General features: G+C 42.7%; 49 protein-coding genes (2 of these 49 running past the window's edge). 21 read left to right on the top strand and 28 right to left on the bottom strand.

Translation table 11 applies throughout. The features are described 5' to 3' along the window. Positions 1-151: the 5' portion of a LemA family protein gene (locus BUB08_RS07040; protein WP_073000241.1), read on the bottom strand. 428 nt of this gene lie to the left of the window's left edge; only the first 151 of its 579 coding nucleotides appear in the window; it begins with the start codon at positions 149-151; the stop codon falls past the left edge of the window. A 126-nt stretch (positions 152-277) separates the two neighbouring features. Between BUB08_RS07040 and BUB08_RS07035 the strand changes: the two genes are divergently transcribed. Next, entirely contained in the window at positions 278-2,278 is a 2,001-nt protein-coding gene (locus tag BUB08_RS07035) for a urocanate hydratase (protein ID WP_073000239.1), read from the top strand. A 52-nt stretch (positions 2,279-2,330) separates the two neighbouring features. On the opposite strand, the gene BUB08_RS07030 is transcribed toward BUB08_RS07035, so the two are convergent. From BUB08_RS07030 to porU, 5 genes are all read right to left on the bottom strand, one after another. Next, the gene (locus tag BUB08_RS07030) at positions 2,331-2,663 is read right to left on the bottom strand and encodes a thioredoxin family protein (RefSeq protein WP_073000237.1); all 333 of its coding nucleotides are present in this window, start codon (positions 2,661-2,663) and stop codon (positions 2,331-2,333) included. Positions 2,664-2,673: 10 nt separating this feature from the next. After that, positions 2,674-3,045, bottom strand: coding sequence for a CoA-binding protein (locus BUB08_RS07025; RefSeq protein WP_073000235.1), 372 nt, complete (start codon positions 3,043-3,045; stop codon positions 2,674-2,676). Beyond that, on the bottom strand, positions 3,045-3,527 hold the full coding sequence (ispF, locus tag BUB08_RS07020) for a 2-C-methyl-D-erythritol 2,4-cyclodiphosphate synthase (RefSeq protein ID WP_073000846.1): 483 nt from the start codon (positions 3,525-3,527) through the stop codon (positions 3,045-3,047). Before ispF ends, BUB08_RS07025 begins: the two co-directional genes overlap by 1 nt. 4 nt (positions 3,528-3,531) lie before the next feature. Then, on the bottom strand, positions 3,532-4,713 hold the full coding sequence (gene porV / locus BUB08_RS07015) for a type IX secretion system outer membrane channel protein PorV (protein WP_073000233.1): 1,182 nt from the start codon (positions 4,711-4,713) through the stop codon (positions 3,532-3,534). A gap of 112 nt (positions 4,714-4,825) precedes the next feature. Next, entirely contained in the window at positions 4,826-8,554 is a 3,729-nt protein-coding gene (gene porU, locus BUB08_RS07010; RefSeq protein ID WP_073000231.1) for a type IX secretion system sortase PorU, read from the bottom strand. A 215-nt stretch (positions 8,555-8,769) separates the two neighbouring features. Between porU and BUB08_RS07005 the strand changes: the two genes are divergently transcribed. Both BUB08_RS07005 and BUB08_RS07000 read left to right on the top strand, forming a co-directional pair. Continuing rightward, a complete protein-coding gene (locus tag BUB08_RS07005) occupies positions 8,770-10,212 on the top strand; it encodes an SUMF1/EgtB/PvdO family nonheme iron enzyme (protein WP_083570637.1) in 1,443 nt (480 codons plus the stop codon). A gap of 64 nt (positions 10,213-10,276) precedes the next feature. Beyond that, a complete protein-coding gene (locus tag BUB08_RS07000) occupies positions 10,277-11,566 on the top strand; it encodes a UDP-N-acetylmuramoyl-tripeptide--D-alanyl-D-alanine ligase (protein ID WP_073000228.1) in 1,290 nt (429 codons plus the stop codon). Here BUB08_RS07000 and trxA read toward each other — a convergent pair. Further along, positions 11,563-11,934, bottom strand: a complete 372-nt coding sequence (trxA, locus tag BUB08_RS06995; RefSeq protein ID WP_073000226.1) for a thioredoxin — start codon at positions 11,932-11,934, stop codon at positions 11,563-11,565. The genes BUB08_RS07000 and trxA overlap by 4 nt on opposite strands. A 175-nt stretch (positions 11,935-12,109) precedes the next feature. Here trxA and BUB08_RS06990 point away from each other — a divergent pair, with 175 nt between their 5' ends. Then, positions 12,110-13,519: a CCA tRNA nucleotidyltransferase gene (locus tag BUB08_RS06990; protein ID WP_073000224.1), complete on the top strand. Its 1,410-nt coding sequence runs from the start codon at positions 12,110-12,112 to the stop codon at positions 13,517-13,519. Here the strand turns inward: BUB08_RS06990 and BUB08_RS06985 are convergent. The 13 genes from BUB08_RS06985 to BUB08_RS06925 form a co-directional block, all read right to left on the bottom strand. After that, the gene (locus BUB08_RS06985) at positions 13,516-14,541 is read right to left on the bottom strand and encodes an endonuclease/exonuclease/phosphatase family protein (protein ID WP_073000222.1); all 1,026 of its coding nucleotides are present in this window, start codon (positions 14,539-14,541) and stop codon (positions 13,516-13,518) included. The two genes, BUB08_RS06990 and BUB08_RS06985, sit on opposite strands and share 4 nt — an antisense overlap. Then, positions 14,531-15,982 (bottom strand): hypothetical protein, encoded by a 1,452-nt coding sequence (locus BUB08_RS06980; protein ID WP_083570636.1) that lies wholly within the window; start codon positions 15,980-15,982, stop codon positions 14,531-14,533. Before BUB08_RS06980 ends, BUB08_RS06985 begins: the two co-directional genes overlap by 11 nt. A gap of 92 nt (positions 15,983-16,074) precedes the next feature. After that, positions 16,075-17,529, bottom strand: coding sequence for a sodium:solute symporter (locus tag BUB08_RS06975; protein ID WP_073000220.1), 1,455 nt, complete (start codon positions 17,527-17,529; stop codon positions 16,075-16,077). Positions 17,530-17,531: 2 nt separating this feature from the next. After that, positions 17,532-18,701, bottom strand: a complete 1,170-nt coding sequence (locus BUB08_RS06970; protein WP_073000218.1) for an exo-beta-N-acetylmuramidase NamZ family protein — start codon at positions 18,699-18,701, stop codon at positions 17,532-17,534. Positions 18,702-18,766: 65 nt separating this feature from the next. Beyond that, on the bottom strand, positions 18,767-20,017 hold the full coding sequence (locus tag BUB08_RS06965; RefSeq protein WP_073000216.1) for a DEAD/DEAH box helicase: 1,251 nt from the start codon (positions 20,015-20,017) through the stop codon (positions 18,767-18,769). Positions 20,018-20,203: 186 nt separating this feature from the next. Further along, positions 20,204-21,445 carry a patatin-like phospholipase family protein gene (locus BUB08_RS06960; protein WP_073000215.1) on the bottom strand — a complete coding sequence of 414 codons (1,242 nt, stop codon included), beginning with the start codon at positions 21,443-21,445 and terminating at the stop codon, positions 20,204-20,206. 94 nt (positions 21,446-21,539) lie between these two features. After that, the gene (gene amrS, locus BUB08_RS06955) at positions 21,540-22,550 is read right to left on the bottom strand and encodes an AmmeMemoRadiSam system radical SAM enzyme (protein ID WP_073000842.1); all 1,011 of its coding nucleotides are present in this window, start codon (positions 22,548-22,550) and stop codon (positions 21,540-21,542) included. A gap of 205 nt (positions 22,551-22,755) precedes the next feature. Beyond that, a complete protein-coding gene (nqrF, locus tag BUB08_RS06950; RefSeq protein WP_073000213.1) occupies positions 22,756-24,018 on the bottom strand; it encodes an NADH:ubiquinone reductase (Na(+)-transporting) subunit F in 1,263 nt (420 codons plus the stop codon). A gap of 18 nt (positions 24,019-24,036) precedes the next feature. After that, on the bottom strand, positions 24,037-24,654 hold the full coding sequence (gene nqrE, locus BUB08_RS06945) for an NADH:ubiquinone reductase (Na(+)-transporting) subunit E (RefSeq protein ID WP_073000212.1): 618 nt from the start codon (positions 24,652-24,654) through the stop codon (positions 24,037-24,039). 17 nt (positions 24,655-24,671) lie between these two features. Further along, positions 24,672-25,316, bottom strand: coding sequence for an NADH:ubiquinone reductase (Na(+)-transporting) subunit D (locus BUB08_RS06940; RefSeq protein ID WP_073000210.1), 645 nt, complete (start codon positions 25,314-25,316; stop codon positions 24,672-24,674). A gap of 3 nt (positions 25,317-25,319) precedes the next feature. Then, positions 25,320-26,021, bottom strand: coding sequence for an NADH:ubiquinone reductase (Na(+)-transporting) subunit C (gene nqrC / locus BUB08_RS06935; RefSeq protein WP_073000209.1), 702 nt, complete (start codon positions 26,019-26,021; stop codon positions 25,320-25,322). Between the two features lie 17 nt (positions 26,022-26,038). Next, complete coding sequence (locus BUB08_RS06930; RefSeq protein WP_073000207.1) at positions 26,039-27,196, bottom strand: NADH:ubiquinone reductase (Na(+)-transporting) subunit B; 1,158 nt, start codon at positions 27,194-27,196, stop codon at positions 26,039-26,041. Positions 27,197-27,230: 34 nt separating this feature from the next. Next, on the bottom strand, positions 27,231-28,577 hold the full coding sequence (locus BUB08_RS06925) for a Na(+)-translocating NADH-quinone reductase subunit A (protein ID WP_073000205.1): 1,347 nt from the start codon (positions 28,575-28,577) through the stop codon (positions 27,231-27,233). 330 nt (positions 28,578-28,907) lie between these two features. Here BUB08_RS06925 and BUB08_RS06920 point away from each other — a divergent pair, with 330 nt between their 5' ends. Then, a complete protein-coding gene (locus BUB08_RS06920; RefSeq protein WP_073000203.1) occupies positions 28,908-30,197 on the top strand; it encodes a type IX secretion system plug protein in 1,290 nt (429 codons plus the stop codon). A 134-nt stretch (positions 30,198-30,331) separates the two neighbouring features. Beyond that, a complete protein-coding gene (locus BUB08_RS06915; RefSeq protein WP_073000201.1) occupies positions 30,332-31,330 on the top strand; it encodes an FAD:protein FMN transferase in 999 nt (332 codons plus the stop codon). A gap of 29 nt (positions 31,331-31,359) precedes the next feature. Here BUB08_RS06915 and BUB08_RS06910 read toward each other — a convergent pair whose 3' ends face one another. After that, positions 31,360-31,599 (bottom strand): hypothetical protein, encoded by a 240-nt coding sequence (locus BUB08_RS06910; protein WP_073000199.1) that lies wholly within the window; start codon positions 31,597-31,599, stop codon positions 31,360-31,362. A 167-nt stretch (positions 31,600-31,766) separates the two neighbouring features. Here BUB08_RS06910 and BUB08_RS06905 point away from each other — a divergent pair, with 167 nt between their 5' ends. From BUB08_RS06905 to BUB08_RS06895, 3 genes are all read left to right on the top strand, one after another. After that, positions 31,767-32,126 carry a hypothetical protein gene (locus tag BUB08_RS06905; protein ID WP_073000197.1) on the top strand — a complete coding sequence of 120 codons (360 nt, stop codon included), beginning with the start codon at positions 31,767-31,769 and terminating at the stop codon, positions 32,124-32,126. Next, entirely contained in the window at positions 32,126-32,398 is a 273-nt protein-coding gene (locus tag BUB08_RS06900) for an acylphosphatase (RefSeq protein ID WP_073000196.1), read from the top strand. Before BUB08_RS06905 ends, BUB08_RS06900 begins: the two co-directional genes overlap by 1 nt. Before the next feature lie 266 nt (positions 32,399-32,664). Continuing rightward, complete coding sequence (locus BUB08_RS06895) at positions 32,665-34,098, top strand: pyridoxal-dependent decarboxylase (RefSeq protein ID WP_073000194.1); 1,434 nt, start codon at positions 32,665-32,667, stop codon at positions 34,096-34,098. A gap of 21 nt (positions 34,099-34,119) precedes the next feature. On the opposite strand, the gene BUB08_RS06890 is transcribed toward BUB08_RS06895, so the two are convergent. Together BUB08_RS06890 and BUB08_RS06885 are read right to left on the bottom strand one after the other, a co-directional pair. Next, positions 34,120-36,630, bottom strand: coding sequence for a GumC family protein (locus BUB08_RS06890; RefSeq protein ID WP_073000192.1), 2,511 nt, complete (start codon positions 36,628-36,630; stop codon positions 34,120-34,122). After that, entirely contained in the window at positions 36,627-37,430 is an 804-nt protein-coding gene (locus BUB08_RS06885; RefSeq protein WP_073000190.1) for a polysaccharide biosynthesis/export family protein, read from the bottom strand. The genes BUB08_RS06890 and BUB08_RS06885 overlap by 4 nt, the downstream gene beginning before the upstream one ends. A gap of 187 nt (positions 37,431-37,617) precedes the next feature. On the opposite strand from BUB08_RS06885, the gene BUB08_RS06880 reads away from it, so the two are divergent. The 4 genes from BUB08_RS06880 (at position 37,618) to BUB08_RS06865 (ending at position 42,790) form a co-directional block, all read left to right on the top strand. Then, entirely contained in the window at positions 37,618-38,142 is a 525-nt protein-coding gene (locus BUB08_RS06880; RefSeq protein ID WP_139249636.1) for a hypothetical protein, read from the top strand. Between the two features lie 53 nt (positions 38,143-38,195). Further along, the gene (locus tag BUB08_RS06875) at positions 38,196-41,474 is read left to right on the top strand and encodes a UvrD-helicase domain-containing protein (protein WP_073000187.1); all 3,279 of its coding nucleotides are present in this window, start codon (positions 38,196-38,198) and stop codon (positions 41,472-41,474) included. Positions 41,475-41,608: 134 nt separating this feature from the next. Then, positions 41,609-42,052 carry a DUF4293 domain-containing protein gene (locus BUB08_RS06870; protein ID WP_073000185.1) on the top strand — a complete coding sequence of 148 codons (444 nt, stop codon included), beginning with the start codon at positions 41,609-41,611 and terminating at the stop codon, positions 42,050-42,052. A gap of 6 nt (positions 42,053-42,058) precedes the next feature. Continuing rightward, a complete protein-coding gene (locus tag BUB08_RS06865) occupies positions 42,059-42,790 on the top strand; it encodes a nucleotidyltransferase family protein (protein WP_073000183.1) in 732 nt (243 codons plus the stop codon). Here the strand turns inward: BUB08_RS06865 and BUB08_RS06860 are convergent. Genes BUB08_RS06860 through BUB08_RS06850 form a run of 3 tightly spaced genes read right to left on the bottom strand, consistent with a single transcriptional unit; the run spans position 42,780 to position 44,063 of the window. After that, entirely contained in the window at positions 42,780-43,193 is a 414-nt protein-coding gene (locus BUB08_RS06860; protein WP_073000182.1) for a threonyl-tRNA synthetase editing domain-containing protein, read from the bottom strand. The genes BUB08_RS06865 and BUB08_RS06860 overlap by 11 nt on opposite strands. Continuing rightward, entirely contained in the window at positions 43,190-43,663 is a 474-nt protein-coding gene (locus BUB08_RS06855) for a heme-binding domain-containing protein (RefSeq protein ID WP_073000180.1), read from the bottom strand. The genes BUB08_RS06860 and BUB08_RS06855 overlap by 4 nt, the downstream gene beginning before the upstream one ends. A 7-nt stretch (positions 43,664-43,670) precedes the next feature. After that, a complete protein-coding gene (locus BUB08_RS06850; RefSeq protein ID WP_083570633.1) occupies positions 43,671-44,063 on the bottom strand; it encodes a heme-binding domain-containing protein in 393 nt (130 codons plus the stop codon). Between the two features lie 160 nt (positions 44,064-44,223). On the opposite strand from BUB08_RS06850, the gene BUB08_RS06845 reads away from it, so the two are divergent. From BUB08_RS06845 to BUB08_RS06825, 5 genes are all read left to right on the top strand, one after another. Continuing rightward, positions 44,224-46,404 (top strand): T9SS type A sorting domain-containing protein, encoded by a 2,181-nt coding sequence (locus tag BUB08_RS06845; protein WP_083570632.1) that lies wholly within the window; start codon positions 44,224-44,226, stop codon positions 46,402-46,404. A gap of 11 nt (positions 46,405-46,415) precedes the next feature. Next, a complete protein-coding gene (locus BUB08_RS06840; protein ID WP_073000175.1) occupies positions 46,416-47,537 on the top strand; it encodes an ABC transporter substrate-binding protein in 1,122 nt (373 codons plus the stop codon). Beyond that, positions 47,534-48,583 carry an iron ABC transporter permease gene (locus BUB08_RS06835; RefSeq protein ID WP_073000174.1) on the top strand — a complete coding sequence of 350 codons (1,050 nt, stop codon included), beginning with the start codon at positions 47,534-47,536 and terminating at the stop codon, positions 48,581-48,583. The genes BUB08_RS06840 and BUB08_RS06835 overlap by 4 nt, the downstream gene beginning before the upstream one ends. Then, complete coding sequence (locus BUB08_RS06830; protein WP_083570631.1) at positions 48,580-49,575, top strand: ABC transporter ATP-binding protein; 996 nt, start codon at positions 48,580-48,582, stop codon at positions 49,573-49,575. Before BUB08_RS06835 ends, BUB08_RS06830 begins: the two co-directional genes overlap by 4 nt. A 133-nt stretch (positions 49,576-49,708) precedes the next feature. Then, a complete protein-coding gene (locus tag BUB08_RS06825; protein ID WP_073000170.1) occupies positions 49,709-51,373 on the top strand; it encodes a nucleoside kinase in 1,665 nt (554 codons plus the stop codon). A 9-nt stretch (positions 51,374-51,382) separates the two neighbouring features. On the opposite strand, the gene BUB08_RS06820 is transcribed toward BUB08_RS06825, so the two are convergent. Continuing rightward, the gene (locus BUB08_RS06820; RefSeq protein WP_083570630.1) at positions 51,383-52,297 is read right to left on the bottom strand and encodes a glycosyltransferase family 2 protein; all 915 of its coding nucleotides are present in this window, start codon (positions 52,295-52,297) and stop codon (positions 51,383-51,385) included. Positions 52,298-52,409: 112 nt separating this feature from the next. Here BUB08_RS06820 and BUB08_RS06815 point away from each other — a divergent pair, with 112 nt between their 5' ends. Continuing rightward, a complete protein-coding gene (locus BUB08_RS06815) occupies positions 52,410-53,810 on the top strand; it encodes a redoxin domain-containing protein (RefSeq protein ID WP_073000168.1) in 1,401 nt (466 codons plus the stop codon). On the opposite strand, the gene BUB08_RS06810 is transcribed toward BUB08_RS06815, so the two are convergent. Continuing rightward, positions 53,811-55,457: a SulP family inorganic anion transporter gene (locus BUB08_RS06810; protein WP_073000167.1), complete on the bottom strand. Its 1,647-nt coding sequence runs from the start codon at positions 55,455-55,457 to the stop codon at positions 53,811-53,813. Between the two features lie 242 nt (positions 55,458-55,699). Between BUB08_RS06810 and BUB08_RS06805 the strand changes: the two genes are divergently transcribed. Then, entirely contained in the window at positions 55,700-56,179 is a 480-nt protein-coding gene (locus BUB08_RS06805) for a hypothetical protein (protein ID WP_073000165.1), read from the top strand. Positions 56,180-56,381: 202 nt separating this feature from the next. Continuing rightward, positions 56,382-57,671, top strand: the 5' portion of a protein-coding gene (locus tag BUB08_RS06800; RefSeq protein WP_083570629.1) for an alpha-N-arabinofuranosidase. Its footprint extends 255 nt past the window's final position; the window shows 1,290 of its 1,545 coding nt (coding positions 1-1,290); it begins with the start codon at positions 56,382-56,384; its stop codon lies beyond the right edge, outside the window.

The raw sequence follows: 57,671 nt of genomic DNA, 5'->3' as shown, positions 1-57,671 counted from the left end.
GAATTAAATCGGCCCGGCGCTGGTAAACGTTTTCAACCTGCGACCACTGCGAAGAAACCTGTTCTTCCATGTCAACCATTTTGTTGTAACCGCAACTTGACAGAAATAGTCCTGCAAATGCAACCAAAATAATCAGTACTCCTCTTCTCATAATTTAATTTCGTTTGTTATACTTCAAATATTCTCAAAATCTGTGAAATATCATCCCAAATTTCGGGGAAAGACCCTAATTTGCCGCTGTATTTCATCTATCAGAAGATAAATCAAAGAAAAAATTATGACAAAAGAGCAATTCAGGAAAGCTATTTTGGAAGGCATTCCATCAGAGCTTCCGGTTCCCGGAGTTTATGATACATCGGTTAGTCATGCCCCCAAACGGAAAGATGTGTTGTCATTGCGTGAGAAAAAGCTGGCTCTTAAAAATGCGTTGCGCTATTTTCCAAATGAGTTTCATGATGTTTTAGCGCCTGAATTTCTGGAAGAATTGCAAAACTACGGGCGCATTTATATGTATCGTTTTCGGCCTGAATATGAAATGCGTGCCCGTTCGATAGATGAATACCCGTGCCGCTCGCAGCAGGCAGCATCTATTATGTTGATGATTCAGAATAATCTGAATCCCGCTGTGGCGCAACATCCGCACGAGTTGATAACTTACGGCGGAAACGGTGCGGTTTTTCAAAATTGGGCGCAATACCTGCTTGTTATGAAATACCTGGCGGAAATGACCGATGAACAAACGCTGGTAATATATTCCGGCCATCCGCTCGGCTTGTTTCCCTCGCATGCAGGCGCGCCTCGCGTGGTGGTAACCAACGGCATGATGATTCCCAATTATTCTTCGAAAGATGAGTATGAAAAGTACAATGCCCTGGGGGTAACGCAATACGGACAAATGACTGCCGGGTCGTACATGTACATTGGTCCGCAGGGAATTGTGCACGGAACAACCATTACGTTGTTGAATGCAGCCCGCCTGCATGCTGACGGAGGTGTTTCCGGAAAAATATTTGTGTCGAGTGGGTTGGGCGGAATGTCTGGAGCGCAGCCAAAAGCTGCGGTAATTGCCGGAATGGTTGCTGTTGTTGCAGAAATAAATCCGCAGGCGCTGCAAAAACGATTTGAGCAGGGCTGGGTAGATGAGGTTTACTCAGACCTTGATGAGTTGATAAAAAGGATGCTGAGTGCCCGGAGTAGTAAAGATGCAGTTTCGCTGGCCTACCAGGGGAATGTGGTAGATTTGTGGGAAAAACTGGCTGAAGAAAATATCGAAATTGATTTAGGTTCTGACCAAACATCGTTGCACAATCCGTTTGCCGGAGGATACTATCCTGCCGGTTTAACTTTTGACGAATCGAATAAAATGATGGCCGATCAACCGGAAGCATTTAAGGAAAAGGTTTACGAGTCGCTGCGGCGTCAGGTGGAAGCCATCAATAAGCTGGCCCGAAACGGAATGTATTTCTGGGATTACGGCAATGCATTTTTATTGGAAGCCGGTCGTGCCGGGGCAGAGGTTTACGAACCCAGTGGAATTTTCAGGTTTCCGTCGTACGTGCAGGATATTATGGGGCCGTTGTTTTTTGACTATGGTTTTGGCCCATTTCGTTGGGTCTGCACATCGGGAGATGCTGCTGATTTGGCGAAAACAGATCGGATTGCAGCAGAGGTTTTAGCCGGGCTTGCCAAAGAAGCTCCGAAGGAAATCAGAATGCAAATGGAGGATAACCTGCACTGGATACAACAGGCGGGGCCAAACAATCTGGTGGTGGGGTCGCAGGCACGTATTCTGTACGCCGACTGTGTTGGAAGAATTCAGATTGCCCGCGCGTTTAACAAAGCCATTCGTAATGGCGAAATTTCGGCGCCCATTGTTTTGGGGCGCGACCACCACGATGTTTCGGGAACGGACTCTCCGTACCGGGAAACATCAAATATTTACGATGGCTCGGCAATGACAGCAGACATGGCCGTGCAGAATTTTGTGGGAGACAGTTTTAGGGGAGCTACCTGGGTTTCGCTGCACAACGGCGGAGGCGTGGGGTGGGGCGAAGTAATTAACGGCGGTTTTGGTCTTACCATTGACGGCTCGGACGAAGCCGGAAAACGACTGGAAATGATGTTGCACTGGGACGTGAACAACGGCATCGCCCGGAGGAGTTGGGCTCAGAATTCTCCGGCAAAATTTGCCATACAGAAAGCCATGGAGGAAAATCCGCAATTGAAAGTTACTTTGCCGAATGAGACCGACCAAACACTTTTAGATAGCTTGTTTTAATAGGGAAACGAGTTTGCTTCTCCGTTTGTTCCTTACAAAAAAAACTACGATTCTATTCAAAAATTAAAGAATACGGGCGGCTGATTTCCCGGCGCAACTCGTCAATCCCAAAACTTCTGCTTTTGCGGATGGTTTCGTGCCCACCAAAAAAAACCAGAATGGTTGGTGCTGCAAATACGCGATGCTGGCCGGCTACGTCAGGTAAAACGTCTGATTTTACGTAAGCCAGTTTCATTTTCGGAAATTCGTTTTCAATTAGTTCTGCAACCTTCGGTTTTAATACTTTACATACATTACAAGCCTCGGTCGAAAAATAGCCGAGCAAAGCCGGTTCTTCCTGTTTTAGCCGGTCAAATTCTTCCAGCGATTGAATTTCGATAAACATATTCTTAAAATTAAAACTGGTTTGTACGAAGCATAACGAGCGTGCATCCTTCAACTGTTTCAATGCTTTTGGATTCCAGCATTTTTTTAAACTCGCTGTTTTCAGTTCCGGGATTAAAGATAACGCGTTGCGGATTCAGCTTCAGTATGTGTTCGTAATATTCGGGCTGACGTGTTGCCCCAATGTATAAAGTTACCGTGTGTATCCGGGCTTCGTCCGGAAAATCGGTTTGAATTGTAACATCATCCACATTGCCGGTTCGTTTGGCGAGGGCAACTACGTCGTGGTTGTATTCCCGGAGCATTTGAATGGCTTTGTTTGAATACCGTTCGGGATTGGTGCTTGCTCCGATAACCAGGGTTCTTTTGTTGTTGCTTTCCATCAGTTGTCCTGTTTCATCACAAGTACTGCGGCGAGTGCAGAAATTCCTTCTTCCCGGCCTTCAAAACCCAGATGTTCTGTGGTGGTGGCTTTAACTGATATTCTTTCGGTATCAATGCCAAGAACATCGGCCATTGCCTTTTTTATCTCCGGAATATAAGGTTTCAGTTTGGGTTGCTGCGCACTAATTGTAGAATCGATGTTTACAATTTCAAATCCTTTCGCTTTCACCAGCGAGTAGGTTTCCCTGAGCAGGATTTTACTGTCGATGTTTTTGAATTGTGCAGAAGTGTCAGGAAAATGGGTGCCAATGTCACCGAGGCTGACCGCTCCCAGAAGTGCGTCGCAAACTGCGTGGAGAAGTACATCGCCATCGGAGTGTGCCACAGTTCCTTTGCTGTGGGGAATTAAAATACCACCCAGCCACAAAGTTTCACCTTCAGCCAGGCGGTGTACATCGTATCCTTGTCCGATTCTAATCATTTTTTTACCGCTGGTTACTAAATGCTTCCACATCAAAAGCCAGGGTAAACCGCAGTGTGTTAGCCAGCGGATGGTTTTGTTGTGTTGGCAGCAGGTATGAAAAGTCGAGGGAAAAGACATTCATTTTAAAGCCGGCTCCGAAAGTCATAAACTTCCTGTTCCCTTTGTTTGCATGTTCGTGGAAGTAACCGGCACGCAATGCAAATTGTTTGTTGTACCAGTATTCTACCCCGGCAGATAAACTAATTTCCTGCAACTCTTCTTTGAACCCTCCCGGGGCATCAGAAAACGAAGAAAAAATACCGGCAACAACTGACTTGTCTGAACCAAAGAAGTCCAAAATTATTTCGTCATCATCGTAGGTTGTTGTGTCTTTTGGAGGCGTTGGAACCAAAAGTTTATTGGCTTCAACAGCAAAAGTGAATGTATTGTAATCGTCAACTTCAGAGGTGTAAGCCATTCCTAATTTCATAGTAGTCGGAATGAAGTATTTATCTGCTCCTTCTGCTCCTTCGTAATAAGAAATTTTTGCACCGATATTTTGGATGTTAATACCTGCAGAGAAAGTTTTGTCTTGTCGGTTCGACCTGAATTCATTAAAGAAATAGAATGCAACGTCAGCAGCATAAGTGTTCCCGGCATGAGTTTCCACACCGTTTACCAGCTGTCCGCCGTAAATATCAGACCTGATGTAACGAAGGGCAACAGATCCGGAAAACATATCAGAAAGTTTTCGGGTATAACCAAGGTCAATGGCAAACTCGTTGGGGCTTACCTGCATTGTTTCGTACCCTAAATCGTCTCTAAAAAGTATATCGCCAAGCGCAAAGTAGCGTAGTGAGCTACTGATGGTCTGCAAATCGTCTAATCTTTTGTAACCAACTAAATACGCCAGGTTGATGTCGTCGGCAAGGGCGCGAAGCCACGGTGAGTAGGAGAGGCTGACTCCCATTTCACTTTCCATGAAAGCGTATTTGGCGGGGTTCCAGTGCTGAGAACTCAAGTCAGGAGTGGTTCCAACACCAACATCACCCATACCTCCTGCACGTGAGTCGGGAGTTATGGACAGAAAAGGAACTGCTGTTGTAATTGTGTTGGCTCCTGTCACAGTAGACTGGGCTTTTGCAAAATTTGATGAAGCAACTATTAGTGCTATCAGAAATAAAAAACGTACTGACTTAATCATAATTCTTTTAAAAATTGAGCGTTGCAAATATAAGAATAGTAGCCGATGCAACAATTATTCTAATTTCAGAGAACGGTGGTTTTTCCAAAAAAGTACTTTGTGCTTAAAAAAATCATCGTGCAATGAGTAATTTTCCTGATTTTGAAGTAATCAATCCATCTGAGTTCTGGGCAGTTACCCGGTACATATAAATTCCGTTTCGCAACCCGATTTTTGCTTCGGTTAAATCCCACCTTATCGGATTGCTGGTTGTTCCGTTGGAGCCGACCTGCGTGGCGAGGTAATCGATGTGGCTGCCATTCAGATCGAAAACTTCAAAAATGATATCGAAAGTGGCGTCGGCCTGGTTGTGCTCAAACGAAATGTAAGTGTGGTCAGCAACCGGGTTCGGAAAGTTTTTAACCTGCGAGATGGTGAAGTCGCCGGTAACTTCAAACTCAATTTCCGCTTCTGTTGAGTTGTTCGCCACATCCCAGGCTTTCAGGGTCAGGGTGTGTTTTCCAACGGAAAGGTTTTTTAATGTGTAATTGATTGTGCCACTTTTGAAGTCTCCGCTGTTCGACTTGTAAAAACTGTTGAGTACAATTGCGTTAGAGTGGTCATTGTCTATAACTGCGGTTATGTCGTGCCCTATTCCTGCCCCGGCAGTATTAATGCCGTTTTCGTCAGAGAGGAAAGCCAGCAGGGTAGGGTTCTTGCTCACTTTTTGTCCGGAGGTAAATTCAGGCGAGTCCAGGTAAAGCTCAATCTGAGGCCCCTGGTTGTCGGTTATTTGAGAACCGGAACCTCCAATTACGAAGTTTTGAAACGCTCCCTGTGCGTCTGTGTCCTCACTTTGCGCGTAATAAACAATTTTGCCTGCTCCCAAACTGTACGAAATATCTTTCGGAATTAGAAAGCTGAACGAGAATTCGCCGTTTTTTACTTCGGCCAGCCCTTTGTAAATTACGTTTTCCTGAACTTTAAAACTCATTGGTGTTTCTCCCGCATTCCCTCGCGTTTTCATAACCATTTCTTTGTCGAATACCGTTGGAATAATGGTTCCTGAAAAATTACTGAGCTTGTTTCCGTCTGCATCGCCTACATATCCGGTAATAGTGACCTGCTGCAACGCGCCGATTGTATCAGGAGAGAGTGCGGCATCGTGCCCGTTAATTGTACTCGTATAAACCCGGTGTCGGGGGTATGACAATTTTAGCGCAGGGTCGGTTAAAAGACTAAAATTCCTTTTGTTGATTGTATTTACTGTATTGATTTTGGCCAGTCGCATAACGTCTCCCATTCGGTAGTGGTTGCCGGCTTCATTCTTTTTGAAAACGAAATTATAGAAACTCTCGCTTAGCAAGAAGTTGGAATATGCATACACTACGCGCGTGGTTGAAAATAGCCCGACTCCTCCGCCATTGGCATTAAAAAGCACGTATTCACCTGCCGATGTTTCGTCGGCGTCAAACCTGCTGAACTCGCAGGTGGCAGTTACAAATATCAGCAGATTATTGGCATTAGACCAGGAATTAATGTGGCTTATATCCAGAACTTTCTCGTTGGAAAGGAATCGTTCGTTGGCATGCCCCACGTAATTTAAAATAAGCGCGCCTTCTTTAACCCGCTGATTAATGGCTTCGGTTACTTCAGGATAACTTTCGCCGCCCGGCCCGGTAATTTGCTGGTAAGCATCAAAATAAATTTTATCGGTAATAAATTCGCTGTGGTTTTTATTTATAATGGCGGCCAGTTTTTCCGAATCTGTCATGTGCAGGTTCCCGTCTTCGTCGTCGGCAATAAAACTTACGACGTTGCGCCAGTCGCCAAATGCACTTTCGCTGTGGTAATCTTTTACCTTTTTTACTGCAAGTTGAGCCTGAGAAGAAGTTGATGCGGGAATTCGTCCAATTCCCAAATCGATGGCTCCGCTGTAAACACTTTCCCCGGCATCGAGCATTACAAAATAGTCGTCGGTTACAAAAGACGAAACAGGGTTGAGCGAACCATCCGACTGGAAAGTGGGGATGAATGCCTGGCTTTCTTCTTTTATCCCTTTGTTGTCGTAGCTTCCGTCGCCAAAAAGCAGAACATATTTTAGCCCGTTGTTTCGGTCGTAAAACATTTTTATGAAATTTCGTATGCCGGTTGCATCTTTGTTTCCGGAGCTGAACTCGTTGTATATTTTATCAGATGCAACTACTTCTACCTGCATTCCATCATGGCTTCGGTGAAAATCGGCCAGTTCATTGGTCTGGCTTAAAAAAGCAGGGTGTGCAATAATCAGGTATTCAGGAGTGCTTAATCCGTGAAGGTTTTGGTTGCTCACCTCACCTGCAAATTCCGGCTCCGGGAAATTTCCGTTCGGACTAAATGCTGCAAACTCCCGCAATTGCGAAACCTGCCGTTTGCCGGTTGCACTGGAGCCGCTTGTCTGTATCTGAATTTCCTGCACATTTAAAACATCTGTTACATCCCAAACTTTTAAATCAGCCGAGCTGCCTTCAATGGAGAACTCAAGTACATTGTCTTGCGTTGCAGATTTTTTATCGCGAAAAAACAATACGTTGTTGCCTGCCTTGAGTTTACGGCGGTAGTTTATCTCAATGAAATCGAGCCAGGCTTCGGAGCTTGTGCCACTGGCAAAATACTTTGCCGTAAAACTGACATTTCCTGGTGGGGCAGGTATGGTAAAACGCTCGGTTCGCTCTGATGCAAAAAGTGACGTGTTACTGTTTGTGTTAACACTTGAAAAACTGAGTTTGCCAAGGCTGCTCTGGTTGGCCAAAACCGGCATTTCGGAACCCGAAGAGGATCTGGCAGCCGCTTTTATTCTCATCTGAAGTTCCGATGACGCATCAATATCAGTGAGGTCAAAATTGAAACTCTTATTTGTGCCATTTATAAACCTCTCGGAAAACCACTGCTTCCCTGAGGATATTAAATTGAACTGCTCTTTTTTGTAATATGAATGTTCGTCGAAATAGGAGATACTGCGGGTGGCGGGCTGGCTTGTTGCCGGCAACTGTTGAATGGTTTTATTCTGGCCTTTGTCTTCATTTAAAAAGAAATACCCTTTAGTTGAGTAGGGATTTATCCGGTGCTCCAGAAAGTCGCCCGATGTAGTAGTTTTCAATTCTGTTGTCCCGGGGGCGTAAAAGAAAAGGCAGTCGGTGCCATTGTTTTTTCCGTGCCAAATTGCAATTTGAGGTAAATCGTCGTATTTTATTGTTCCGGGTTCTTCGGAAAGAAGCATCCCTCCCGCTCCGTACACTTTCACTTGCGCCGGATTTGTAAAACCGTATTCTGTTAATTTTGAGTATGGAATTTTGTAGATTCCTTTTTCTGAGGTGGCAATTTTTACCCATTTTCCATCTTTTAAAACCGATTCTGTCTTCCAGTTGAAAGCTGAAATTGTGGCTGATTTTTTGATCCCCTGTGGGCTCTGTTTTAACGTGAACTGTTTCAGCAGTAATATTTTCTCTCCATCGCGGATGATTGCCGGAATTTGGATTTCAATTTTATTGATATTTCCCGATTTTAGTTTGGTCTTTTTTATTTCCAGTTTCTCAGGTATTTCAGAAAACTGCTCATCCAACCGGTGAACCGTAACTTCTTCAAATTTGGGGTTTTCAATAACAAACTGAAAATCCTGATTCGGATTATCAATAGGTATGAACTTAAAAAACAGCGGAACCTGAGCTCCCGGATATTCATATCCGGCTTTTGTAAAAGTCAGTCCAAGTTTGTTTTCCGGCTGGCTGGAAATCTGCCAGTTAATTGTAATTATTTCCCTTCTGGTGTCGGCTGGGGCGAACCCGGTTAATAAAATCAGCAACAGGATGATATATTTATTCATTACCACTCAACAAATTAATAACATAAAAACGCCTGTTGAAAATAATTATTGCAGGCGCAACCATTTACAATAAAACAATTATTTTTGTCAAACAACAGACAAATATAACCACAAGGTTTATAAAACGTGAAAAATAATAAGATAGCAAAGCAATAAGAATTCAACAAATCAGTTATATTTGTGACAATCGGAAAAAAATGAAAAACACTAAGTTGATGAAGCTAAGGACATTATTGTTACTGTTTTTAGCCGCGTTTGTTTCAGGATGCGGACTTTTTGGCGGTGGCGGGAGAGGAGAATCTTCCCGCACAACTGGTTGGGAATATAATGCTGAAGAAACAGGGAATATTCCTTATGTTTCTGGGTATGAACAGGAACCCGGTCCGGGACTGGTTTTTATTCAGGGCGGTACCTTTACAATGGGCCGTGTTGAAGAGGACGTAATGTACCGTTGGGACAATCATCCCCGCCGAGTTACCGTGGCTTCTTTTTATATGGATGAAACAGAAGTTTCAAACCAGGACTATCGCGAATACGTTCACTGGTTAAACCGGGTTTACCCTGGAGACAGGCAGAAGATTAACTCTGCACTTCCTGATACTACGCTGTGGAGAAGTGAACTTGCATATAACGAACCCTATGTAACTAATTATTTCAGGCACCCGGCTTATACCGATTATCCGGTTGTTGGAGTTACCTGGGAACAAGCCAATGCTTATTGCGAATGGCGTACCGACAGGGTGAATGAACAAATTTTGGTTTCAAGAGGCGTTCTTCAACATGATAATGCACAGAACGGCGAGAATGTTTTTACAACAAATACATACCTGACAGGTTTATACGATGGCACTGCCGGAGAGAAACCGCAGGAGAATCCTGACGGAACTACTCGCCGGGTAAAATGGGAAGACGGTTTAATGCTGCCCACATACAGGTTGCCCACCGAAGCAGAATGGGAATATGCGGCATACGGACTCATTGGAAATACCGATGGCGAACTTCTGACGGACAGAAAAATGTATCCCTGGAACGGTGCTTATTTGCGGGAAGATTCCAGAAAAGAAAAAGGCAGATTGAAAGCCAACTTCGTGAGAGGACGTGGTGACATGATGGGGATGGCCGGAGCATTGAATGATAATGCTGATATTTCGGCACCTGTTTTTTCATACGACCCTAACGATTACGGGCTTTACTGTATGTCAGGGAATGTTAATGAATGGGTGGCTGACGTTTATCGTCCGCTTTCGTTTGTTGATGTGGAAGAATTTCAGCCTTTCAGAGGAAACGTAGTGACAGAGTATCGTCGTGGCGCTGATGGTGGATTTGTTCGCGACCAATATGGCCGACTGGTGCAAGATACCATTGCCGATTACAGAAATTTTCGCGACGGTAATGCTAATTCGCAAATGGTAGAAAGCGGAAACTGGAATTCGGAAGAAGGAAGAACTACTAAAGATATGTACATTCAGTATGACGGCACCGGAAACTTTTCTTCATTAATTAGTGACGAAGTAAGGGTTTATAAAGGTGGCTCATGGAAAGACCGTCCCTATTGGCTTGTTCCCGGAACAAGAAGATATCTGGAACAAGCCAAAGCTCAGGATGATTTGGGCTTCCGTTGTGCAATGACACGCGTTGGAAGTCCACAGGGATTTTAAAAAGAAATGAATTTTATACTGAACCTCATTTGTTTTCGGCAGATGAGGTTTTTTATTTACGATAATGACTATAGAAGAGATTTATAAGATTTACCTCACACATCCCATGGTAATAACCGACAGCAGAAAAATTGAACTGGGATGTTTGTTTTTTGCGCTGAAAGGAGAGAAATTCAACGGGAATAAATTTGCAGCAAATGCCATTCAAAAAGGAGCTGCGTTTGCTGTAATTGATGAGGAAGAATATGAAATTCCGGGGAAAACAGTTTTGGTGAAAAATGTGCTTACGGCCTTACAGGATTTGGCACATTATCATAGAGAACAATTGGGAATTCCAATTATAGGAATAACCGGTTCCAACGGGAAAACAACAACAAAAGAACTTATTGCAGCGGTTCTAGAAAAGAAATACAATATAGTTTTTACGCAGGGAAATTTCAACAACCACATTGGTGTTCCGCTTACGCTACTTCAAATGAATAGCGACACCGAGATTGGTGTGGTGGAAATGGGGGCCAATCATCCTTACGAAATAGGGGAGCTTTGCTCCATCGCAGATCCTGATTATGGAATTATTACAAATATCGGCCGCGCCCACCTCGAAGGGTTCGGGTCTTTTGAAACCATTAAAGAGACGAAAGCCGAGTTATACAAGCATGTGTGTGGAAAAAAAGGTGTTGTTTTCTATAACAGGGACAATTCGGTTTTGGAAGAACTGATAAATGGATATTCAAATAAAATAAGCTATGGTGAAACAAACGCCGATTTTGTGGGGGAACCTGTTTTTTCTCCGCCGTATATTCACGCCAAAGTGAATTTTCCGAAAGGCGTTTTGTATCTGAATACCCGGCTAACCGGCCGGTATAATTTCGAAAACATACTGGCAGCAGCCTGCATCGGGAATTATTTTAAAGTAGATCCGTTGGAAATACAGGAGGCAGTTGGTAATTACAGACCTCAGAACAACCGTTCGCAGTTAGTTGAGAAGAATGGGCTGAAAATAATTATGGACGCCTACAATGCCAATCCCACAAGCATGCAGGCATCCATCGATAGCTTTGTTTCTATGTTCGCACCGCCCCGTGTGCTTATTTTGGGAGATATGCTGGAATTAGGCGAAAAGTCGCCCGAAGAGCACTTGCAAATATTGGAGCAAACAAAAAAACACCCCTTTGAAGCGGTGTTTCTTGTGGGACCACTATTCAATAAAGCAGCCCAAAATTATTCGTATTTAACCTTTCCTGATTCCGGTGAACTTTGCCGGTATTTAATTCAGAATCCCATAAAAGCAGGAGCGGTTTTGGTAAAAGGCTCCCGGGGGATTCAGCTAGAAAAAGTGCTCGAAGCAGTTTAATTTTCCTGCGGTTTTTCAACCTTTAATACATCGGAAATGGCCTGCTCAAAAGTTGCTTTCGGTAGCGCTCCCATTGCCATTTGTGGCTGGCCGTCAACCGGAACAAACAGTAACGAAGGAATGCTCTGGATTCCGAACATACCTGCCAGTTCCTGTTCCTGCTCGGTGTTGACTTTGTAAATTACGAGCTTGTCACCGTATTCTTTCTGCAACTCTTCCAAAACAGGAGCAACCATTTTACACGGGCCACACCAGTCGGCGTAAAAATCTATCATACATGGAACTGAACCTTCAAATTTCCAATCTTTATTCGCTTCAAAGTTGAATACTTTTTCTTTAAATGTCTCTTTTGTCAAATGTTCTAACATATTCGTGAAATTAAAAATTTACATATCTAAATTTGTCGATATCTATTTGCAAAGATAATACCATTTTACCTGAATGAAAAAATAGAACTGGTTTTAGCTCAATTATTGTAATTTTGTCACAATTTTTTTCTGCACTGTCAGAAAAACGTTAATTAAAATCCTTTTTTGTCAGAAGATGGAATATAAACTGGAAAGCAAAATATTTGAAATTATTTCACGGGCTGCAGATAAAAAGAATCAGGATGCCTATGTGATAGGTGGTTACGTACGTGATCTGATTCTGAAACGACCGTCGAAAGATATTGACGTGGTTACACTGGGGAGTGGAATTGCTCTGGCCGAGAGTGTTGCCCGGGAATTGAAACCCAGTCCGAGGGTTAATGTCTTTAAGAATTTTGGTACAGCCCAATTAAAATACCGCAACTTTGAAGTGGAGTTTGTTGGCGCACGAAAGGAGTCGTACCGGAGTGATTCTCGGAAACCAATTGTAGAGAACGGGACACTTGAAGATGATCAGGATCGTCGCGATTTTACAATAAATGCGCTGGCTCTGGGGCTCAATAGTTACAATTACGGGCAGTTGCTCGATCCTTTCAACGGGTTGAAAGATTTAGAAGACAAAATTATCCGGACGCCTCTCGACCCTTCCATAACATTTTCAGATGACCCGTTGAGAATGATGCGCGCCATCCGTTTTTCCACCCAGCTTGGTTTCGAAATAGAACCAAAAACCTTGCAGGCTATCGCGGCAAACAGGGACAGGATTAACATTGTTTCGGCTGAACGCATCTCGGATGAACTGAATAAAATTATGGCAGCAGACAAACCGTCAGTCGGTTTTAAACTGTTGGAAGAAACCGGGATTCTGGATATTATTTTTCCGGAATTGAAGAAACTGAAAGGTGTCGAGGTCGTAAAAGGCATTGGTCATAAAGATAACTTTTACCATACTTTAACAGTGCTCGATCGCATTGTTCCGCATACCGATGACCTTTGGCTGCGGTGGTCGGCATTGTTGCACGACATTGCCAAACCAGCCACCAAAAAGTTTATTGAAGGACAGGGTTGGACTTTCCATGCACATAACTTTGTGGGTGTGAAAATGATTCCTAAGATTTTTCGCAGGATGAAACTTCCATTGAACGAGAAAATGAAATATGTTCAGAAAATGGTAATGCTGCACATGCGGCCAATAGTTCTTTCTGAGGATGAAGTTACAGATTCGGCAGTTCGTCGTTTGTTGTTTGAGGCGGGTGACGATATTGATGATTTGATGACACTGTGCGAGGCCGACATCACATCCAAGAATTCGGAGAAAGTGAAGCGATACATGAAAAATTTTCAGATTGTTCGGCGCAAACTAAAAGAAATAGAGGAAAAGGATGCTGTACGTAATTTCCAACCACCGATTTCGGGAGAGCTAATTATGGAAAAATTCGGACTTGCTCCGTGTCGCGAAGTTGGACAGATTAAGGATGCCATAAAAGAAGCGATTCTTGACGGCCTAATCAGAAACGACTATAACGAGGCGTTTGCTTTTATGCTGAAAACAGCAGAAGACTTAGGCCTTGACCCGGTTGATTAGTTCTCGGTTTGCAGTTTTACCAGAACTGGCAAATGGTCGCTGAATCCTCCATTGTATCTGAATCCGTTGTATGTTCTGGTTGGTTTTTGTCCGCCATATCTTTCATCATTTTCCAGCAAAAAAGGAAGTCTGATAATTTCTGCCCAGTCTGCTTTTGTGGATAATCCGTTTTCCGAATGCAGCAGACTTCCGGAAACAATTACCTGATCGAAGACTGACCATTGCGACTGGTATTTGATCGTTCCCGGTTCTTTGTTTACCCAAGAGGACGATAAATTGTACAGGCTGTTTTTGTTGATCTGCTGGTTTTCGCCGGAAGTCGCTAGTGCTTCTAAATAGTCTTTCACGCTTTCATCTGTAGGTTGATCGTTGAAATCGCCAACGATTATAATTTTCGGATTGTGGTATTTTTTCTGTAGCGCTGTTACTTCGTTTCGAAGCGTTTGCGCAGCAAGGTTTCGTTTGGGCTGGCTTTCCATTATGCCAGAGTACCTCGAAGGCCAGTGGTTGGCAAAAAGATGTAAAGTGTCGGTGTTTCTAACAATTCCAGATACGTAAAGAATTTCCCGGGAATCCAATACTGAGTCTTCTGACAACCGGATTGGCGTGTATTTGTATTCCAGCGGGTAAAATTCATTTTCGTTGTAAATTAAAGCCACATCGATACCTCTCTGGTCGGGAGAGTCTTTGTGAATAATTTTGTAGGGAAATGACTGCAGTGGGGTTTCTGTGAGCAGTTGGTTCAATACGTATCGGTTTTCAATTTCGCAAAGGGCAACTAAAGCAGGAGGTGTCCATCCGTTAGAATTTAGAATAACTTTCGAAATGTTTGTGATTTTTTGCCTGAAACGTTTGTGAGTCCAGTGCCTGTCTCCTGCCGGGGTAAATTCCTCGTCGTTGCTCGCCGGAGCATCATCTACGTCGAAAAGATTTTCAACATTATAAGAGAGAATGGAATATTCCTGAGAAAAAGATTGAATAGAGAAAGAAAGAATAACACAAATGATTATGCTAATTTTCATCCTTTTTTTCTATTCGCTCATAAGCTCCCAGATCAGGACCATCGTCAGATAAACGGTCTTTGTTCATTATGTCCATGGGGAAAAATTTCGCAAAATCGGGATTCCCAATGTCTTTTGCAGCCGAAAGTGTATCAAGGGCGTAGTTGTAATCGTCGTACGGATCCATAAACAACGGATTATATTCTTCGCCTTTCCATACATTTTTGTAATGGTCTTTGTTGTTTACCTTGAACGTGTCGGGCACCTGAATAATGCAATGGTCAAAGAAATAGTTGAAGGCTTTTTCTTCGTTTTTTCCCAATTCAATTTCCATGGGGTTGTTCCCGTAAACAATACTGTTTCCGAAGAATGCCTTTTCCAGGTCGCCTGTATATGTGACGTCAGAGCCGTCAGCAGCCTTAAGAATAAGTGCGTTTGAAATCACCAGGGACGCAGTTTTGCGTGCTCTTGAAGAATATCCTCCCCAATAATTGGCAATGGTTGTATGGTAAAACTCGTATTCTCCGCCAACCAGCAGGGCTGTAGCGTAAAACCCGCAGTTTGCAATTACATTATTGTATCCAGATATTTTCGATTTTATGGCAAACAGACCCGCATAAGCCATGTTTTCAATCTTGGAATTCGAGAGTTCGAGAGAAGCATGTCCTTCATCTTCTATGGTACCCACCTGGAGGCCAATATTGGCATTTTTTATATTGGCGAAATTCATAACATTGTTTTTGCTGCCTGAAAACAGAATTATTCCGTTCCACTGATCCGGAATATTTTTATACGTGTCTTCAAGCCTGTCTGCGGTAAAGAGAATCTGGTTCTGAAAATTTCCATTAGCAATAAGTGTCCCTCTGACGTACAACCCGGCATCTTTATGAAAATAAATTCTTGTTCCCGGCTCAATGGTCAGTGTTGACGTGCTGTCAACATAAGCATAATCGTAAATCAGATAAGGCTTTTCTGCCGTCCAGGTAGTTGTTTTTATGGTCTCGCTTTTTATGAGCTTAAAATCCTGCCCGTAGGCAATCAGCTTAATGTTTTGGTGATTTGAATTCGTGGTAAATTCGATGGAATCTTGCACAACCATCGGCAAGTTCTGGCCGTTGGGATCGATGGTTACTTCCACAAAAATGAAAATGCTGTCACGAGCCGGGACTTCTACTTCATAAACTTCGTTGGCAGATGTTCCGTTTACATTCAGTCTGAAATTGGAGAAATCTCCTCCTGCAACCCGAATGCGGGAAATCAGTACATTTTCATCGTAAGGATTGTATATTTTCAGATGTTGTGTTGTAGAACCGATAGTAGTGAAGATGGTGTCGAACATCACCGTGTCGATTGAAAACTGCAATTGGGCATCGGGAGAATTCAAATATCCTTCATCTTCGCATGAAAAAAGCGAAATAACCACCAGGGCCACAAGTGATATTTGAAGCAGATATTTAACCAATTTCCCGAATTTATAATGCTACAACGGCTTTTCTTAATTCTTATTTTGCAAAGATAATAAATCAATTCACAAAAATTAACATTTATTTACAACTATTCATCTTTTACAACATCTTTTTTTGAAATGGCCAACAGCCCTGCAAATGTTAAAAAGCCGTTCAGAATTAGAAGCTCAAATCCGAATTTATATCCGTTAAAAAGCACTTCGGAATATGCTGAGATAAAATAACACAGAACCGGTGAAATTATGGCAATAGCCGGAACCCATTTATCTTTGATGCTCCGTTTGGTGTACATACCAAATACGAACAGTCCGAGGATTGGCCCGTAGGTGTACCCGGCAACTTTAAACACCGCAACCACAACACTTTCGTTGCTGATTGCACGGAATATGAGAATTACGACTGCAAGTAGCACTGAGAACAAAATGTGAACTCGTTTTTTTATGCGTTTACGTTGTTCTTCCTCGTAATTGCCAATTTTTAAAAAATCTACGCTAAACGAAGTAGTAAGCGCTGTAAGTGCAGAGTCGGCGCTGGAGTAGGCAGCCGCAGTTATTCCCATCAGAAATGCGATTCCAACCGTCAAATTCAGGTGGTTCAATGCAATTAGCGGGTACAAATCATCAGTATTTTTGGGAATCTGAATGCCCGTTTCCGCTGCAAATATATAGAGTAAAGTGCCCAGGCACAGGAAGAGAACAACTGCCACGAGAAAAGAGAGGCTGAAAACAATCATGTTTTTTTGAGCCTCTTTTTTGTTTTTGCAGGTCAGGTTTTTTTGCATCATATCCTGATCCATTCCAACCATAACAATTGTTATGAACATCCCCGCAAAAAACTGCTTGAAAAAGTTGTTGCCTGATTTCCAGTCCCAGAAGAAAACTTGGGACGAAGGCTCAGTAGAAATTCGCTCAACGAGCGTGTTAAAATCAAAGTTGAGCGTACGGCTGATTGAAATAATGGTAAAAATGACGGCACTGACCAGAAACAGGGTTTGCAAGGCGTCTGTCCAGACAATGGTTTTAATCCCTCCTTTAAATGTGTATACCCAGATTAGCGCAATTGTAACAATTACCGTAATTGAAAAGGGAATGTCGAACGCATCGAAAAATGCCAGTTGTAAAACGGTTGCTACCAGATACAGACGAAAAGCAGCTCCAATCAGTTTTGAAATGAGGAAAAAGAATGAGCCGGTTTTGTAGGATGAACTTCCAAAGCGTTGATCGAGAAAGGAGTAGATGGAAACCAGGTTTAGCCGGTAGTAAAGCGGCAGCAGAATTCCGGCAACCAGCCAGTACCCGACTAAATTGCCAAAAACAAATTGCAAATAGGAAAAGGCGGAGTTGCCAACTTCTCCCGGCACAGAAATAAAAGTTACGCCGGAAAGCGTTGCACCAACCATCCCGAAGGCAACCAGGTACCAGGGCGATTTGCGGTTTGCTGTAAAAAACGACTGTGTGTCGGCATTACGCGATGTAAACCATGAGATTCCAACCAAAACAAAGAAATAGCCCAGTACCAGGCCAAGTACCAAATACGGATTCATAACTATTCAAAATCGGGGTATAGCAGATAATTTTTTCTCATCTTTTTGTATTGCTCCAGTTCCGGCTGCCAGCTTTCTGTAATTTCAGCTTCGGAAAGCCCCTGCCTGATTTGCTGAATCAACGCGTCGGTTCCGGCAAGTTGGTTGAGCCACCGTTCGCTGGTGAGAAATTCTTTTTCGTTTTTATATTGATGGTAAAAATCGAGAAAGAATTTCAATGTAAATGGAGGAACATTCTGAAGATTTCGTAAATCAACACCATAGCATGTTTTGTCTTTGTTAAGCGGGTTTACAGCTGCGTTGGGAATGCTTCGGGGCGTAAAGCTGAAACTGCCGAGCTCCGGTTTTAATCCGCCCAAAACCTGAAAAGGGAAATCGGTTCCCCGTCCAACGCTTACACTGGTAGCTTCGAAAAAACAAAGGGAAGGGTAAAGGCGAACTGCCAAATCGTTGGGCAGGTTAGGAGAGGGCGGAACAGGTAGCGAATACGTCATGTTGTGCGAGTAGTTTGCAACGGGAATTACTTTCAGCTCGCAACTTTTTTCGGTTTTCAACCAATTTTCACCGTTTATCATTTGTGCCAGTTCTCCAACGGTGCATCCATGAACAAGGGCAATTGGGTGCATTCCAACGAAAGACTGAAATTTCGGGTTGAGAATGGGCCCGGCAACATAATCGCCGTTTGGGTTTGGCCGGTCAAACACCACCAGTGGCTTTTCGTTTTCGGCACAGGCTTCCATCACCAGATGCAACGTAGAAATGTAGGTATAGAAACGGCAGCCCACATCCTGAATGTCAAAAACAAGAATGTCCAAATCAGCTAAATGTTCAGGAAGCGGTTTCCGGTTTTTGCCATAAAGCGAAACAACCGGAATTCCGGTTTTGCTGTCAACTCCGTCTTCTATTTTTTCGCCTGCCGAAGCATCTCCCCGGAACCCGTGTTCTGGTGCAAATATTTTTACAACTTCAACTTTTTGCTGTTTTAAAAAATCGACAAGGTGCGTTTCTCCAACCCGCGAGGTATGGTTAACTACCAATCCTACTTTCTTCTGTTCCAGTATCGGAAGATACTTCTCAGGTTGTTCTGCGCCGGTTTTTAACGCTGAAGTTTGGGTTCCGATGCACGAAAAAGACAAAAGTATTATTCCCAGGGAGCCGATTAATTTTAGCATGGCTGTTGTCGTTTTACAATGTGTCTGCTAAAATACCATTTGTAACATCGAAAACCTAAAAATAATTACTGGTTTGTTTTCTTCTTTCTGTGGTTTTGGTAAGGCCTTCCTTTAGATTTTTGATTTCGGTTGAATTTTTTTCGTCCCTGCTTTTTACGCGGGTTTTCAACTTTCCACTCGGGACCTGTTCCAATTTCTTTCGGAACCGCCAGTTTGATGACATCCTGTTCGATAAGCTTTTCAATCTGGTGAAAACTGCCCATGTCGGTATCATTTACCAGTGTGAGTGCAACCCCGGTTGAGTCGGCGCGCGCAGTTCTGCCAACGCGGTGAACATAATCTTCCGCATCGTGAGGCACGTCGTAATTTATAACCAGATTGATCTCTTTAATATCGATTCCCCTGCTTAATACGTCGGTGGCAACAAGAATACGGGTTCGGCGCGACTTAAACCCCTGCAACACTTTTTCCCGTTCGGTTTGTTCCAAATCAGAAGATATTGGCTCAACCGACATGTTGTTTTTCTTTAACAGGCTGGCCAGCTCGTTCACTTTTCGTTTTGTTGAACAGAAAATTAGAATGCTGTTATAGTCGGGTTTGTCGGCAATCAAATGATTGATTAAAGTCGCTTTTTGGTTGTCGTAGCAAAGATAAACAGCCTGCAAAACACCTTCGGCCGGTTTTGACATGGAGATATTTATTTCTTCCGGATTTACCAATATCTCCGAAGCCAAAGTTCTGATTTTTGGAGCCATGGTTGCACTAAACATGAGCGTTTGCCTTTCTTTGGGCAAAAACGAAATAATTTTCATTATGTCTTCGTGAAAGCCAATGTCGAGCATCCTGTCTGCTTCGTCGAGAATAAGGTACTTTATCGTGTCAAATTTAACGTAGCCCAGGTTGAGGTGGGCAATAAGTTTACCGGGAGTAGCAATTACAATATCGGCGCCCTGAGTGAGTGCGGTTTTTTGTTGCCCCCAATCGTCGCCGTCGCTTCCTCCGTATATGGCGATGGAATGCACTCCCAGACCGTAAGCAATTCCCTGTACCTGCTGGTCAATTTGCATGGCCAGTTCTCGTGTGGGAACCAAAATAAGGGTGGTGGTTTCACCGGCCGGGTGGTCTAAAATTAAATCGAGTACCGGAATTACAAAAGCTGCCGTTTTACCGGTTCCGGTTTGGGCACAGGCAATTAAATCTTTCCCCGCAAGTATCTCAGGAATTGCCTGTTCCTGGATTGGAGTTGTGTCTTTGAACCCCATGTATGAAATGGCATCAAGTATTTCGTCGTGTACGCCTAATTCAGAAAATTTCATTTAAATAACTCATTTTATAATCCATAATTGTTTGGGGTAAGCATTTTGTTTTCGACTGCAAAGTAAACTAAAATAATTGATTTATCGGGCGTTAAAAGCTCACGAGAAGCTTTGATTAACAGCTTTTTTATATGTTGTATTTGTTTGAAAAAGCAGCCTTTCTGTAACTTAAACACTTTTGTGGTTTTACCCGCGTATTTTTTTGTAGGCTTCCCAGTCGAAAGATTTAATGAATTCTAGCCCTTTCCGGGCGCCCAGCAAAAAGAGTTCCTTTTTCTTTTCTTCGTCCATTTTAAAGTTAAGCCAGTTAAAAGCTTTATCTGCATCAATAAAGCAAATTAGTTTTTTGAAGTCGGGGTTTTGCAGCAAAAATTCGTTGTCTGAATCGTGCCGCATGGTGCTGATCATTGAATCGATAAAACCGCCCAGATCGTTTACGTCGGAATGCATGTCGCGGTAGGCACTTAGTTTTACTCCGAATGTTGGTTTTCTGGGAACTTGCCGGGTTTTGGAATGAAATACATTAATGGGGAAGTTGGAGATCATTCCACCGTCAACAAACTTAACTTTCTCCGGAATCGGCCCGGAATAGTTGGTCATTTGTACCCATTCTTCCGAAGCCGGGTTGCCTGCGTTTGGTACCTGGTCGATCTCAAACGGAACAAAAAAGATTGGAACTGACATGGAAGCCCGCACCATTTTGGCCGGTGAGATTTCCTCTGTTTTTTTGCCCCAATATAAATGTGCCATTTTGGGGAACAGTACTTTTGACTGCGTGGTAACATCGGCGGCAATTATATGCATCAACGCCATTTCGTCGCGGATTGGTTCTCCGGTAATCCGGTTTATCAAACCTTCGGGATAATATTTGCTGCTGCGTTTATCGAGTAATTCCCCGATATTGGAAACTTTGTGGGGCGATTCAATTAAAACGGTTTCAATCCATTTTTCAAATGCTTTCCCCGGATTCAGCCCGAGATTAATGAACAGGGCATTTTTGACTTTCCTGAAATTCCATAACAGTTTTCCCAGAACCTTTTTGAACGGAGTACCGTCAATCACTTTTTGGATGATTTTTTTCAACACTGGGTCTCCGTCAACAAACTCAAATAAATCCTGCTTGGCCAACACATCCAGCACTAAGTTGGATTTTGCTTTGTCAATGGAATCCATCCCTGCCAACACAAGCGTATTAATAGCGCCGGCTGAAGTTCCTGCCAGATGAAAAAAGCGGATTCCTGCAACTTCAAGTATGTAGGTGTACCCAACCAGGGCGATTCCTAAAACTCCACCGCCTTCCTGAACGAGGTCAACGTATTGGTGTCCTTCTTTGTCAATCACATCAGAATACACTTTTCTGTTCAGCTTTTCGGCTTCCTGCACCATTTGAACAAATTCCGGCTGACGGGTGAAATCTTCGTAGTTCATTTTATTCAAGTTTTGAGTGTTTAAATAACAAGATAAAAAGATACGAAAATCGTTTGAGAAATGATTTGAACGGATTATATTATTTCGAAATGTGCTACTCCATAACTATATGTGCAGGCGTACCGCAAATTTTGCAGGTTCCGGAAAACTCCATTTGTACGATTTTTGCTTCGTAACGGTTTCTTTCAATCAGAAGTGAATTGCATTTTGTGCAAAAAGTAGATGAGTGTTGTTTGTCGTTGACATTACCGAGATACACGAATTTTAAGTGGCTGTTGGCAATCTGAAAAAGTTGTTCGAGTTTTTCGGTTGGGGTGGGAGAAAGGTTGAGTTTGTATTTCGGAAAATATCTGGAAAGATGCAGTGGAACGTGCGGCCCCAGTTCATCGGAAATCCACCGTACCATTTTTTCGAACGTTGTTTCATCATCATTCAGCCCCGGAATAACAAGGTTTGTAATTTCAAGATGATTTCCGTTTTTCGCAATTGTCTTTAAACTTTCCAGCACCGAAGCAAGGTTCCCTTTTGTTTGTTGTTTGTAAAAACCGGTGTCGAATGCTTTTAAATCAATATTAAAGGCATCAATAAAAGGGAGGAGTTGTTTCAGCGGTTCCGGATTTGCATAGCCGTTTGACACAACAACATTTTTCAGTCCTGCGCTTTTTGCCTGCCTGGCAACGTCAAACATAAATTCGAAAAACGTAAAAGGTTCGTTGTAGGTGTACGCCACTCCGACATTGTTTTTTGCGTTTAGCGCCAGTGCAACAAGTTGTTCAGGTGTGGTTTTTCGAAACCCACCAAATTGTTTTGCAGAGCATTGCGAAATACTGTGGTTTTGGCAGAACGAGCAATGCAGGTTGCAGCCGACCTCTCCGATTGATAGTATATTTTTCCCGGGAAAGAAATGATAGAGCGGTTTTTTTTCTATTGGGTCGATTCCCGTTGCAGCTACCTGGTTGTAAACATGAGTAAACAAAGTGCCGCTGATGTTTTCCCGTACTTTGCAGACTCCGGTTTGTCCCGGATTAAGTTCACAAAGCCACGGACAAAGGAGGCATTTTATTGCACCCCCGTTTGTTTTCTGATAGAACCTGGCTTCCTGCATTTTGCTTTTTTTCAAAGTTACAAAATTCTGTGCAGCGACAGTTCTGTCCGGGGTTGAAGCGAGTACCCGCCGTTGTGCGGCGCCAATTATTTCCCCGAAGGTTGTAAAAAGAAAGCCACCTTCCCAAAAGAAAGATGGCTTTACTATATATTTCTATTCGCTTTAATTTTTTGTCGCGAAATTTCGCCTGAATGTTTTGATGGAATTAACTTCCGAAATCGTCATACATAACGTTTTCGTCGGGAACACCCAGATTGTACAACATTTTTTGAACGGCGCTAATCATCATCGGAGGACCGCAAAGGTAGTAGTCGATTTCTTCGGGTTCCTCGTGTTTGCTCAGGTAGTTGTCGTAAATTACCTGGTGGATAAACCCTGTTGGGCCAGTCCAGTTGTCGTCAGGATGAGGTTCTGAAAGCGCCAGGTGGAACTCGAAATTGTCAAATCTTTCTTCAATATCGCGGAACTGTTCGTAATAAAACACTTCTTTTTTAGAACGTGCTCCGTACCAGAAAGTTACTTTTTTCTTGGTTTCCTTAACCGTATGGAAAAGGTGGAAAAGATGCGACCGCATTGGCGCCATACCGGCTCCACCGCCAATAAACATCATTTCGTTATCGTTGTCTTTCAGGAAAAATTCTCCGTAAGGGCCCGAAATGGTTACTTTGTCACCCGGCTTGCGTGAGAAAACAAACGATGAACAAACCCCCGGATTTACTTTCTTGAATCCGTTACTTGCGCGATCCCATGGCGGGGTTGCAATACGGATGTTCAGCATAATAATATTTCCTTCGGCCGGGTGGTTGGCCATTGAATAAGCACGGAACGTTGGTTCCGGGTTTTTCATTTTCAGATCGAACATGCCGAATTTTTCCCATTCGTCGCGGAACCTTTCATCCACGTCCATATCTTTAAAATCCACGTCAATTTTAGGTACATCAATCTGAATGTATCCGCCTGATTTGAAATTGAGGTGTTCGCCTTCGGGCAGTTTTACAACAAATTCTTTGATGAATGTGGCTACGTTTCTGTTTGAAACTACTTCGCATTCCCATTTTTTTACCCCTAAAACTTCCTGAGGAATTTTGATTTTCAGGTCTTCTTTTACCTTAACCTGGCAAGCCAGACGCCAGTGGTCATTTTGTTCTTTTCTGGTAAAGAATCCTGTTTCGGTTGGGAGGATCGAACCTCCACCGTCATCAACCTGGCAGCGGCACATTCCGCATGTTCCACCACCACCGCATGCTGAGGGAAGCAGGATTTTGTTGTTGCCAAGGGTAGACAGGAGTGAGTTTCCCGGTTCGGCAACAATTTCTCTGTCGCCGTCGTTAATGTTGATTTTTATCTCTCCAGAAGGAGTCAGCTTTTTCTTAACAAAAAGCAGGATAGCAACCAGCAAAACAATAATTACTAAAAAAACTACCACACTGGCAAGTACAACAGTCGTTTGTGTTGAAAGCAAAAGCATTGAAAATGTATTTTTATTTTACAATTTAATTCCCATAAAACCCATAAAAGCCAGTCCCATTAATCCGGTAACAATAAAGGTAATTCCCAGTCCGCGAAGCGGAGCAGGTACATTAGAGTACTGGATTTTTTCGCGAATGGCAGCAATTCCCACAATGGCCAGGAACCAGCCCACGCCGGAACCAAGTCCGTAAACTGTTGCTTCGCTTATGTTGACAAAAGCTTTTTGCTGCATAAAAAGTGAGCCTCCCAAAATTGCACAGTTAACTGCAATAAGGGGCAAAAATATTCCCAGCTGGGTATAAAGTACCGGGGCAAATTTTTCCACAATCATTTCTACCAACTGCACCATGGATGCAATTACTGCAATAAACATGATGAAGGAAAGAAAGCTGAGGTCGACACTTGCAAACGAAGGACTGAGCCATGCAAGAGCTCCTTCTTTCAGAATATAGTTTTCGAGCAGATAATCAACCGGAACCGTGATGGCAAGCACAAAAATAACTGCAACTCCGAGCCCGGTGGCTGTTTTAACCGATTTGGAAACAGCAAGGTAAGAACACATGCCCAGGAAGTAGGCAAAAACCATGTTCTCTATAAAAATCGATTTGATAAATATGTTGATCAAATTTTCCATAATCTCCTGTATTAGTATTAATCCTCAATGAGTTTCCGGTTGCGGCTACGTTGCACCCAAATTATTATTCCTACTGTGATAAGTGCCATTGGCGGCAAAATCATCATCCCGTTGTTTTCGTAAAAACCTCCGTTGGAAATGTACCAGCTGTCGGGGATAATCTGGAACCCAAGAACAGAGCCTGAGCCAAATAATTCGCGGAAGAATCCTACAATAATAAGGATTACTCCATAACCGGCAGCATTTCCAATACCATCGAGAAACGATTGCCAAGGGCGGTTGCCAAGGGCAAATGCTTCGAGCCTTCCCATAAGAATACAGTTGGTAATAATCAGCCCGACAAAAACAGAAAGCTGCTTGCTTACGTCGTAAACGTAGGCGCGTAAAATCTGGTCAACCAAAATTACAAGTGCTGCAATTACAACCAGCTGAACGATAATTCGAATTCGGTTGGGAATTGTATTTCGTAAAAGAGATATAATTACGTTGGCTAAAGCCAGCACTGCCATTACTGAAAGTGCCATTACAATTGCAGGCTTTAACTGAGCCGTTACTGCCAGCGCCGAGCAGATACCCAAAACCTGCACGGTAATTGGGTTGCTGTTGTTAATTGGGTCCGACAGCAACTTTAAATTTTTCTTTGAAAATAATGGTTCGCTCATCGTCTATGATTTTTTCTTCATTAAGAATTCCTGGTAACTGTTAAAATCATCAAGTAGCATCTGTTCCAGTCCTTTACTGGTAATGGTACCACCCGAAATTCCATCAACGCTGTGTTCTGCCGGAGCATCCTGCCCTGCTTTCTTCACTGTTATGGAAACCAGTTTACCTGATTCATCCAATATTTTTTTTCCTTTAAATTCTTCCTGAAACCAGGTGGTTGCTATTTCTGCTCCTAGTCCCGGAGTTTCGCCTTCGTGGTCGAAGTTGGCTCCAAAGATGGTGCTCATGTCATCGTTTAAAGAAACAAAGCCCCAGATAGGTCCCCAAAGGCCGGTGCCGCGCATCGGAAAAACGTATTTCAATCCGCTCTCGGTTTGGCATTCAAAAACCGGAAGCATCCGTTCTTCAACAGGTTTTGCTTTTTCTTTTTTCAGGTCAACTGTAAAAGCATCTTCTCCGTCGATTACTTCGCCTTTTGAATTAACAACGTACTGTTTTTTTATCTGTTCAGCGTAAATTTTTTCGGCGGTGTCAAAAGTGCTTTCAATATTTACTGACGCCAGAATGTTCTGTTTTTTCTCTATTTCAACATTCTTGTTCTGCTTTGGGCGCAATACCGTTGCAGCAGAGGCAAGCACTGCAGCAACCAGTACTACCATTACCGCAGCGTAAATGAATGTGTATGTATTACTGTTCCTGTCCATAATTTCTAATTTTTCTGTTATGCGGTAACTTTAGCCCTTTTTAAGCGGCGTTTGATGTGACCCTGTACCACGTAATGGTCGATAAGTGGTGCAAAAGTGTTCATCAGTAATATCGCCAGCATCATTCCTTCGGGGTAGGCCGGGTTAACCACGCGGATTAATATGGCCAGAATACCAATGAGGAATCCGTAAATCCATTTTCCTTTTTCAGTTTGAGCAGCCGAAACAGGGTCAGTGGCCATAAACACAGTTCCAAAAGCAAAACCTCCGAGGAAGAGATGCTGCCAGAACGGAAGTTCCATGTATGCATTAACGGCAAAGATGTTGAGTAAAATACCCATTACCACGCCGCCGGCAACAGTTGATAGCATAATTTTCCAGTTCCCTATTCCGGTAACCAATAGAATTACTGCCCCTATTAAAATTGCAAGGGTACTTGTTTCGCCAATGGACCCGGGAATAAATCCGAAGAAAGCATCGGCAGCGCTAAAGGTAATGTTGCCTGCAGCTGCATCGGCCATTGGTGTTGCCCCTGTGAATCCGTCAATTGGTACATCGCCTTTTCCCAATGCAACCCAAACCGCGTTTCCTGACATCTGTGCCGGGTAGGCAAAAAACAGGAAAGCACGCGCCAGAAGCGCCGGGTTCCAAATATTCATTCCGGTGCCTCCAAACACTTCTTTGCCAAAAATAACGGCAAAAGCTGTGGCAACGGCAATCATCCAAAGTGGCGTTTCAACAGGCATTACTAACGGGATAAGCATCCCCGATACCAGGAATCCTTCGTTTATCTCGTGTCCTCTCATTTGGGCAAAGGCAAATTCGATTCCCAGCCCCACAACATAAGAAACGATTACGATGGGAAGGACTTTTAACAGTCCGTAAAGGAACATGTCAAAAAATCCGACAGCAGCCATTTCTCCAATTGCTTTGTAGTGCTGCAACCCAACATTGTACATGCCAAACAGCAACGACGGGATGAGCGCCATTACTACAATAGACATGGTGCGTTTCAGGTCGATGTAATCGTGAATGTGTGTGCCTGTTTTAGAGGTTTGTTTTGGTACAAACAAAAAAGTAAAGAATCCGTCGTGTACCGATTGGAGCCAGTGATATTTTGCCCCTTTTTGTACAAGCGGTTCTGTTCTTTCAAAAAAGTTCTTTAAGAATTTCATCTCAATCAGACTGATTTATTATTTCTTGCAAAAATTATCCAAGCTCTTTTATCATTGTGTTGATTCCGGCGCGCAAAATGTCCTGTACTTTTATTTTTGAAGTACAAACGTATTCGCACAGAGCTAAATCTTCTTCTATTACTTCGTAGATGCCGAGTTGTTCCATTTTATCGATGTCGTGGATAAGGCACGCTTTCAATAAAAATACGGGAAGAATGTCCATCGGAACTACTTTTTCGTATTGTCCGGAAAGCACAAAAGCTCTTTCACCGCCATGCATATTAGCATTTAACTCGTACTCTTTTTTGGGGAACAACTTGGATAAAAAGGTTTTTGAAGCACTGAACTTATCAACGCCGGGGGCAGCCCATCCAAACAGCTCGTATTCGTCACCTTCAGGTATAACAGTTACCAGCGAATCGTAAAACCCGATGTAATTCATGGGGTCTTCCTTTTTTCCGGTAAGAACGTTTCCGCTGATGATGCGTTGATTGTGATCTGCTTTTTTCAGGCGTCCGTCGGTTATCGACGAAACAGGTGCTCCTAAAACGGTTTGCAGATACTTGGGCTTTTCGACTTCTGAGCCTGCCAGGGTGAAAATTTTAGTGAAATCTACTTTCCCGGTTTCAAACAGCCTTCCGATAAACAGTACATCCTGTGGATTTACCGTCCAAACCACTTCGCCTTTATTAATTGGCGAAACGTGACTAATCTGCACCCCTACATTTCCTGCCGGGTGAGGTCCTGAGAACTGTTTAATTTCGGCATTTTTAATGTTTGTAAAAACCGATTTTTCAGATACTCCCAGGAAAACTTTTCCCTCTGTGAGTTTTGCCAGCGCATCAATACCGGTCTGGAATGATCCCAGTTGTCCTTCCATAATAAAATTATAGTCGGGGGCAAGCGGGGCGGTATCGAAAGTGGAAACGAAAATGGCTTTGGGCTTTTCCTGTGGCGAGGCTAATGTTCCGTACGGACGGCGTTTTAAAAACGGCCATAAACCGCTTTTTAGCAACTGCTCTTTCACTTCGTCAGCCGAAAGTGTGCCTGGTTTTGCTTTTTTAAATTCGGCAAAGCCGGCGTTGGTATCTGTTTCAATAACCACTTCCAGAATACGTCTCCGTTCACCTCGATTGACTGAAGCTACCTTTCCTCCCAGCGGAGCAGTGAAAACCACCTCGGGATGGTATTTGTCGTAAAACAAAGCATCGCCCGCTTTTACTTCGTATCCGGGTTTCACACTCAATTTTGGGGTAAGTCCGGGGAAATCTGTGGGTTTTAATGCAATTGTGGAAGGAACCGGAAGCGTTTCAAGCACTGTCTCAGCACCTCCTTTGAGCTTAATATCCAGCCCTTTCCTTAACTTAATGACTTCTGACATTTTAATCAAGAATAGTATTAATTTTTAGGTTGGCAAAAGTAAATAATAAATTCACTTCTCACAACGTTAAATGCTGAAAAATCAAGGGTTCAAAATATACAAATAAGTCAATATGAACGAAGATATATGTCAATCTTTCCCCGTAATTGATATTATGATTGGAATAAAAAAAGCATTGACTCAAATAAAAGCCGCGTTTTGCTTAGAATTGAGCAGTTAACACTCCTGTTTTTTTATAAAATGAAATATTGGCTTTAGATTAATGTGTAAAAAAAATACCTTTGCTGAAACGTCAATTTGTTCGCAAAATGGCCTTAATACTATCTTAACATGAGCAGAATACTATTATTTATATTGTTTTTTCCGTTTGTTTTTACCGGACGGGCAAATACTCCCGAAGAGAATTTTTATTACGAAAATGCGGTTTATAAAGAAGATATTAAATCGATGCAGATGTTTCGTAACGGGTTTGAACTTTCGAATCCCATCTTGGAAATGGGAGAGGAAACGCCGTTGGTTTTTAAGTTTGACGACCTGTCGGGAGAAGTTAAAGATTACTATTACACGGTAATACATTGCGATGCCGACTGGAACGAAAGTTTTGTTCCTCAAAGCGACTACATCGACGGTTTTGCAGAAAATCCGCTGAATGATTATGCCCGCTCTTTTAATACATCGTTTGATTATGTGAATTACCAGTTGTTTCTTCCCAATGAGAATATGGACTTTAAATTGTCGGGAAATTATGCTTTGGTTGTGTACGAAAACGGCGATAAGGAAAACATCGTTTTAAGCAAGCGGTTTTATGTGGTTGAACCCATGGTGGAAATTCAGGGAACTGTTCGGCGCGCCACGCTTGATGCTTTTAAAGGCGAAAACCACGAAGTCGATTTTACTATTATTCACGAAAATTTGCCCATTGAAAACCCACAGGAAGAAGTGAAAGTAGTACTCATGCAAAACAACCGGTGGGATAATGCCATCCGAAATCTGAAGCCGCTTTTTATTCGGGACAGAGCATTGATTTACGATTATAACCGGGAAAACGTTTTTGCGGCGGGGAACGAGTTTCGATACTTCGATAACCGTTCAAACCGGTTTAATGGCGAAAATGTACAGGCTACAGATTTTTTTCGGCCTTACTTCCATAAAACACTTGTGCCGGATGAAGTGCGGGTGAATAAACGTTTTTTTTCGTACCAGGAGATGAATGGCAACTACGTTGTTGAAAGTCAGGATCCCGAAGTGGATGATTTCGATACCGAGTGCGACTATACATTTGTCCATTTTTCACTTCCGTTGGAAGCCATTTTGCTGGGTGGAACCGTAAATGTGTTTGGCGCACTGAATTATTGGAATGCCAACAAAACAAACGAAATGACCTGGAATTTCAACACAAGCGCCTATGAGTTGACGCTTTTGTTAAAACAGGGTTATTACAATTACATGTACGTGTATGTTCCTCAGGGTTCTGCCGTGGCCGATCACAAAAATCTGGAGGGAAGTTTTTGGGAAACCGAAAATGATTACCAGATATTTGTTTATTACAAAGAACGGTCGAGTCGCTACGATCGCCTGGTGGGTTACCGACAACTCAACTCGAAAGTCGACAGAAATTAAATAGCTTTTTCTGAACATCTGTTTTGCACACAAATGCTGGTCAGTATTTGTTTTGTATTTATTAATGTTTGGCCCTAAACTAATTCTGAAAAACGTATTTTGCTTAACTTCGTCCTGAATTAAAACCAAAAAGAATGAAATCAGGGATCTTACTGCTGCTGCTCATCAGCTTATCAATGTTTACCTGCCGTCAGCCGTCAAAATATATTTACAACCAGGGATATATTTATGGAACCAACTACCATATTGTTTACGAAAGTCCCGAAGGAAAAGACCTGCAGAATGAAATAACTGACCTTTTGAATGGATACAATAAGATTTTTTCGACATACGACAGCACTTCGGTTATTTCAAAAGTGAACAACAATAAACCGGTAGAATTGCATCCGTTGTTTTTGAGATGTTATAACCGGGCCATGGAAATTTCTGAAATTACAGGTGGTGCCTTCGATATTACAGCCGGGCCGATGGTTAATGCGTGGGGATTTGGTCCCGAAGAAAAAAGCAAAATGACCAAAGAAATTGTGGACAGCCTCAAGGCAATTACCGGTTTTCATAAAGTAAAACTTCAGAACAATACGGTTTTTAAGGAAAACCCCAATATGAAATTGGATATGAGCGCCATTGCTAAAGGTTTTACCAGCGATTTGGTTGGCGAGTTTCTGGCCAAAAACGGATGCGAAAATTATATGGTTGAAATTGGCGGGGAAGTGGTTGCCAGGGGTAAAAATGAAAAAGGCCGGGTGTGGACGATCGGAATCAGCAAGCCGGATGAAATGGCTTTTTTTGCATCGAATGACATTCAGGCTAAGGTGCATTTGCCTGAACATGCGTTGGCAACCTCGGGCAACTACCGAAATTTTTATGTGGAAGATGGCAAAAAGTTTGCTCATACAATCGACCCGAAAACCGGATATCCGGTGCAACACAGTTTGTTAAGTACAACTGTTTTGGCAGATAGTTGTATAGATGCCGATGCTTTTGCAACTGCGTTTATGGTTCTGGGCCTCGAAAAATCAATTGAAATTGCCGAGCAGACACCCGGAATAAAAGTTTATTTCATTTATGTAAACGGAGAGGGAGAAAACGACGTTTATCTGTCGGAAGGTTTTAAAGAGCACCTGGTGAAATAAAAAAGCCGGATGTTGTTCCGGCCTTTGAATTATTTGCTGGTGTTAGCAATTCTTACGTTTTTGAAATCTACCTGCCTTTTTACCTTTGCCCTTTCAACTTTATCCTGGGTTTGGGCACAGTGAATTCCCTGTCTCTTCAGGTATTTGTTTCCGCCAACATGAGTGTTGGGAAATTTTCCGCCTTTTTTTAACAAAATTTGTGTTGCCAGTCCCAGCATGGCTATTGAAACTAATGCAACTGTCAATAAAACAACTTTAATAACCTCCATATTTTTGTCTCCTTTTCTGCGTGCAAAATTAAATCTTTATTTAAAATATTTCTAAAGAAATAACCCGTTTGTCTCGAAAATGTTGGATTTGGTCTAAAATATTTCTGCTGACCCGTGCAATAGCTTCGTTTTTTGTAATTTTAATTCAATTTTAAATCAATCAAATTATGGAAAAGCATGTTAATATTGTTGCAGCCCTGCATATCGGATTGAGTATTTTGGGTATTCTGGCCGGTATTTTTGTATATGTTTTGTTTTATTTCATAGGAGATTTGTCGAACGACGACCAGGCGCGGTTTGTTTTGTCGATTATTGCCAAGGTATTGGTGATTTTTATGATTGTGTTAAGCCTTCCTGGTATTGTTGGCGGAATCGGACTCTTCAAACGAAAAGAGTGGGCACGCATATTAACGTTAATTGTATCTGTGCTCGATTTGGTTAATTTCCCGGTGGGCACTGCGGTTGGCGTTTATTCCATCTGGGCATTGGCGCAGCCCGAAATTATAGAACAGTTTAAACAAAATTGATGGTACAGTACGAAGTTAAAGTTGCAGGTCGGGTACAAGGAGTAGGCTTTCGTTACTTCGTGTTACGAAAAGCAACAGAACTGGGAATAAAAGGCTGGGTGCGCAATACAACCGAAGGCGGTGTGCTGGTTATGGCACAGGGAGATGCTAAAGACATGGAGACATTTTTTGATTATTTGCAAATCGGTCCGCCTTTGGCAAGGGTTATTTCGCTGAGAAAAAATCAAATGCCTCAATTGGAAGACTTTTCCGATTTTCGAATCAAACATTAGTCAAAGAGATAATATGTAATAATTTACATGAAATTAGTTTCGGAGTTTGCCGCAGACAAATATGTTTTGAAGAAAAACTAAAATGAAACGAGTATGGAAAAATTACGCCCCGAGGCTAGTTAGAATAAATGTAAGTTCCATACAATAATATTACTGAAAACAATCAATTTTAATAGTGAAGAATGAGCATGAAAATTACATCAGTCGGGATGATGAAAGTCTTATGCGAATTTGATCTTTTGCAATAAAAATAAAATTTTAAACGGATGAAAAATTACCATCTTAGCCCTTCTCAGTTTAGGGAAGAGGGAAAAAAAATAATTGACTGGATTGCCGATTATTATGAAAATATTGAAAAATATCCGGTGTTGTCGCAGGTAGAACCCGGAGAGGTAATTGAAAAACTCCCAAATAATCCGCCACAGAAAGCGGAGTCGTTCGAATCGATAATGAAAGATATGGACGAGATTATTATGCCGGGAATTACACACTGGCAGTCGCCAAATTTTTATGCCTACTTCCCTTCTAATACTTCGTTCCCATCTATTTTGGGTGATTTGGTTTCCTCCGGATTGGGAGTGCAGGGAATGATTTGGGCTACCAGTCCGGCAGCAACCGAACTGGAAACCAGAGTGCTCGACTGGCTGGCCGAAATGATGGATATGCCTGAAAAATTCAAATCAACTTCCTCGGGCGGCGGAGTAATTCAGGATACAGCATCTACCTCTGCTTTAACGGCAGTGATTGCTGCCCGCGAGCGAGCCACAAAGTTGGAGTCTAATAAATCCGGCGTCAGGCAGAAACTGGTGGCCTACGTTTCGTCACAAACTCACTCTTCGCTTGAAAAAGCAATAAAAATGGCCGGAATTGGAAGCGACAATCTTAGAACGATTGACGTGGATGCCACATTTGCCATGCGTCCGGATTTGTTGGAGGAACAAATTCAGGGGGATAAAAGTAATGGTTTTCTTCCATTTTTCGTGTGTGCAACCATCGGAACAACCAGCTCCAACGGGATGGATCCAATCCGGAAAATTGGCGAAATCTGCAACAACCAAAACTGCTGGCTCCATGTGGATGCTGCCATGGCCGGAACTGCCATGCTTTGTCCCGAATTCCGGCATTTTAAAGACGGAGTAGAGTTGGCCGATAGCTATTGTTTCAATCCGCACAAATGGATGTTCACCAATTTCGATTGCGATGTGTTTTGGGTTGGTAATCGGAGTGAACTGATCAATACCTTTTCAATTTTGCCTGAATATTTAAAAAACAAAGCCACTGAGTCTGGCGCCGTGTTTGATTACCGCGATTGGCATGTGCAACTGGGGCGGAGGTTTCGTGCATTAAAACTGTGGTTTGTTATCAGACAATATGGTGTTGAAGGCTTGCAGTACCACATTAGAAAACATGTTGAAATGGCCCGGGATTTTGCACGCTGGGTTGATGCTTCCTCAGATTTTGAGCTGATGGTAGATCCTCCTTTGAACTTGGTCTGTTTTAGGCATAAATCTGACGACGAATTCAATCTGAAATTGATGAATGCCGTTAACGAAAGTGGTAAAGCGTTTTTTACTCATACCAAAATGAATGGACGAATTGCATTGCGCATGAGTATTGGTCAAACGCACACCGAGGAGCGACATGTAAAACAAACCTGGGAGCTGATTCAGAACACTGCAAAAAAACTGAGCTTGTTATAGAAATACGATGCCCGGGAGAATTTAAACTTCTTCCGGGTTTAAAAATTTCCGGTTAGATTTTTTACCATCGTTTTTTTGTCCGTATCCGTAGCCATAACCATAACCATATCCGTAGCCATAACCATATCCGTAGCCATAACCACTGTTTAATCCGTAGGCTTTTTTCCCGATTTTGATTTGGTTTACAATAATGCCAACTCCTTTTAATTGGTGTTTTGTTACTTCTTCCAGGGCAATTTTTAATGCCATTTTATTGGTGTATTTGTGTCTTACCACAAACAGATTGGAGTCAATTAGGTCATGCAACTGAAAAAGGTCACCAACGTACCCTACCGGCGCCGAATCTATAACAATAACATCGTATTGCTTTTTTAGTGCTTCGAGTAATTGATGTAACTTGTCATCAGTAAGCATTTCTGCAGGGTTTGGCGGAATTGGTCCGGCCGGAATTATTTTAAACCATGGATGCTTTGTATTGAAAGTGATTTCGTCGATGGTTGCTTTTCCTATAATGTAATTAGCCACTCCTAAATCTGAATCAAGTTTGAATTCATCTTTCATTTTTGAATTTCTCAAATCTAGGTCGAGCAGTACTGTTTTCTTGCGCATCAGGGCGAAAGAAGAAGCAATATTTATTGCATTATATGATTTTCCTTCACTTGGGAAAGTTGAAGTTACTGCAATAACGGGGTTTGGTTTGCCCTTGGTAACAAAACTTAATTTGGTTCTGATGGCACGGTACGGCTCACTTGCCGGAGAGTTTGGTTTGTCCAGTACCAATGAGCGGCGATTGTTTTCGTTGTGGTTCTGGAAAACATATCCGACGATGGGAAAATCAGAGATGGATTCGATGTCATCCTGCGAAACAATTTTTGTGTTGAAAAAGTCGCCCAGCATGATGCATCCGGCAGGTAACGCCAACCCAAGCAGCAGTCCGATTGCGTAAATCATCATGGTTTTTGGTTCGATAGGGCCGGTGCCGGTCATCTGCGGTTCTTCAATCATTTGGCTGTCCGGAATATTCGATGCCTTCGCAATTTGTGCTTCCGAAAGCTTTTGCAACAGAAAAGTGTAAGTCTCGTTGTTCAGCTTATATTTTCGTTCAATATTTACGTAGTTCCTTTCTGTGGCCGGCAGTCGTCTGATTTCGCCTTCAAACTGGCGGATTCGTTGGTTCAGATTCCCCAATGCCATGTCTGATTGCGAAATGATGTTGTTTACATTTTCGCGCAAAGAATTTTTTACACTTTCAATTTGTGCATTTAACCGCAAAATTGTCGGGTGCTCTGATCCTTTTCTGATGGATGTCTGGCTTGACTTTTCGGTAATTAGCTCATTCAATTGCAGAATAAGACTGTTTAGCAGTGGGTCTTGTATTCCCATGGCCGACGGTGCAATTACTGTTTCCATCTCCTGCGAAGAGCTTGTGCTTATGTAGTCTCTGAGGTAATGGTAATATTTATTTTGGGTTTCAAGGGCAACGCGTTGTTGATCGAGATCCCGCATTTGTTCCAGCAATTGTTGCGATTGCATGGAGATGTCCAGCACCTGATTTTCACTTTGAAAAGTTTCCATGCGATTTTCAGAAACACTTAACGAATCTGAAATGCTTTGCAGCTGCGAACTAATAAAATGAATTGTCCGGTTGGCATTTTCATTTTTCTTTTCCAGGTTGTCTAACTGGTAAACTTCGGTCAGTTTGTTCAGGAAAGCAACGCCTTTGGAAACATTGTAGTCCCGCAACGTCAAATTCAGAATAGAAGTTTCTTTTCCGCTTAAGGTTACTTCCAGACTTTTTCTGTACTTGTCAACCAGCGATTTTTTTGTGTTGAACCTGAATTTGTAACTATTGGCAGCATTCGGGTTAAATTTTTCATTGAGCAGGATTGTAATTGAGAATTGCTCTGCTTTTAGTTTTGTTCCCGCAGAAATATCTCTGGAAAAAGAAAATTGCGGCAACCGTTCAACTATTTTTTCGTCGAGGTAATTGTATACGGCAACGTCTTCCTGATCCATTTCAACTCGTAGTTTTCCGTCGGGTTGTATTGTGAGGTAAAAATCGGCATTAATAATTTGCGGGTGGTCTTCATCCCAAATAACCTGAAACGGCACCTCTTCGTACCGTTCAGCAATTGCCACCCTGCCCAGCGCATAATAGCTAACCTCAAAATCCAATTCGTTTAGGGTTCTGGATATAATTGGCGTGGAGCTGAGAACAACCATCTGGTTGTAGATATTCTGCATGCTGTTCATTCCGCCAAGGCCTTGGAAAATACTTTGTTGAGCTCCGCCCATGGCGCCGGAAAGTGGTGAAGATGCTTTGCCCTCTTCCACCAGCATCGATGCTTTTATTTCATAAACCGGAGTAGTGTACCGGTTGTATAAAAAAGCAAGGCTAAGCGCAACAATAATACTCAGTACAAACCAGTACCAATTGTGCAAAAGTTTGAAAATTATTTTTTTTAGGTCAATGGTATCGTCATCCGACGAACTGTTGATTTGGTTGTTTTTATTTATTTCTGATTGGGTCATTTTCCGAAAAGATTTAGAACCAGTAATCCGATTGAGATTATTGATGCGGTAATACTTATTGGCGCAGCGTAAGACAGGTTTTTGGCGCCGTAAACTTTCGTGCTGTGTTCAACATAAACTATGTCGTGTGGCAATACATAATAATATGGCGAATTAATTACGTTGGGGTCAGTGAGGTTCAATAAGGCAATGTGTTTTCCTTCGGGTAATTCACGTATCAATTTAACGGTTTGCCTGTTCCCGTAATCTGTAATATCGCCTGCAGTACCAAGCGCTTCAAAAATGGTTAACTGGTTTTTTACCATGAGTTTTTGTCCGGGCTGTTTTACTTCACCCAAAACTGTAATGTTACGATTTACAAGTTTTACAAAAACCGAGGCGCTTTCCAGGTAATTATTCACTTTTCCCTGAATAATATCTCTTACTTCCGACACTGTTTTGTTTTCCACCTGAATATTTCCCAGTTGAGGATAGGAAATATATCCGTCTTCGCCGACCAGGTAAGTTATTAGCTCAAGGCTGTTGGCTGAACTTCCCATGCTTCCAACAGAACCTTGTGTGTTGGTAAGGTTTAAAAATGCTGCATTTAGCGGGTCATCACTTATTACCTGAATAAAAAGCTGATCGTTCGAACGAATCCTGTATTCTTCGGGAATCGGTCCGTTGGAATAAGTTAATCCAGGGTCAATTCCGTTAAGGTAAGTTAACTCATTTAATGGCGTACTGCAGGAAGTTACAACTGCAAATAGAATAACTATTATAAAGCTTAACCTCGTGTTACGTAATCTATTGGCTAACATGCGTCTGAATTTTTTTTGAGTTGCGAACAAATGTAATGATTTTTGAGTGCCCGTTCCTATCTTTTGCAAAAAAACCATTTTTGAGCGGTTTGTATGTTTACTAATTTTTAACACGCCTCTCAGTGCTTTTTACTTTGTCAATTATTTGTAATTTTGAAGAATTGTAAAGAATATAGAACGGAGCATTGTGAAGAAATTATATCTATTGGTTTTGATTTTTTTGGGCTTTCATGCATTTGGGCAGGAGCCGTTAATGCCGTTACTTCCGGAAAAGGATTCTGCGTCGTTGGCAGCAGAACGGCAGTTGATGTATTACCAGATGCTCTCCGGTGTTACTCCTTTTGATGAAATGACAGCGCCTTTGCAGTTGCCTGATTTCGATTTTCGGAGTGCAATGTATGGCCGGCAAAATCTGAACTTTCTGGAAAATTCTTTAAATTTCAGATCATTCGATTTTTCAACCGGGAGCCTGCGGCTTTCTCCCTTTTTGAGAAACGAAACAGTGTTTAGCGGATCCGCTTACCAGTTGAATAATCGTTTTACTTTTGGCGGGTACAGTTTTGGCGCAAATTCGGTATTTACTGCTCCTTTCCCCAATCAGGGCATGAACAATTTCGACGTGCGCGGTTCCACTTTATTTTTACAATACAAAGTCTCGAAAAACTTCAAAATAGAAACCCGGGTAAATGTTACTCAGGGACCGGGTTTTTAACCGAAGTTGCTAAGCAGAGGCAAAATTAAGAACTCAAATCTCAAAAATATTTCATGTTAACAGTTTACAAAGCTTCGGCCGGTTCCGGAAAAACTTTTCAATTGGTGGCAGAATATCTCATGTTACTGCTAAAAAATCCAGTGAGTTACAGAAATATTCTGGCAGTAACTTTTACCAATAAAGCCACCCAGGAAATGAAGAACAGAATTCTTGAGCAGTTGTATCAACTTGCTGCAAATAAGAATTCGCCATACCTGGAATTGCTCCAAGGCGTAACTTCGCTTTCTGAAGAAATTACCAGAAAAAGAGCCCGGCTGGTATTGAAAAACATTTTGCACGATTACAACCGGTTTGCTGTTAACACCATCGATTCGTTTACCCAGCGCGTAATTAAAGCGTTTAACCGCGAAATGGGTATTTCCCCGAATTTTGTGCTCGAGCTCGATAACGAAATGATTTTGGAAGAAGCTGTTGATCAGCTAATGGCAAAGGTAGATCAGGATAAGAAGTTGCGCAAATGGCTCGTGAAGTTCAGCGAAGAAAAAATAAGGGAAAATAAAAGTCAGCGGATCGAAGAAGATATAAAGTCGTTGGGGAAGGAGTTGTTCAAAGAAAAGTTTCAGGTGTTTTTCCCTGAAAATGAAAACGATGAAAATCCGTACACCCGCGAAAATCTTGACGCGTTTAGAAATGAGTTGGAAAAGATAGTGGTTTGGTACGAGAACTCCGTAAAGCAGATGGCTTCCGATTGTATTAATTCTATTGAGAAATCAGGATTTTCTGTTGATGACTTTTCCCACAAAATGAATGGCGTGGCCGGTTATTTAAAAAAGCTGTCCGGCGGCGATTTTAAAGAGCCGGGAATCAGGGCGCTGGCAGCGGCAGAGTCGGCAGAGAAGTGGTTCCCCAAAACACACGAACATAAAAATGCATTGTTGCAGCTTGTAGAAACTAAACTGTTACCTCAGTTGGGAAATATTCTGCAGTTTTTCTCGGATAATGAAATCCGGTACCAGTCTGCCGTTGAAGTGCGTAAACAGCTAAGAATGCTGGGGATTCTAACCGACCTGAAAGAAGAAGTGAAACTGCTGCTTAAGGAGAAAGGCATTTTGCAGCTTTCTGATTCAAACCTGTTGCTGAGTAAAATTATTGGCGAAAGCGACTCCCCGTTTATTTACGAAAAAGTGGGGTCGCGCTTCAATTATTTTATGCTCGATGAGTTTCAGGATACCTCTTCGCTGCAATGGAATAATTTTAAACCGTTGGTGTCAAACGCATTGTCAGAAGGTCATTCTGCATTGCTTGTTGGCGATGTAAAACAATCGATTTATCGCTGGCGTAATTCCGATTGGAATATTCTTGCTTCACAAATTAGCTCGGATTTTCCGCATTATCCGCTCCGCGAAATCCCGCTGGATAAAAACTGGCGTAGTCAAATTAATGTCATTCATTTTAACAACGCCGTTATTGGCGCTTTAAAACAAACTTTCGAAGATTTTTTGTTTGATGAAATTGAAGATGCGAGTTTTCGCGATAAATTCAGTGGCATTTACCGCTATTTTAAGCAGGAGCCCGGAAATCCAGGTGCGGAGAAAAAAGGGCTGGCCGAGGTGAATTTTTTGCCCGAGGAAGATTTTGAAGAGGCATCGCTTGAATTGCTGGTGGAACAGGTAAAACAACTTCAGGACAGGGGAGTGAAAGCTTCGGAAACAGCTATTTTGATTCGTAAAAATAAAGAAGGAGCTAAAATAATAGAGACTTTTCTGGAGGCATCAAAAAGAGAAGAAAACGCCGGGTACAACTTGTCGGTTCTTTCCAATGAGTCGCTTTTTCTTTTTGCCTCGCGGGGGGTAACCATGGTTATGCTTGTTGTTGAGTTGTTGATCGATGCCAACGCCAAAATTCAAAAAGTGGCGTTGTTACACCTCTGGCTTTCGTGGTTGAAACCTGCGCTCAAAAAAATGGGACATGCTTTTTCTGATAAGCCCCAGTTGACTTTGGATTTTTCAAACACCGGAGAGGAATCTGATTCCGACTGGTCAATTGACGAAAACTTTGAACCGGTTTTCGAAACAGAACTGGGCGGTAAGATGAAGCAACTCAGGGAAAAAGTGTTGCTTTCTTCGTTGGACGAAACCGTTACTGAAGTTTGTGTGCTTTTCGGTTTGTTTAAAATGGAATCGGAACTTCCGTTTTTGCAAACGCTAATCGACCAGGCCGCCAACCTGAAAATTTCGCTTTCAAACGACCTTTCCAACTTTTTACTTTGGTGGAATGAGAAAGGATACGACACATCTGTAAACGTAAACGAGAAAATTGATTCGGTGCGGTTGCTTACAGTCCACAAAGCAAAAGGATTGGAGTACGAAGCGGTGCTGCTGCCGTTTTTCAACTGGGATGTTTCGTGGACAGGAACGTTGGCTCCAACGCTGTGGTGTCGCCCCGGGGCAGAACCCTTCAACCGTTTTCCGTTATTGCCGGTAAAAGCGGGATCGAAGCTTTCCAAAACTATTTTCAGAGATGATTTTTTCGAAGAAAAGGTAAGCAGTTTCATCGATACTTTTAACCTGGTTTATGTGGCTTTTACCCGGGCCAAAGCAGCTTTGTTTATCAATTGTAAGCAGAAGCCCGAAAAGGCGAGTCCCGGGAAAAACAGCGGCCCCGGAAAATCGGTGAATGCGTTGCTCGAATATGCGCTGAACCAGATGGCTGCCGACGACGAGTTTGCCGGCTGCTGGAACGAAGGGAAAAATGTTTTCCGGTTTGGCGAAATTCCGTTTTTCGAAGCAAAAGAAGTTGCCAGCCAGTCGGGCTGGATTAAGAATTACCGGTTCGACGATTTTGCGGAGCGAATCAGCCTGCGAATTACCAGCGAAGATTTTTTGGCTGTGGAAGAGCATTCCCGTTCGGTGAAAAATACCGGAAAGCTGGTGCACGAAATACTTGCTGAAGTAATTACCGAGGACGATTTTGAGCCGGCCTGCACCAAAGCGTTCAAAGAAGGAAAAATTAATGAAGAGGAGCGTGAGTTTATTCTGGAGAAATTGAGAGACAGCATGGAAAATCCGTTAATAAAAAAATGGTTTAGCAGCGGTTTTGATGTGCTGAACGAACGCAACTTATTAACCAGCGGCAAACTTTTGCGCCCGGACAGGATTTTGGTTTCGGGAAAGCAGGCTGTTGTTGTGGATTACAAATGGGGCGAAAAAAATCAGAAAAAATACCACAGTCAGGTAAAAAGTTATGCCGAGAATTTGAAAAAATGCGGATTCGAAAAAGTGGAAGGATTCCTGTGGTACATTAATCAGGATGAAGTGGAAAAAGTAATCTGATTTTTTGTCTGTTCTTTTTTATGTGTAACAGCGAAACGCGCACTTGGGCTGAAGGGTGTAAATGCGAATCCTTCCGGACATTTGATTCCGGCTACAAAAATATTCCTATTTTTGCCCCAAAAATTTAGAAAATTATGATTCAAAGAATTCAAACCATATATGTTTTTCTGGCTGCGGTTTTAACTGCATTGTTGTTGAAACTCGATTTTGCCGAACTGGCAGTGAACGGCGAACTGTTTGTTTTTAATGCCAAAGGAATTATCAGCGGCGAGCAGGTTTTGTTTAACGGATTGCCAATTTTGGGATTCATCGGGTTAATCACATTGCTGCATCTGGTCGTGATATTTTTGTTCAAAAAACGTATTGTCCAAATCAGAATCCTCAGTTTTACCATTATTCTTTTGCTCGGACTGGTTGGCGTGATGTTTTACTTTTTGTACGCGGCTTTTGAAGGAGCTGAGGTGGTTTTTAAAGTTCCGATGGTTTTCCCGGTGATTGCAGTTATTCTGGATTATCTCGCCATTCGTTCCATCGGAAAAGACGAAGCGTTAATTCGAAGTTTGAACCGCATCAGGTAAACGGCCATGAAAGCAATGGTTTTTGCTGCAGGGCTGGGAACCCGTTTGAGGGAAGAAACCCAAAACAAGCCAAAAGCTTTGGTAAAAGTGGGGCAAAAATCGCTGCTGCAACTTGCCATCGAAAAACTCAAAAACGAAGGCTTTAGCGAGGTTGTTGTTAATGTGCATCATTTTTCGGAATTGGTTATTCAATTTCTGAAAAGCCACGATTTTGGTATTCCTGTGTGCATTTCTGATGAATCTGAAAAATTGCTCAATACCGGAGGGGGGCTCAAAAAGGCTGCTTCGTTGCTGGATGGAACCGAACCGGTTTTAATTTACAACGTAGATGTGTTAAGCAATCTCGATTTGCAACTTCCCCTGGAACAGCACCTGCACTCGGGGGCGCTTGCTACTTTGGTGGTGCGCAACCGGCAAACGCAGCGCTATTTTAAATTTAACCGCGAGCAGCGACTGGTGGGCTGGCTGAATAAAAAGTTAGGCGAAAAAAAGATTGTGTTGCCCGATGACTTTGAGGATGCAACAGAAATGGCTTTCAGCGGAATTCATATTGTTAGTCCCGAAATTTTTAAAATGATGCCTGCCGAAGACCGGTTTTCCATAACCGACTTTTATCTCGATTTGGCAAAAGAAAACCTTATTAAAGGATATTTCGATCAGTCGGATTTGTGGATGGATGTGGGTAAACCTGAAGAATTGGCAACGGCCAGAGAGTTGTTTGGTTCTGCTAAAGCGTAGCCCAGATTCTGGCCAGCGAATGTCCCGGGGCCTTCAAATTCAAATCGAGAAAATAGCCGAACGGCGTTTGTGCCGTAATGTATCCGCCGTTTTGCAGGCGTGTTTCTGCCAAATCAAAAATTTCTTTTGTAAAATCAACCGATGCTTTTGACTCGGAAAGGTGGGCAAATGAGTGGAGGATGATTTTTTGGCAGTTGTTTTTTCGCGCGGTCCACTTCAGGTGGTTCACCAGCTTTTTCTCCCTGCTTTTTATATCATGTTCCTCGTCGCTTTCCTCCACCTGAATAAACGCCAGTATCGAATCGGTAAAGGTGCCAGTCTCGGTTACATCTTCGGCACTCTCCAGATTTTTTTGCGCCGGAGTGTAACTAAACTCATCTACATACATTACAAGAACCTTCATTCATTTGTCATTTTTACAAGCAGTTGCTCGCTGAGTTGTTCTGCCCAGCTGTAAAACTGTTCTTTTTGTTCTGCTGTTAATTTTGCTTTAGTGTGCATAAAGGTATAAGATTTTAGCGGCATTTCACCGTTTTTTATCTCTTCGGTCATTTTGTCTAGCGCGCTCAGTTGATCCAGCGGCTTCCATTTTCCCCATTCCGAAAGGTTCAGTTCCGATTTTCCCTCGCTAATGTGATTTTTTACCATCCACGAAACCGGCGAAATATTGTGGTACCACAAATAGTTGGTCTGGTTGGAGTGGCAGTCGAGGCAGGCATTTTCTAATATGCTTTTTACCTCTTCCTGAATTTGTTCTTTTTCAAAAATGTGACTTTTTGAAATCATTCCCCTGTTTTTTGAGGGTTGAAAAAATTGCAGGATCACAATAACTACTGCAACTGCAGGGAAAATAATTCGTGCGTATTTTTTCATCGAAATGTCAATTGCCTAAAAGAGTTTGCATTTCATTTTTTGCCCAGGCCGACAACTTCTCAGACTGCTCTTTTGTGAGTTTTTTGTCGGGGAATTTTTCCAGAAATTTTTTGGGTGGCATTTCTCCCTTTTCAATAACTTCTGAAATTTCTTTCAGCGTGGTTATCTTTTTTACTTTACTCAGTTGATTAAACGAACTAAAATCCAGCGCCTCTTTTCCTTTGTCGTTTTTAGAATTGATATTGTGGCACTGGAAGCACGATTGGTCAATAACTTCTTTTACATGCTCTGGAAAAATTTCTTCGCTTTTTGCAGGGGCATTTTTGTGCGATGTATTTAGAATGAATGAGCTAAAAACAACCACAAGAAAAATAAAAGTCGGGAATGTGAGTTTTTTCATTGTTCTCAGATTAATGTGAATTTTTTGTTTTAGTTGTATCGGTATTCAAAGAAACAAAAAATGCCATGGAAAGTTGAAAAAGATTGCAACTAAAGAACCGGTTTTAAGTTACGTATAACAGTTTGCGTATAAATATTAACTTTGGCAAAAACTAGAGAGAATGCGTTGGGTCGTTAGTGTAATATTCTTACTGTTTGTTTTGTCCGGCCGGATGTCTGCACAGGTTTCGCAGGGAGGGCAACCGATGAAAGTGGCCGTTTTAAAAAGCCGCGGTATTCCGGTGGCGAAAATGCCGCCGGTAGATAACCACTCGCTTCAGCAGGAAAAAACGCTAGCCGGGGAAAACGGTTTAAAATTGAAGCCTTTGCAGTTTGCTCATGGTTTCGACGTGAATATTTCTCCGGAAACGGACGGAGTCTGGACATACAATATTAATGGTTTCGATGTTTGGCAAATGCGGATTGTGTCGTCCGGCGCCTACTCGCTAAACCTTATTTTCGAAAAGTTTCATCTTCGTTCAGGCGCAAAACTGTTCTTGTTTAACGAAAAGGAAAACCGGTATCTCGGCGCCTACACTTCATACAATAATAAATCAACCGGAAAATTTGCCGTGTCTCCGCTGGCAGGCGACGAATTGGTTGTTCAGTACGAAGTTCCGGCCGGGCAAAACGCTAAAAACGATTTTGTTATTTCGCAGGTAAATCACGATTTTACCGGAATACTGAAATACAGCGATCGTCGTCCAAGGGGAATCACGGCAGGAGCATGTAACATTGATATTAATTGTGCTGAAGGCGAAAAATGGACCGACATTAAAGATGCTGTTTGCCGGATTATTGTCAACGGCAAGGAGCTTTGCACCGGCACGCTGTTAAACAATCCACGGGAAGACCAGCGCCCTTACGTGGTTTCTGCCGCGCATTGTTACGATTTGCTGAAATATGCCGAAACTTCAATCTACACCTTTAATTATGAAAGTCCGTATTGTGCGCCGCTCGATGGAGATCCTTCCAACTCGGTGTCCGGTTCGGAAATGCGGGCTTTTTCAGACAGCCTCGACTTTTCGCTGGTGGAGCTTAGTTTGGTTCCTCCTCCCGAATACAGGCCTTACTTTTCGGGGTGGGACAGGCGCGGACTTTTGCGCGATTCCACCACAAGTATTCATCATCCGCAAGGCGATATAAAAAAGATTTCGTACGACTATGAATCGCCTGTTCGTTCAAGCTTCGAGTCAGAATACACTCCAAATGGTTTTTTGAAAATCAGACGCTGGGACGGTGGCGTAACCGAAGGTGGTTCTTCCGGCGGGCCGCTGTTCAATAAAGAAAAAAATGTGATTGGCACATTAACCGGCGGGCAGGCAACCTGTTCAAACCCGGTAAATGATTACTACGCCCGGTTTGACTTGGCGTGGGAATACAAACCCGATTCGTCCCAACAACTGAGATACTGGCTCGATCCTGACAACCAAAATCCAGAGGGCGTGGAAGGAAAACGGTTTTACGAAAATGAGGAGCTTTGTTTGGCTTACACCAACCTGGAAGAATACGACAATCATCAGAACGTGGTGTTGAAAACGAACAATTCGTTTGCCGGTTATTGGGGCGGGACAAACAGCGCCGGAATTACTGAGTTCAGCGAAAAGTTTTTCCTTCCCGGAGAAACTAATGTGCTGGGCGTTTCGTTGGGCGTGGGAATAATTAAATTAACGTCGGGTTCTTCCGCAAGAGAAATAACGGTTAATGTATACAACGGGCGCGATTTACCTGAAACACTTATTCATTCTGAAACGGTTGCAGTGAAAGACCTCGTTGCAGATGCGATGAACTTTGTGGGGTTCACAGAACCGGTTGAACCGTCCGATACATTTTTTGTCGGCTTTGAAATCAGTAACCTGCAACCTCGCGATACTTTTGTGGTTTATCAATCATTAAGAGAGCCCGATAAAGAGAATTTTTTCTTTTTCAATAAAGATAACTCCTGGTACAATTTTAAAACCGAGAATACCGAAAGCAAGTCGATGACGAATGTGTTTGAACTGGTTGTCTGCAATGTTTCTCCGTTGGTGAACGACACCCCGCTGGTGCAAAATCCAAAGGGAATGTTGATTTATCCAAATCCTGCCCGTTCGGTTTTTATTGTTGAAACCGGGCAGGCAATAGCTCCGCAAAACGTAAACGTATTTAATCTGATAGGTCAGGTTGTGGAAGCTAAATTGGCGGATGTTGACGACAGAAAAGTAGAAATAGACTTGTCAGGTAACATCCCCGGTGTTTACTTTGTGCGGGTAAAAACAGAAAAAGGGATGGTCTCGAAAAAAGTAATTTACATGCCCTGGTAAAAAGTAAATGTATGCGCTTGACTTTGTATTTTTTTATGCTGTTGGTTGTGTCTTCAGGGTGTAAAAGCCCGGTCAGGAAAAATAACCCGGTTGGTTCGAACCGCTATGCACACGGATTCAAAATTGAAAAAACAAAAAATATAACCCAATTAACTGTTTACAATCCGTGGGAAAAAGCGGAGAATGTTTCGGTTGAGTATTTTCTGGTCGATAAAAATGCGGTTGTTCCTGATTCGCTGGCAGGAAAAACAGTTATTAAAACTCCTGTTGAGCGAGTAATCTGCCTGTCAACTACGCACATCGGCTTTCTGGATGTTTTGGACGAAACAGCGGCCGTTGTGGGAGTGTCCGGAAAACAGTATGTTTCGAATTCAAAAATAAGGGCGCGGATTGAAAACAAGGAGGTTCCCGATGTGGGCTACGGGCAAAATCTGAATTACGAACTTATGGTTAGCCAAAAACCTGATTTGGTTTTTGTTTACGGCGTGGGTGGCGATGTAACCAGTTACGCACAAAAGTTGGAAGAGCTGGGAGTTTCGGTTGTGTACGTGGCAGAGTACCTGGAAGAAACGCCACTGGGAAAAGCGGAGTGGGTGAAATTTTTTGGTGCTTTTTTTCAGAAAGATGAAAAGGCTCAACAGTTTTTCGAACAGGTTGAAGACGAATACAATACATTGAAAAAAGTGGCCGGAGAAGCCAGCGAAAACCCGAAAGTGCTGGTGGGCTCGCCATATAAAGATTCATGGTGGATTCCCGGGGGGAAATCGTACCTGGCTAATTTAATTGCCGATGCCGGCGGCGATTACCTGGGAAAAGAAAACTCGTCGCACGAGAGTTATGTTATTTCATTTGAGCATGCACTTACATGGGGCGGCGAGGCCGACATTTGGATAAACATGGGCAACGTAACGTCAAAAGCCGAAGTTCTGGCTATTGATCAGCGTTTTGAAAATTTTTCCGTGTTTAACGACGGGAAACTGTTTAACAATGTTAAACGGCTGGGCAGCCATGGCGGAAACGATTTTTGGGAAAGTGGCACCGTTCATCCCCACTGGATTTTACATGATCTGATTTCCATATTCCATCCCGGGCTGGTGGATACTGAAATGATTTATTACGAACAACTGAAATGACAGCATTCCCCAAAAATAGAAAACGCCCGGTTGCTTTGATCTTTTTTGTTCTGGCAGTGGTATTCGTAATTTTTTTTATTGCCGACTTACTTTTAGGGTCAATCATTATTCCGGTAAAAGAGGTGTTGTTTTCATTTTTTCCCTCGTCAGAAGCCAACGAATCTTTTCGTACCATAGTTCTGGAATTTCGGCTTCCTAAAGCGTTGACTGCTGTTTTTACAGGGGCGGCGTTGTCGTTAAGCGGGCTTCAGATGCAAACAGTTTTCCGGAATCCGCTTGCCGGACCGTATGTTCTTGGAATCAGTGCTGGTGCCAGTTTGGGAGTGGCTTTGTTTGTTCTTGGCTTCTCTTCGGCGCTGGCTTTCGGTATGTTTTCGGCCACGGGCGCCTGGTCAATTGCGTTGGTGGCCTGGGTGGGGTCTTTTCTGGTTATGATGCTGGTACTTTACGTTTCAACCAGGGTTAACGATATCATGACTCTGCTGATTCTAGGAATCCTTTTTACGTCTGCGGTAACTGCTGTGGTTAGTATTTTGCAGTATTTCAGCAGCGAGTCGATGCTAAAAGCTTTCGTAATTTGGACAATGGGCAGCCTGGGAAGTGTTACCAAATCGCAACTAATGGTTCTGGCTCCTGCTATTGTGGCCGGCACTGTTTTAGCTTTTTTTAAAATGAAGGACCTGAATGCCTTTTTGCTGGGCGAAGATTATGCCCGCTCGCTGGGAGTATCCATCAAGTGGAGCAGGGTGATCATTTTTTTGAGCACCAGTCTTTTGGCCGGAACAATTACTGCATTTTGCGGCCCCATCGGGTTTATCGGAATTGCAGTTCCTCATATTTGCAGGGTGCTTTTTAAAACCGCCAACCATCTGATTTTGGTGCCGGCAGTAATATTAACCGGAAGTATTGTAATGCTGTTTAGCGATATTGTTTCCCAACTTCCGGGCATGCAAACCACCCTGCCCATCAATTCGGTTACCGCGTTAATTGGAATTCCTGTAATTATCTGGATGATTGTTAAAAACAGAAAATTTGTTTCGGTTTGAAAAAGGAAAAAATAAATATTGAGCTGAAGCACCTTTCTGTGGGATACGGGCAACCCGGCGAAGCGCCTCTGGAAGTTTTGACGGACGTTAACTTAACCGCAGCTCCCGGCGAAATGGTTGCGCTGATTGGAAGTAACGGAATCGGGAAAAGCACGCTGTTGCGCACGCTGTCCGCTTTTCAGCCCTGGTTTGCGGGCGATATTCAAATTGGCGGGAAGAGTTTGCGTACAATGCATCCGAAAGAAATTGCCCGGATTATGAGTTTCGTTTCCACCGAAAATATCCGGGTTCCCAATTTGTCTGTATTCGATTTGGTGGCATACGGAAGGTTCCCTTACACCAACTGGATTGGGATGTTGTCTGCCGAGGACAGATCGATTGTTTACGAGGCGATTGAAAAAGTGGGGCTGCAGGGATTTGAAAATAGGCCTGCCATGCAAATAAGCGATGGCGAACGCCAGCGGGCAATGATTGCACGTGCCCTGGCGCAGGATACTCCGGTTATTGTTCTGGACGAACCAACGGCTTACCTCGACGTTAGCAACAAATATGAAATTTTCCATTTATTACAGGTTTTGGCGGAGGAAAAGAAAAAAACAGTGGTGCTGTCAACCCACGATTTGAACATTGCGCTGCGCGAAGTCGATAAACTTTGGCTGGTTACCGATGGCGGAAATTACCAGGGCGCTCCCGAAGATGCAGTGTTGAATGGCTGGCTGAACAAAATGTTTCGAAATAAGCAGGTGGGGTTCGACGAGAAGGAAGGGGAGTTTTTCTTTAAAAAGAAGTTCAGGGCAAAAGTAAAAGTGGAAGGAGATGGGTTGCACCTGATTTGGACACTGCGCGCACTGAATCGCAAAGGCTACCAGATTGTGATGCAGGCCGACCCCGACTTTAATGTGATTGTTAAAGAAGACACCTGGCTGCTGGTTGCAAACGATACACAAAAAGAGTTTCAAAGCATTTATCAATTGCTGGCTTTTTTGGAATAGAAACATTGCTAATTTTGCCTGAAAGAATTTTCGGAAATGTGAAATGAGCATGTAAAATATTTGCATCCAGGATGATTATTTAAATACATGCGAGTTCCATATTTTACCTTTGATTACAAACAATTTTAATGAGATGAAAGAAGTAGAAATTTATTGCCATAACACACAATCCAGACATGCCTATCCGCTGGGGACTTCGCTCCTCGAAATCAGTAAAGATTTGGACATTCAACTAAAAAATACAGTTTGCGGAGCCATCGTAAATCACCAGGTGCGGGAGTTGTCTTTTTGTCTGGTAAAACCAAAGCAAATCGAGTTTTTTGATGTGGCGCACCCCGACGGAATCCGGATGTATGTGCGAAGCCTTGTTTTTGTTTTGTATGTGGCGGTGAAAGAGGTTTTTCCGCACGTTTCACTGCGTATTCGAAAAGGAATTTCGAATGGCTATTTTTGCGAACTTGCCGGGTTTGGAAGAGATATTACCGAGCCTGATATTCAGCTGATAAAAAAAGAAATGAAAAGGCTGATTGAGCAGGATATTCCTTTTGTGAAAAAGGGAGTGCCTACTCAGGATGCGGTAGATCACCTGGTGAGAGAAGGACTCGACGAGAAAGCCCAGTTATTCGAGCAAAAAGGGCACTTGTTTACAAGCCTTTATTTTTTGAATGACCTGGGAAACTATTTCTACGGGCACCTGCTGCCTTCTACCGGATACATAACAAACTTCGATTTAGTGAAGTTTTTTGACGGGCTTTTGTTGCGAATTCCCAAGCCTGAAAATTTTGATGTATTGCAGGATGCGCCCGTGCAAAAGAAGTTATTCGAAATTTTTCAGGAACACAAAAACTGGGCGCAGATTCTGGATGTTGACACAGTGGCTAACCTGAACGAGTACACCCTGCAAAAGAAAGGCGGTTACATTATAAAAATATCTGAAGCGCTGCACGAAAAGAAAATTGCTGAAATTGCCAACCAGATTCACGAGCGGAACGGTGATGTTCGGGTTGTTTTGGTGGCCGGACCATCGGCTTCAGGGAAAACTACTTTTAGCAAACGGCTGGGAGTTCAATTGGCGGTAAACGGCCTGCGTCCGTACCAAATTTCGCTTGACGATTATTTTGTGAACCGTGAACACACTCCGCGCGATGAACAGGGAAATTACGATTTTGAGGCGCTGGAAGCCATTGATGTGCCCTACTTCAACCAACAACTGCTCGACCTGATGAAAGGAAAAGAGGTACAGCTTCCTAAGTTCGATTTTCACCGTGGACAACGATATCTGAATGGCGATCGGTTACGGTTGCGTCCGGGCGAGATTCTGATTATTGAAGGAATTCACGGGATGAATCCACGCCTTTTGCCCATGATAGACGAAAAAAATACGTTTAAAATATTCATCTCGGCACTCACACAAATTTCTATGGATGAGCACACCCACATTTCCACTTCCGATAACCGGCTGATCCGGCGAATGATTCGCGACAGTAAATACCGCAGTTATCGGGCTTCGGAAACCATAAAACGCTGGCCGTCGGTAAGAAGGGGAGAGGAGAGGAATATTTTTCCGTTCCAGGAAAATGCCGATGTTATGTTTAATTCGGCCACGCTTTACGAACTGGGAGTACTGAAAAAATATGCCGAACCGTTGCTGAAAACAGTTTTGGAAAATGAGCCGGAATACATGGAAGCGATGCGACTGTTGAAATTTCTGTCGTATTTTAAACCGATTGATGACGAGGAAATACCGCCCACATCGTTGTTACGCGAGTTTTTGGGTGGAAGCAGTTTTCTTTATTAAAATGCCGGTTTATTTGTGAAGGGCGCTTTTCAGTTTTGAGAAGCAGCCCAGCTTGTACATATCGAACATCAGTAACGAAGGGCGTTTCCCGAGCAGGTTTCTTTCGATAAAAGGATGAACCAGGTCGAAAAAAAATCGAATAAGAAACAGCGGAACCAATTTCGTTATTTTGTGGTATTGCTTCAGGAAATTAATCCGGGCGCGGAATTCCGGCGAATTATCCAGTACGTTTTCTGAAATAAAGAGAAGGTTCTCCAACGCTGTTTTTGTTTTGTTCAAAAATGTCTGTGAGTCTTCCAATCCGGTGTGTTCCACCGGATTGTCGATGTGTCCGGGTTTTACTCCGGCGTTGAACAAGTCGTAGCCGAGTAGCGTGTCTTCATGTCCGTAAGGTCCAAGGTTTTCACGAAAATGAATGCTCTTGAAAACTTCTCTGTCGATGAGAAAATTGTTGGAGGTGATAATGAATCCTTTCCGAGTGTTTCGTTCCACAGCCGAAATGGCTTCCCGCTTTTGCCCGTAAACCCAACGCAGCAGCTTTTCGTCGGCCGGCGTCTTTTCAGAATAGGCAGTGCCGCCGCAAAGTACAACTCCCGGGTGAGCATTTTCGATGTATTTATTTAAATAATTTTCTGAAACCAGTTTCGAGTCCGCATCAATAAAAAGCAGGTAATCGCTTTCCGAATCCAATCCCATTTTATTACGAATGGCTGCCCGTCCCAGATTTTGTTCCAGCTCGCGGTAAATAACCCCGGGGAATGTTTTTATTTGGCGGTTTTTTGTTTTGGTCGGTTCATCGGAGCCGTCGTCATAAACTCTGATTTCTATATCAGCAGCAGTTGTTTCGGCCAGTTTCGTAATCTGCCCAACCAATTCTCTCACATCGATGTTATAAACAGGGATATTTACCGACAGCATTTTCATTTTTTCAAAACGGTTGAATTTACAGAAACTATCTGAATAAAAGGTTTTCAATCGGATTTATTGTATTAATGGTTTATTTTTGCGGGTATCAAATGTTAGATTTTAGAAACAAATGCAGAAATTCTTCTTTTTACTGATGTTTTTCGCTCCGGTTTCAATGTTTGCCCAGCATTTTCAGATGAATGTTGAGTTGAACAGTGCTGCCGGAAAAGACGTTTATCTGGCCAATTATTACCTGGGAAATATTTATGTGAAAGATACGGTCCGACTGGGCGACGCCGGAAAGGGCGTGTTTGAGGCGGATTCGCTTTTACCTCAGGGACTGTATAAGATTTACCTCGATGAAAACCATCATTTCGATTTTCTGCTTGGAGTAAACCAGCAGTTCACTATAAAAAATGAATCGTTTTATTCAAAAACTGTTCGGGTTGCCGGCTCGGAGGAGACTGCTGCATTTGTTGATTACACCAATTTTTTGAGTGAACTTCAGCAAAAAGGCGCCGAAATTAGTAAGGCGAGCAAAGCTGCTTCGGGGCAGGAGCGTGAAAAAATTCAGGAGGAAATTGCCGGACTTACCACGCAGCTTCACAATTATTGGGACAGTATTGCACTGGTACTTCCGGGGTCGTTTTTAGAAAAGTTTGTGAGGGCAAATTATGTCCCTCCGCTGGATATTTCCATGTTGCCGGAAGAGGTGCAGCATAATGATTCGCTTTTGTTAATTGCGCGGTTTTATCATCAGCAAAAACATTTTTGGGACAATTTCGATTATACTGACGAGCGGTTTTTGTACACCCCGTTTTTTAAGAAAAAGTTGGAAACTTGGTTCACCAAAGTGCTTTATCAGAATTATGATTCGGTGAGAAACCACGTGTCTTCTTTTATAGAGGAGGTAAAACCGCAGCCCCGGATTTTTCAGTTTGCCACTTCGTTTTTTCTGAATGCCTCTATTAACAGCAATATTATGGGAATGGATGCACTTTTTGTCGATATTGCCCGGGAATACTATTTGTCGGGACAGGCATTCTGGGCGTCTGAAGAATCTCTCGAAAAAATACGCGAGAATGTGTTGTTTGCCGAAAATAATCTCATCGGGAAAACCGCTCCCGACCTGACTTTGGAGAGTTTCGACGGGGAATATGTTAATCTGCATCAGACCGAAGCAAAGTACACGCTGGTGTTAATTTATGAACCGAATTGTTCGCACTGCCGAGAGTTCGTTCCCGAATTATATTCCAAAGTTTTTCAGCCTTATAAAAATAAAGGGTTGGCGGTTTTCGCCATTTATTCGGACGATAATAAAGACGAATGGGGCGAATTTTTGGCAGAACACAACATGTTCGACTGGACAAATGTGTGGGATCAACACCACACCTCGCGGTTTAAAGTTTTGTACGACGGCCGTATAACTCCCGGTATTTACGTGCTGGACGAAAATAAAACTATTGTAGCCAAAAAAATTACTGTGGAATATTTGGAGGCTTTTATGGAAGCAAAGCTGGGAGCAAACTGATTAATGCTCCCGTTTTTTGAGTTGATTTTTTGCTTCGTTTGCTGCCTGTTCAAATGTTTCGAAAATGGAGTTACTGTCGATTACCGCGTAAATTCCCGCTTTCTGCAAATAGCTGTTTACATTTTTGTTTACTCCTGATAAGATAACTTTGATGTCCGAATTTGTCAGAATTCTCAATGTCTCTTTCAGGTTCTGCAACCCGGTTGAGTCAATAAACGGAACGTGTCGCATTCGAATGATAATGATTTCACTTTTCAGTCCGATTGATTTCAGAACTTCGCAATACTGCTTGGCAGATGCAAAAAACAGCGGGCCACTAATTTCGTAAATACCAATTTCTAAAGGCATTTCCGAGTAGTCTTCAATAATGTCGGTATCCACAACAGCCGGTATCGAGTTTCCCATATCTGCCATTCTTTTCATGAAAAGCAGAGCTGACAGCACTACTCCGATTTCGATGGCAACGGTTAAGTCAACCAGAACAGTTAAAAAGAAGGTGGTAAGCAGCACTGTGATGTCAAAAAACGAACCTTTTAAAATGGAGCGGAAAGAACGCCATTCGCTCATGTTGTAGGCAACTACCATAAGAATTCCGGCGAGGCTCGCCATCGGAATCAACTTGACCCAGCGCCCGAAAAACAGCATAATCAATAATAATGTAACGGCATGCACCAGCCCGGCAACCGGGGTTCTTCCGCCATTTTTCACGTTGGTTGCGGTACGTGCAAGAGCTCCGGTGGCAGGAATCCCGCCAAAAAACGGAGTAACAATATTGGCCACGCCCTGGGCAATCAGTTCGGTGTTTGACCGGTGCCGGCCTCCAATCATCCCATCGGCCACAACTGCCGAAAGCAACGATTCGATAGCACCAAGCAGCGCAATGGTAAGCGCCGGCTGAATGTAACTTCCCATCTGGGAAAAGTCAAATTGTGGCCAGCTCATATGGATGGTACTCGGAATATCTCCGAAAAATGATTCGATGGTAAGCACAGGAATGTTGAAAATCTGAACCAACACAGTCCCCACAACAATTGCAATCAACGAGCCAGGCACTCTTTTAGTAAGTTTTTTTGAGAACACAACCAATAATATGGACATGAGCGCTAACCCTGCAGCATAAAAGTTGGTGGTTCCCAGATGATTAAAATAGGCGGTCCATTTCGCTATAAAACCGGCCGGAACATTTTCAATGTTTAATCCCAGAGCATCACGTATTTGTGTGGAAAAAATTACCAAAGCAATGCCACTGGTAAAACCGACAATTAATGGATGAGGAAAGTATTTTAGCAGGGCACCTAACTTCAGCAATCCGAAAATAATCAGGAAAATACCTGCCAGAATGGTGGAAATCAGAAGTCCGTTAAACCCATATTCCGCAAGAATACCGTAAACAATGATAATAAAAGCGCCGGTGGGGCCGCCAATCTGAACCCGGCTTCCTCCAAGCAACGAAATAATAAATCCGGCAACAACGGCGGTGATTAATCCTTTTTCGGGAGAAACACCCGATGCCACGGCAAATGCGATGGCCAGTGGTAACGCTACAATTCCTACTACAATTCCGGCCAGCAAGTCCGAAGAGAACCGTTTTGAGGTATATCCTTCTTTTAATACGGTAAAAAATTTGGGTCTAAAAAATGTATTCACTTAATAAATGTTAAATTGAGGCGCAAAGGTAGCCCTAATTCACTCAAAAGGTCTGTTTACCCGAAATCTTGCTGTTTTGCAAACAATTGATTTAACAAATGCAGTTTTGTATCTATGTGAAATATTTCCTTTTTCTGGGCAATGTGTCAACAATTTAAAGTTTTTCGTTGTTTTTTATTTGTCAAATTGTAGGGGTGCTGCTAAAAAGGTACTTCAATATTTAAAACTAAAAAGCTTTAGTATTGAAAATTAAGAAGAAACACCTGACAAAGAAAAAGATCAGAGAGGCCCAGAAAAGCTGGGGAGAAGGAGTTGTTGCTATCGGAAAAGCATTTGTTGATAACCAGAATTACAAGTTACTTGCAGAGGAATTTATAAAAAAGCATTACGGGTATGCCGAAGGGGTGGTGCTTTTTAAACCCACCCTCGCTTCAATAGAACAGTTTCGCGATACATTTGAAAAAGCACTGTCGTACTTTGTGGCAGGAAATTCAGATTATCAGGAAGACCAGGGGTTTGCCATCAGGCCCTGGGTAAAAGTGCGTTTTCAAAATGTCGGAATCATAACAAAGGGAAACCATGCCGTAGCTATGGGAAACTACTTTTTTACTGATAAAAACGGAGATGAAATAAAAGTAGAATATACTTTTGGCTATTTCGAAAACGAAAACAACGAAATAAAGATAAACCTCCATCATTCTTCCATCCCTTATTTGAAGTAGGCTGCTGGTGTTGGTCTCCGGCTTTTTGCTTTGCGTGAAATGACAGCTTTGTTGCATTTTCATTCGAATGTTTTTCCGGTAATTTACTTCATTCATTTTCTTTTTCAATACGAATAGTATTTTGTACGTTTTATTATCTTTGAAATAATATTCTCGCCTGAAACTCATTGAAATAAAACAGTATAAACCAAAAACCTATAAAATGAAATCAAAAGAATTACTCAGTGGAATTTTTATCCTTTCGGTGTTTTTTTCAACTGCACAAAATAAAATTGTGGTAAACACCGATTTGGGGCACGAAAAAATCAGCAAACATATTTATGGCCACTTTTCAGAGCATTTGGGCAATTGCATTTACGGTGGATATTGGGTAGGCGAAGATTCTGAAATTCCGAATATAAACGGAATACGTAACGACGTAGTGGATGCGTTGCGCGAAATGGGTATTCCGAACCTGCGCTGGCCGGGCGGATGTTTTGCCGACGAGTACCACTGGATGGATGGTATTGGTTCAGCGCAGCAACGCCCTACAATGATTAACACTCATTGGGGCGGCGTGACGGAGGACAATAGTTTTGGTACCCATGAATTTATGGAACTTTGCAATCAGCTTGGTGCTGAGCCTGTTATTTGCGGAAACCTGGGCAGCGGAACAGTTCAGGAAATGTCGCAGTGGGTAGAATACCTTAATTCGGGGAATATCAGTCCGATGACCGACCTGCGAAAATCAAACGGAAGAGATGAGCCGTGGGGTGTAAAATACTGGAATCTAGGAAATGAAAACTGGGGGTGCGGTGGAAATATGACTCCGGAATATTATGCCAACGAAATGAGAAGGTATTCTACTTACACAAAAAATTATGGAGAAAACAGGCTTTTTCGGATTGCCTGTGGCCCCAACGGCGCAGATTACAACTGGATGGAGGTTCTGATGAGGAACGGGAATCCGGGACGAAGTTTTCAGGGAATTTCGCTGCATTATTATACCATTGCCCACGACTGGAGCCACAAAGGATCAGCAACCGATTTTAATGAAAGCGAGTATTTTATGACCATGAGCAAAACGCTGTTTATGGATGAACTTCTTGAAAAACATATTAATATCATGGATAGGTACGACCCGGATAACAAGGTTGGATTGTTTGTTGACGAATGGGGCAACTGGCACGATGTGGAGCCCGGAACAAATCCCGGTTTTTTGTATCAGCAGAATACTTTGCGCGATGCCATGGTGGCTGCAGTTAATCTCGATTTATTCAATAAGTACAGTCGCCGGGTAAAAATGGCAAATATTGCTCAAACGGTGAATGTGCTGCAGGCCATGATTTTGACCAGAGGCGATAAAATGGTTAAAACACCTTCGTATTACGTTTTTAAAATGTACAAAGTACACCACGACGCAACTTTGTTGCCAACCGATGTGGAATCGGAAACATATGAGTTTGAAAACAAAAGCATTCCTGCTGTTTCTACAACGGCTTCTAAATCGGAC

Origin of the sequence: Mariniphaga anaerophila, assembly GCF_900129025.1 — a bacterium.
Taxonomy (GTDB): Bacteria; Bacteroidota; Bacteroidia; order Bacteroidales; family Prolixibacteraceae; genus Mariniphaga; species Mariniphaga anaerophila.
The sequence above is the reverse complement of the archived record's forward strand: the minus strand, read 5'-3'. Positions and strand labels throughout refer to the sequence as shown.

Coding starts and splice junctions, on each gene's coding strand:
- BUB08_RS07035 (WP_073000239.1), top strand. CDS start 278: ATGACAAAAGAGCAATTCAGGAAAGCTATTTTGGAAGGCATTCCATCA.
- BUB08_RS07030 (WP_073000237.1), bottom strand. CDS start 2,663: ATGTTTATCGAAATTCAATCGCTGGAAGAATTTGACCGGCTAAAACAG.
- BUB08_RS07025 (WP_073000235.1), bottom strand. CDS start 3,045: ATGGAAAGCAACAACAAAAGAACCCTGGTTATCGGAGCAAGCACCAAT.
- ispF (WP_073000846.1), bottom strand. CDS start 3,527: ATGATTAGAATCGGACAAGGATACGATGTACACCGCCTGGCTGAAGGT.
- porV (WP_073000233.1), bottom strand. CDS start 4,713: ATGATTAAGTCAGTACGTTTTTTATTTCTGATAGCACTAATAGTTGCT.
- porU (WP_073000231.1), bottom strand. CDS start 8,554: ATGAATAAATATATCATCCTGTTGCTGATTTTATTAACCGGGTTCGCC.
- BUB08_RS07005 (WP_083570637.1), top strand. CDS start 8,770: ATGAAGCTAAGGACATTATTGTTACTGTTTTTAGCCGCGTTTGTTTCA.
- BUB08_RS07000 (WP_073000228.1), top strand. CDS start 10,277: ATGACTATAGAAGAGATTTATAAGATTTACCTCACACATCCCATGGTA.
- trxA (WP_073000226.1), bottom strand. CDS start 11,934: ATGTTAGAACATTTGACAAAAGAGACATTTAAAGAAAAAGTATTCAAC.
- BUB08_RS06990 (WP_073000224.1), top strand. CDS start 12,110: ATGGAATATAAACTGGAAAGCAAAATATTTGAAATTATTTCACGGGCT.
- BUB08_RS06985 (WP_073000222.1), bottom strand. CDS start 14,541: ATGAAAATTAGCATAATCATTTGTGTTATTCTTTCTTTCTCTATTCAA.
- BUB08_RS06975 (WP_073000220.1), bottom strand. CDS start 17,529: ATGAATCCGTATTTGGTACTTGGCCTGGTACTGGGCTATTTCTTTGTT.
- BUB08_RS06970 (WP_073000218.1), bottom strand. CDS start 18,701: ATGCTAAAATTAATCGGCTCCCTGGGAATAATACTTTTGTCTTTTTCG.
- BUB08_RS06965 (WP_073000216.1), bottom strand. CDS start 20,017: ATGAAATTTTCTGAATTAGGCGTACACGACGAAATACTTGATGCCATT.
- BUB08_RS06960 (WP_073000215.1), bottom strand. CDS start 21,445: ATGAACTACGAAGATTTCACCCGTCAGCCGGAATTTGTTCAAATGGTG.
- amrS (WP_073000842.1), bottom strand. CDS start 22,550: ATGCAGGAAGCCAGGTTCTATCAGAAAACAAACGGGGGTGCAATAAAA.
- nqrF (WP_073000213.1), bottom strand. CDS start 24,018: ATGCTTTTGCTTTCAACACAAACGACTGTTGTACTTGCCAGTGTGGTA.
- nqrE (WP_073000212.1), bottom strand. CDS start 24,654: ATGGAAAATTTGATCAACATATTTATCAAATCGATTTTTATAGAGAAC.
- BUB08_RS06940 (WP_073000210.1), bottom strand. CDS start 25,316: ATGAGCGAACCATTATTTTCAAAGAAAAATTTAAAGTTGCTGTCGGAC.
- nqrC (WP_073000209.1), bottom strand. CDS start 26,021: ATGGACAGGAACAGTAATACATACACATTCATTTACGCTGCGGTAATG.
- BUB08_RS06930 (WP_073000207.1), bottom strand. CDS start 27,196: ATGAAATTCTTAAAGAACTTTTTTGAAAGAACAGAACCGCTTGTACAA.
- BUB08_RS06925 (WP_073000205.1), bottom strand. CDS start 28,577: ATGTCAGAAGTCATTAAGTTAAGGAAAGGGCTGGATATTAAGCTCAAA.
- BUB08_RS06920 (WP_073000203.1), top strand. CDS start 28,908: ATGAGCAGAATACTATTATTTATATTGTTTTTTCCGTTTGTTTTTACC.
- BUB08_RS06915 (WP_073000201.1), top strand. CDS start 30,332: ATGAAATCAGGGATCTTACTGCTGCTGCTCATCAGCTTATCAATGTTT.
- BUB08_RS06910 (WP_073000199.1), bottom strand. CDS start 31,599: ATGGAGGTTATTAAAGTTGTTTTATTGACAGTTGCATTAGTTTCAATA.
- BUB08_RS06905 (WP_073000197.1), top strand. CDS start 31,767: ATGGAAAAGCATGTTAATATTGTTGCAGCCCTGCATATCGGATTGAGT.
- BUB08_RS06900 (WP_073000196.1), top strand. CDS start 32,126: ATGGTACAGTACGAAGTTAAAGTTGCAGGTCGGGTACAAGGAGTAGGC.
- BUB08_RS06895 (WP_073000194.1), top strand. CDS start 32,665: ATGAAAAATTACCATCTTAGCCCTTCTCAGTTTAGGGAAGAGGGAAAA.
- BUB08_RS06890 (WP_073000192.1), bottom strand. CDS start 36,630: ATGACCCAATCAGAAATAAATAAAAACAACCAAATCAACAGTTCGTCG.
- BUB08_RS06885 (WP_073000190.1), bottom strand. CDS start 37,430: ATGTTAGCCAATAGATTACGTAACACGAGGTTAAGCTTTATAATAGTT.
- BUB08_RS06875 (WP_073000187.1), top strand. CDS start 38,196: ATGTTAACAGTTTACAAAGCTTCGGCCGGTTCCGGAAAAACTTTTCAA.
- BUB08_RS06870 (WP_073000185.1), top strand. CDS start 41,609: ATGATTCAAAGAATTCAAACCATATATGTTTTTCTGGCTGCGGTTTTA.
- BUB08_RS06865 (WP_073000183.1), top strand. CDS start 42,059: ATGAAAGCAATGGTTTTTGCTGCAGGGCTGGGAACCCGTTTGAGGGAA.
- BUB08_RS06860 (WP_073000182.1), bottom strand. CDS start 43,193: ATGAAGGTTCTTGTAATGTATGTAGATGAGTTTAGTTACACTCCGGCG.
- BUB08_RS06855 (WP_073000180.1), bottom strand. CDS start 43,663: ATGAAAAAATACGCACGAATTATTTTCCCTGCAGTTGCAGTAGTTATT.
- BUB08_RS06850 (WP_083570633.1), bottom strand. CDS start 44,063: ATGAAAAAACTCACATTCCCGACTTTTATTTTTCTTGTGGTTGTTTTT.
- BUB08_RS06845 (WP_083570632.1), top strand. CDS start 44,224: ATGCGTTGGGTCGTTAGTGTAATATTCTTACTGTTTGTTTTGTCCGGC.
- BUB08_RS06840 (WP_073000175.1), top strand. CDS start 46,416: ATGCGCTTGACTTTGTATTTTTTTATGCTGTTGGTTGTGTCTTCAGGG.
- BUB08_RS06835 (WP_073000174.1), top strand. CDS start 47,534: ATGACAGCATTCCCCAAAAATAGAAAACGCCCGGTTGCTTTGATCTTT.
- BUB08_RS06825 (WP_073000170.1), top strand. CDS start 49,709: ATGAAAGAAGTAGAAATTTATTGCCATAACACACAATCCAGACATGCC.
- BUB08_RS06820 (WP_083570630.1), bottom strand. CDS start 52,297: ATGAAAATGCTGTCGGTAAATATCCCTGTTTATAACATCGATGTGAGA.
- BUB08_RS06815 (WP_073000168.1), top strand. CDS start 52,410: ATGCAGAAATTCTTCTTTTTACTGATGTTTTTCGCTCCGGTTTCAATG.